This is a genomic window from Cupriavidus sp. GW823-FHT07B10, assembly GCF_058794355.1.
Map to the genome: position 1 here is coordinate 112,728 of NZ_JBXAGS010000010.1, position 56,155 is coordinate 168,882.

Sequence of the window (56,155 nt, forward strand, 5' to 3'; positions counted from 1 at the left end):
GGAGTCGAATCCATTTGGTTCGACAACGGATGATTTGCTTCCCAGACCTTGCCGGCGGGTGATGGTAAACTCGCCTCGCCTGACAAAGCGGAGAATGTAAGCGTGGCCACCAGCCAAACCAAGCCCACCACGAAAGCCGGCAAGCCGGAGCCTGCCGGAACCCACCCTCCGGTATTCGATCTCGGCGGCCGCAGCATCGCCTGGCATGTGCGCGACCTGCACCGGCTGTTCACCAGCCACCTGCAAGCCCTGATGACTGACGAAGGCGCTTCGGTGGGGCATTGGTACTACCTGCGCGTGCTGACGGAGCAGAACGGGCTGACGCAACTGGAACTCAGCCGGCGCGTCGGGCTGGCCGCGACCACCTCCGTGCCCGCGCTCGACAGCATGGAAAAGCAGGGCCTGGTCAAGCGCGTGCGCGACACCGAGGACCGGCGGCGCAGCTTTGTGTTCATCACCGACCAGGGCCGCGCCCTGGTCGAGCGGCTGATGCCCGCGATCACGGCGCTGCTTGAGCACGCCGTCGACGGTGTCTCCGAGCGCGAGCTCAAGAGCTTCCTGAAGGTCATGGTGCGCATCGAGGAAAACCTGCACACGGCAGCGCCAAGCCTCAGCGAAGTGAACGACTGAAATTCCTGGTGCGCCGGTCATACCCGATGCACCTCCAGGGTCGAAGGGTGCAGCAGTTCCTCGACCCGCACCCGGCGCGGCGACAGCCCCTGCGCATGGTGGTACTGCAGGAATGCGTCGAGCGTATGCAGGTTCTGCGCCGCGCCATAGCTCCAGTAGTCCTGCCCCATCAGACCCTGCATGAACTGCATGGTCTCCTGCGCGAGCGGCAGGGTGATGGCGGATGCGGCGATCTCGGACAGCGATGACATCGCCACCGCCTTGGCGCGCTCGAAGGCCTTGAGCAGCGTGCCCGGCAGCCACGGATGCGCGTGCACCAGTTCGCGCCGCACGCCCAGCAAGTGCATGATGGGAAAGATGCCGGTGCGCCGATAGTAGTCGCTGGCGGCCTGCACCGGGTCCGGGAACAGTCTGCCTACGCCGAGATGGCCCTGCACCCAGCATGAGGGCGGACGCGGCGCGATCAGGGCATCGATCTCGCCCGCCGCCAGCATCGCGTTGAGCGTCGCGCCGTCGGGCGCGCTCTCCAGCCGCACATCGGCAGGCAGCGCAAGCTCGATCTTCTCGACCCGGCCCGGCTGCTCCTGCCCGCCGCGTATCCACTGCAGTTCGGCCGGCCGCACGCCATAGTCCTCTTCGAGCATCGCGCGCACCCAGACGCAGGCGGTCAGCTGGTACTCCGGCACGCCCACGCGCTTGCCACGCAGGTCGGCCGGCTCGCGGATGCCGCGGTCGGAACGGATGTAGATGGCGGTGTGCCGGAAGGCGCGCGACAGAAACACGGGCACGCCGACATAAGGACAGGATTCGCGCGCCGTCTTGACGGTGAAGCTGCTCAATGACAGCTCGCAGATATCGAACTCGGCATGCCGGAACGCACGAAAGAAGATCTCTTCCGGATCGAGCGCAAGGAAGACCGGGTCGACACCATCGATCGGTACCCGCCCGTCCAGCAGTGCGCGCGTGCGGTCGTAGTCGCCCATTGCCAGCGACAGGTTCAGCTTGCTCATATCAGATCTCGCCTTTGCGTAAGTCCGTTCCGCCCGCTGCTCATGCAGAGCGGACCCAGAGGTTGCGCCAGCGCCCGCTGGCGCCTTGCCCGTGGTTCGACACGCTGCCGACGCCCGCCACGGCCGGCTTCAGCGTGAACAGGCCAAGCCCCACCACCACGCTGCCGATATCCACCACGATATTGCGCACGGCATACATGCGCCTGCCATCCACATGCCACGTGCAGGTGCGTGCCGGGCGGTCGAGGGTGATCTCGTAGCGATGGAACTCGCCCGGGTGGTTCTGTGCCAGCAGGGGCGACTGCACCACGTGCAGCCAGTCGCCGCCGGCAGGCGTCACACCCGGGATTGGCAGCCGCTCATGCACCACGCCGATCTGCGTGCCGGAGATGATGAAGTCGAACACCATGCCGTTGGCCAGGTCGCACACATTGAAGCCCGCAAAGCCATCGAACAGGTCATCCGGGTTGCCGTTGTGGTTCTCGCACGCCATCTCGCAGCCGACGGTGAGCACGCCGCCTTCGGCGATCGTCAGCGCCTCGCGCTTGACCAGGAAATGCTTGGGGTTGTCGAACATCGGTATGAGCGCGTGCTGCCGCGTGAACCTGTCCACCTGTATTTCCAGAACGCCGCCTTCGGCCTGCACGCGCGCGCCGGGCTCCTCGTAGCGCCACATGCCGCCGTCCGGCATGGGCATCTCCAGCACCTGCCACACTGCCGGATCGGGCGCGCCGGTCCGCAAGCCGTCCAGCGGGCGGGACGTCATGCCGGCACCTGCGCGGCGGTTGCCACGCCTGCACGGGCGGGCTTGCCGATCATGCGGCGATAGGCGTCCGCGCTGGCCGGGCGGCGGCCATGCAGCTCGGCAATGTCGCGGGCCATGCGGAACATCTCCAGGTTGTCGCGCAGACGCACATCGCTGTTGGGGTATTTCCACGGCGTGTCCTCGGTGCCGACGCGGATGTTCAGGCCCATCATGGTGGCCAGCGTGGTCATGTAAAGCGTGGAGCGTCCCGCGGCGCAGACGGTGATGACCGAGGCAGGATCGATCTGGCGGATCTGGTCGACCATCATGAACATGTGGCGAGCCATGTCCTGCGCGTTGCTGGCCCAGGTGCCCGAGATCAGCGTACGGCCGACGTTGAACGGCAGCCCGTACAGGATGATCCAGTTGTAAGGGCCCTTCAGGATGCCGGTATCGATCAGCTTGCGCTTGGCCAGTTCGATCTCGCCGGAACTGTGGATCACGATCTCCGGCTTGACACCGTGCTGTTCCAGCGTGCGCACCGCCGGCACCATAAAGGCATCCGGGTGTCCCGCGGCGCACGGCGCGACTTCCGCCAGCCCGGCCCGGGCGGGGCTCATGCAGATATCGAACGTGCTGCCGTTGAGCACGTTCAGGTTGGCGACGAACTCATGGCCAAAACGGTCGCGCAGCGGGCGCAGCACGGCGCCGTACGCATCCACCGGCGGAACGTCGCGGTCCAGGCGCCGTCCCTGGCGATCGGTGACCATCGAGAAATCGATATGCACGCCGCAAGCGCCGGCCTCGATGACTTCGGAGGCCGCATCGACATAGGCTTCGATGGAAGTCGGATGGCCCTCTTCCTGGCTATCGCTGAAGCGGCCTGACACGGCGACGTTGATGGCGATCTCAGACGGCACCTCCCACTTCGGCTGGAGCTCCGCCCCGGCAACGAACTGGTAGTCGTCCATTTCGCGCTTCGCGGCTTCCCACAACGAAATTCCTTCCTGCATAGCTCACCTCGTTTTGTTGGCTGATGGGTGGTTCTCCGGCCCGTTCGTTCCGGAGAACCAAAAACTTCCACTTCCGATAATTGGATTTCGGCTCCTTTGGATACAGCGGTTGCCGGAGTCGGTCGGCTCAGACCCTCCCCATCGTGGCCGCGTCGGCGGCAACCGCGCGGGGCGCATACAGCCAGTCCACCGGGGCGAAGCTGTTGTCTTCCCGCGCCGACAGCAGCGCATTGCGCACCTCGGCGCCGATATGGCCGAGGTGGATGAAATCGCCGAACCAGCGCGCCGTGAGTTGCACGCGCGCGGTGCGCAGCCGCCTGGCCTGCTGGTAGGCCAGCAGGCCGCCCGGCACGTCGCTGGCGTGACGGTTCAGCGCATCGGCCAGCGTGCCCGCATCCTCGATGGCCTGGGCCGCACCCTGTGCGAGGTATTGCAGCATCGGGTGAGCGGCATCGCCCAGCAGGGCAATGTGGTTGCGCGTCCAGTCGGCGATGGGATCGCGGTCGTACATGGGCCAGCGCCGGTTGGTGTGGATCAGGCTGATCGCGTCACGCACGGGTGCGCAGGCATTGGCGAAGCGCGCCTCCAGTTCGTCCACCGTGCCCCAGTCGTCCGTGGACGGATCGAAGCGGTAGCTGCGGAACACTGCCACCTGGTTATAGAGCTCGCCGCGGCGCACCGGATACTGGACCAGGTGCATGTCATGGCCGGTCCACATCACCACGTTGTCCAGCCCGGCATGCTGGGGCATCTTCTCGATCGGCAGGGTGCCACGGTAGGCCACGTATTCCGAGCACACCGGTGCGCCGTCGTCCGCAATCATGCGGCGCACGGTGGAGTGCAGCCCGTCCGCACCGATCAGCGCCTTGCAGCGATAGACCGAGCCGTCGGCGCAGCGGACCTCGGCGCCGTCGCCCAGATCCTGCACCGCCACCACGTCGCGGCTGGTTTCCAGCGTGATGCGGGCGTCGCGCTGGCACGCGTCCAGCAGCGCGGCGAGCAGGTCGCTGCGGTGCATCACCAGGTAGGGATAGCCATAGGCCTGCCGGAAGCTGGCACCCAGGTCCAGCGCGGTCAGCCGGCGGCCGCTCATCGCATCCATCCACACCAGCTGGCGCGGGAACACCGCGCTTTGCCAGACGGCATCGAGCACACCCAGGCGGTCGAGCATGCGCGACGCGTTGGGCGCCAGCTGCAGGCCGGCGCCAACCTCACTGAACTGCGCAGCGCGCTCGAGCACGTGCACCGTGCGGCCGGACTGGGCCAGGGCGAGCGCCGTGGCAAGGCCACCGATGCCGCCCCCCACGATCAAGGTCTGGATCTTGTTGCTGTCGTTCATGAAAGATATCCGTGTGCGGTGAACTCAGGCGGCGCGTACCGGGACACGCATGGCGCCGATGCCTTCGATGCTGGCCTCGATCAGGTCCCCAGGCACCACCGGCCCCACGCCGTCCGGGGTGCCGGTGTAGATGACGTCGCCGGGATGCAGGGTGTAGTAGGACGATGCCCAGGCAATCAGCTGCGGAATGCCGACCACCAGATCACGTGTGTTGGCCCGCTGGCGCAACTCGCCGTTGACGCGCAACTCCAGCTCCAGGTTCGCCGGGTCTGCGATCTCGTCGGCGGTGACCAGCCACGGGCCAAGCACCGAATAGCTGTCGATCGATTTACGCAACGAGCGCTCCTGCGGGCCGCGCACTGTCATGTCCAGCCCGATGGCATAGCCGGCTACGTGGTCCATTGCACGGTCCACCGAAACACGGTCCGCGGTGCGGCCGATGACCACCGCCAGCTCCAGTTCGTGGTCGTTGCGGCGGTCGGTGTGGCGCAGCGTCACGCCCTCGCCTGGACCGGCGAGTGAACTCGATGCCTTGAGGAACAGCCCCACCTCCTGGATGCGCTGCAACTGGTGCGCGTGGAAGGTTGCGGGATCGGCCTGCGCCTCGGCCAGGTGGCTGAGATAGTTGACCGGCGCCGCGGCCAGCTTTGACGGATTGGCCACCGGGCTGAGCAGGCACAGGCCGGACAAGGCGCGGCGCGGTGCCGCATCCAGCAGGCGCGGCGCGTGCTCGCGAATGAGCGGCAGGTGCGCAACGAGCGAATCGCCCATGGGGAATGGCCAGCGGTGTGAGGGCAGCATCTCCAGGACGGGCGAGATATCCGCCACGAAGTGGTCCTCGACGATGCCGAGGCGCTCGCCCCGGTCATCCTGGAATCGGCAAAATCGCATGGTGCAGGCAGGTTGAAGGATTGATCGGTGCTGTTCAGGCCAGCTGGCGTTCCTGGAAGAAGCCCAGCTTCTTCTGCAGGGGCGCGTCGTCAACGCGAATCAGGAAGGCAGGCTGCCCGTGCGTGGCGCGGTGCGAGACACAGGCAAACGTAGTGCTGCTGAAGGTGTCGCCCGCGCTCCAGTCGAAAACGTGATCGTCGACTCGGCTCTCGCCGCTTCCCTCGACAACGTGAAACACAGTGCTGGCCGACGTGGGCACCGCCTGCCAGTGCTGGCCCGCGCCGATCATCATCGCCGTGAAGCCGAGAATGGGCAGACAGTCCTGCCCGGTCTCGGGGTTAACGTAGGCCAGCTCCGCGCAGGCCTGACCTGTCGCAGCGGCCAGCCGCTCCAGCGCAGCCCTGGCGGTCTGCCACGGATAGCGCAGCATCGGATAGGCATTCTCGCGACGCCAGGCCTGCGGCGGCCGCAAGCCCTGGCGCAGCAGTTCGGACGTCAGCGTCATCAGGGGCTCTTCGGCATTGCAGCCGGCATGACCGCCCTCGGCATAGGCTGATTCCGCGGCGGTGAACACCGGCAGATCCAGCACATCGAGCCAGGTCACCGGACCCTCGCCGTCGTGGCCGTGGTCGTGCCACTGGCCGCCTGGCGTGAGGATGATGTCGCCGCGCTCCATTTCGCAGCGCTGCCCGTTGACGATGGTGAAGCCGCCACGGCCTTCGATGACGATGCGCGCCGCGCTCGGCGAATGGCGGTGCGTGGGGGCGGTCTCGCCGGGCAGCAACAACTGGATGCCCGCGTAGAGCGTGCCCGTCGCCGACATCGCATGCGGGCCACGGCCAGGATCGCTGAGCACGATCACGCGGCGCTCGGCCTGCGCAACCGGCACCAGGCGCCCGGCTTCCAGCAGCAGCGGACGCACATCGGCATAGCGCCAGCGGTGCGGACGCGTAACACCCGCGGGGCGGCCGTGCGGCAGCGCCCCCTTGAGGAAGTCCCACAACGGAGCCAGTGCGTGATCGAGCAGCGCTGCGCGGAATTCTTCGGGCAACGAGGCAGCCTCGCCGGCATTCCGGCCCTGTGTGTTCGAGGGGATGGCCTGATTTATCATTTGCATCGAATCGTTCTATATCGAATCAATGCATGTATGATAATCAGCGTGCCTCACATATCCACTGGGGTAAACGTCAGGGTAGGGTCGATCCCACCTGCCGGACCAATCCGCAAAGAGGGCAAGATGGACCAATCCAATCTCGACGAACTGATCTACAACAAGCCGGGCCATCTCATCCGCCGGCTGCACCAGATTGCCACCTCTTTTTTCCACGAAGAGACCGATGGCTTCGATACCACGCCCGTGCAATATGCTGCGCTGGCGGCGGTGCGCGCCTATCCGGGCATCGACCAGCTCAGGCTGGCCAACGCCATCGGCTTTGACCGCACCACAATTGCCGGTGTGGTGGAAAGACTGGAGGGAAAGAGACTGATCTCGCGCTCACCGGGCATCGCCGATCGGCGTACCAAGCTGCTCTCGCTGACGGCAACTGGTGCGGCGCTGCTGCAGGACATCTACCCGGGCACGGAGCGCGCCCAGGCCCGCACGCTGGCAGGTTTGGATCAGGCGGAGCGTGCACTGTTCGTCGCCTTGCTGCAACGCGTGGTGGCGGCCAATAGCGAGAACAGCCGGGTGCCGGTGTCACCGCCGCCCGCGCGCCGTCCCGAACTTTGATCACGCCGCGACAGAAGACCATACTTCCGCCATCCTGTCCCCATGCGGCGCCCTCCTCCCGCCCCCCCCGAGCACGGCCCACCAGCGCGCGTGTTGCGCTTGCTGGCGCCGCTATGCGCGTTGCCACCGATGCTCGCCGCTTCTACTCCTGTTGAATATTGGCAGCGAGATAATCGATCAGCAGGCGGACGTTCGGCAACAGACCTCTGCGGGAAGGGAAGACAGCATGAACGATGCCCCCTTTCGGGGCCCAGCCGGGCAAGACGTCGACAAGCGCTCCATTACGCAAATCCTCTTCGACAACCATGCTCGGTAACTGAACGATACCTACGCCATGCCTTGCCGCCCGACACAACGCCGTCATATCGTCGGTGATGTATCGGGGGTGATGCCGCACCTGTGCTTCCCTTCCCTCAGGGCCAGCCAGCTGCCAGACGTGATTGCGAGGGGGGCCCCAATCCATGCTGGGCATGGCGGCAACATCATCCGGATCTTGTATTGCCAACGCGTGGTGCTCGAGGAGGGCTGGGCTGGCAACCAACCGTTGAGGGCTTCCAGACAGCACCCGCATCACCAGACCGCTGTCTTCCAGCGGCGGGAAGCGCACACGAAGCGCTACGTCAAAATTTTCTCCCAGCACGTCGACACGCCGGTTTGTCGCTTCGAGATGGACGCGGACCTTTGGGTACTTGATCATGAACTGCGCCACCAGGTCGGCAACGCGATACGCAAGCAGCGTCGTTGGACAGCTCATGCGCAAGATGCCTTGCGGCTCGGATCGCTTGCGCTCCATCACTTCGCGCGCCGCTTCCACCTCCACTAGCACGCCAACACAGCGATCATAGAACTCACGACCGGTTTCCGTAACTGAAAAGCGCCTGGTCGAGCGCTGGAGTAAACGAACTCCATATCGCTCTTCCAGTGCCGCGATGCGCCGGCTCAGCTTTGACTTGGCAATGCCGAGCGCGACCCCCGCTTGCGTAAAGCCGCCGTATTCGACCACCTTGACGAAATAAAAAAGATCATTCAGGTCGTCCACCATTGTTCCTTCTGTAGAACACAGTCGGCATGATACGGGACTTCCCCGGTCTTTCATGCCTGCCTATGATGCTTGCAATCTTCGGAGGCAGCCATGATGTTCCACCCCGCAAGACGCGGTCTTAAGCAGACATCCTGGCGAGCCGCGCACCGCACTCCACCGGCAAAGCCACTGCCCCGAACTCCCAACCGCTTGGCGAAACGAAGAACGTTTGTCCAGGCCGCCCGCTGCCAGGGTTACCGACGATAAAGCCCTTCAAGCATTCAGCAAATTCGCCATTGGATGGATCGGGACAATCTTGCCCGCGTCTTAACGCTTGTACCGACCTGTCGACTTTTCCAAACGCGCCCCCATTCGGAAGCGCATTCAACTCTGCAAGGAGATCGCCGTGACAACGCCCTATACGCGTCTGGACAAAAATGACGCAGCTGTTCTGCTGGTAGACCATCAAGCCGGATTGCTGTCGCTTGTACGCGATATCGATCCTGACAAGTTCAAGAACAACGTCCTCGCCTTGAGCGATCTCGCCAAATACTTCAATTTGCCGACCATCCTCACGACGAGCTTCGAGACTGGCCCCAATGGCCCGATGGTGCCTGAGCTCAAAGCGCAGTTTCCTGACGCGCCATACATTCCTCGTCCTGGCCAAATCAACGCCTGGGACAATGAAGAGTTCGTCGCAGCGGTCAAGGCAACGGGAAAGAAGCAACTCATCATCGCGGGCGTAGTCACCGAGGTGTGTGTCGCGTTTCCCGCGCTGTCGGCAATTGCCGCAGGTTACGACGTGTTCGTTGTCACCGACGCTTCCGGCACGTTTGACGAGTTCACACGCAATGCCGCCTGGCAGCGCATGGCCGATGCTGGCGCCCAACTGATGACGTGGTTCGGTGTCGCATGTGAGTTGCATCGCGACTGGCGCAATGACATCGATGGCCTCGCCGAATTGTTCTCGAACCACATCCCTGACTATCGCAATCTCATCACAAGCTACAAGGCAATGACCCAGAAATAATGCCTCGCGGGGGGCTGGATAGCATCGCCGGTCTCAACGCCGGCCCTTCCCCCCCCCTGGTGCCCCGGTTTCCGGTGCACCATCTCATCAAGACACCGCCCTGCCATTACGTCATTACTTGTATGTCGCAACTGGAGCCGCGTCCCAGCGTCCGTTCTATGATCGCATCGGCCGCAACCATCCATCGCATAACCTCTGAAGTTGCGCTTCCGCCGTGCTCTGACCAGCGAATGCGGCTCAGAGACGGGGCTTGTATCATCATCCAGCTTCGCCATACCGAGGCTATCTCGGTTTGGCGGGATGGCAGAATTTTCTTCACCGGCAGTTGCGACCAAGGGTGGGTAGCTATCATCGATCTCCGCGACACCTGGCGCTGCCATCACAAGTCCGCCTTTGACGAACTGCGCTTGCGGATTGACACCCTCTTGCTGCAGGAAATGGGAAGAGAACTGGGCATTCGCGAATGCCCGGGCCTGTCCAATCGTATTGGTGTCGTGGATCCACTCCTGCTTAACCTCGCGTGGACATTGCTGCCGAGTCTTGATCGCCCCGAGCAGAGCGATTTGCTCTTCGTCGACCATGTTGTCAGTGCATGCCTGATTCATACCCTCCAGACGTACGGGGGTGGCAACGGCAACCCAACGCAGCGCCGGCGGGCGCGGCTAACGCCAACACAGGAGGCGCTCGCCAAGGACATGCTTGCCGCTCACCTGAGAGGCAATATTTCTATCGACGCGGTGGCGTCGGAATGCAAGCTCTCTCGCAGCCATTTCATCCGTGCCTTCTGCGAGAGCACCGGCAAGACGCCGCATCAATGGCTCATCGAGCGTAGGATCGACGTCGCAAAGACGCATCTCCTGGGACGCGCGCCGATATCGGAAATCGCGACAGTATGTGGATTCGTGGATCAAAGCCACCTGACACGCGCATTCAAGCAGGCAACCGGCGTTACCCCGGCGGACTGGCGTCGCACTAACGTGAGGAAGCTGGAGCCGATCATGCCAACAGTGCGTCCATCATCGCAGGCCATTCCGTCGCGCATGGCAGAAGGTGCGGATCACCTTCCACCGCAGGCAGCCCGCATGCCGGCAGCCGAGAAAGAAGGCTAGTCCATCCAGCTTCCCTAGAACGTAACACCGGATTTCAAGCCGATCACAAACGCGTTACTGTTACGGGATGTGCCGCCGGGGTGAAGAATGTATTGCAAGTTGGGACGCAGGAATACCGAGGGCACCGGAGACCACGAGTAATACAGTTCGCTAACATACTCGTATCCGCTGCCTGCAACCACATTCTGACCGGTACGTGCGTTGTTCTGTTGCACGAAATCGGCAAAACGCTCATTGTTGTGGGTGGCACCTACTGCAAAGCCGATCGAGTCTTGCGCACGGCTCTCAAACGGCCCCTTGTACTGAACTCCCATCGTGATCTGGTGATCCAGTTGCGCGGTATTGCGGTCAGCATGGGAGAAGTTCAGAAAAACCGTAGCGCCGCGGCCACCGGCCGTTCCGGTGACTTGCTGCTGCAGGCTCAGATAGACGCCGAACCGGCCGGAGCGCTTGAGCGGATCCAATCCGGTAGCGCCGCGGGGGTTATGGTTTATATCAAAATACAGGTCGTCAGCGTCCGACGTGTTGTACCAGCCGCCGACCTTGTAGGAGCCAGGAAGACCCTGCCAGGTCGGTTGCCACCCCGCTTCCAGCGGGATCAGCGCGCCTGTGGTTCCGCTTGGGTTGTTCGGCTTCCAGCCGTTGTGGCGTGCGTAACTGTCGTCAACGTAATTTGGATTGACCTGATACACGCCCGTCTGCACATAGGTTTCCCGGGAAGCGTGAAATTTAATGCGTGTGGCCCACTGGCTGGTTGGCCAGTTGACCCAGTAGTCGCCCACCAGGTTACCCGGTTGTGATCCGCAAAACGTAAGGTTCTGGAAGTCGCAGGAGAAACTGAAAAAGTCCTCGCCGACTGTCAACCGTCCGAGCTTGATCTCCAGGCGTTCGTCAAGGAGTTTCTGGTTCAGCCACAACTGCGTGAGGTGCCAGGTCTGGCCACGGCCGAAGACTTCCTGGATCAGCATGTTGTTGCCGATATTCGCGTCAGCCCCGAGATTCCGTCCGTTACGGTCGGTCATGGTGAACTGGAACGTGCCGCCCGCCCAGCCCCAGAGCTTGTTCAGGTCCAGCGTGGCCCCAAACGCCCACTGATCGGTATAGCGCGTCAGGTGATCGGTGCCGCCGCTAAAGTTGTGCGCCACTTCACTAAGGTAGCCAATACTGAACATCACCCCCTGCTCTTCCAGGCGCGTACGCATCCCTCCCCAGTCCCCCAGCAGATAGGGACTGGTTGCGATGTCGTAGGCCCCAGCAGGGGTGGGGCACAGGGTGAATGCCGCAGCCGCGACGGCGATGGCAGCGGCGCGTTGGCATAGTACAGGGAAGCGCTTGTTACGCATTGATATGTTAACTCCCGCTCTTAGAAAAGCCGCGCAACTGCAGCGGCGCATCGCCGGCTTGGGAATCGCGATGCGCCAACATGACGACATGCTGATGTTCGGAGGAAAATTCACAGACCGGGTCGGCTGCGCCTGCGTCGCCTGCCAACGCCAGGGCCTGGCAACGGCATCCGCCCCAGTCGCGCTCTCTTGCATGACAACTGCGGCATGGCTCAGACATCCAGGCCGTGCCGCGATAGGCAGCAAACGCCGCCGACTCGAACCACGCGGACGCCAGCGTGCTTGCGGGAAAACGCGGAAATACAAGATGCGCAATCGTCTGCGCCGCGTGGCACGGAACCAAAGTCCCTTCCGGCATGACATTGAGAAAGCGCTGCGCCCAACCACCCATGCAGGCTTTCGGACGACGCCCATAGTAGTCGGGCATGACATAGTCAATGACCATGCGCTCTTTCACCCGCTCACGCCATGCCTGGACCAGCCGGTCCATCTGCTCGAGCTGGGACTCGGTAGGCATCAGGGCGGCGCGATTATGCAGAGCCCAGCCGTAGTATTGAGCGTTAGCCACTTCCACGCGCGCGATCCGGTGCGCATCGGCATAGTGCAGCATGGCATCCAGTTGATCAGCATTCTGGCGGGTGACGACGAAATTCAGCGTCAGCGCCAAGCCTGCGTCCTGGACACGCGCCATTGCCTCGCGCTTCCTCGCCACGCCGCCTCTGAAACCCGAGATCGCCTCAGCCTGCCGTTCATCCAATCCCTGGAAACTCAGCTGTACGTGGCATAGGCCGGCATCAACCAAAGCGCCCAGCCTGGCATCATCCAGCAGCACGCCGGATGTGATGAGGTTGCTGTACAGTCCCGCCCTGCTTGCATGCGAGACCAGTTGCGGCAGGTCTTCGCGGGCCATGGGCTCGCCGCCCGAGAAATGGACCTGCAGCACACCCAGTGCCGCGGCCTGGTCTAATACTGCACACCAGTCGGCAGTCGAAAGCTCTTGCGATCCCGGCGTCAAGCCAAGCGGGTTGGAGCAATAGGCGCAGCGCAGCGGGCACCGATGGGTCAGTTCCAGCAGAACGGCGAGCGGGGGCCCAACGGCAGCATCATCATGCATGATGTAGGAACCCCCGCTGCGTCATGCAGGTGAACAACGCCAGCACGTCGGCCTGGATCGTCGCCAGCGGCGCGTCAAACTCAGCAGCCAGCGCGTCGCAAAGTGTGCCGATGGTCGGGTGCTCACTACTGCGCTCCACAATCAGTCGCGCCATATCGTCAAGCACAAGCATCCTTTCCGGGCCGAGCAGTACCCAACGCTGTCGAACCGCGTCGTACTGCAGCCGGGTGCCGCGTGCAAGCCGCACGCTAGCCTCGAGCGTCAGCATCGCGGCACGCCAGGATCGAATGCGCCTGGCGGAATCAAGCCTGGCGACACGTACGCCGCGTAGAGCGCATCGAGTTGAGCCCACAGTACGTTGCACTTGAACACTAGCGCATCGAGCACGCCCTGTTGCTCATCAAGCGTGCGTGCGTGACGCTTGACATAGTCCAGCGCAAACTCCGCATCCAGCGGCGCCTGCTCAAGCCGGCATTGGAAATAGCTGAGAACCGATTCATTAATGAACGAGTAATTCTTCAGCATGCCGGCAATGCGCTCCCGATGGATGTCCGGCGCAAAAAGCTCGGTCAGGCACGAGGCCACCGCAATGACAGGGGGGTGTCTCGCAACGAAATCAACGTAAGCCTCAACGGCAAATACCGTTGCCGGGAGTGCACCCCGCTGCGAAACAACATAGTCATAGTCCAGGCCCAGGCTCTCTGTCAGGAATAGCCACCGGTCTATACCGCCCTCCTCCTCGCCCCAGCCATCGTGGTCCAGGATCCGGTGCACCCATTCACGTCGCAAGCCACGGTCCTTCACACGGCTGATAAGCGCCGCATCCTTGCGCGGGATTGCTGCCTGATAGCAATAGCGGTTCAGCGCCCAAGCCTGAACTTGGCCCAGCGTCAGCGCCCCGGCATGCAGCAGGCGATGGAAGGGGTGCCGGTTGTGATAGCGTTCCCGACCGATTTCCCGCAACGCTTCTTCAAGCGCCACCGGGGAGAGCACGTCCGTTAGAGATTTACTCAACGCAGAACTCCATGCCATCGTATGTAGTATCCCAGCCCGCCGCACGGATGAAGGCCCGCTCCTTGCTGTCCGGAAGCAAGACCGGATTCGTGTTGTTCATGTGAATGAACAGCTTGCGCTGGAGCGAAACGCCCTCCCACTGTGCAACGGCTCCCCTTGCCCCGCTGATCGGCAGATGACCCATGCGTGAGGCGGTCTTGCTGCCCGCGCCGCTGGAAATCATCTCGTCTTCCGTGAAGGTGGTGCCGTCAAACAGAAGGCTGTCACCACGCGCCAGGCGGGACTTGATGGCATCCGGCAACGCGGAGCAGCCAGGCATGTAGAACAAGCGGCACCGAGATCCGGTCGTGCCAAGTGCGAGCCCAATCGTGTCTTCAGGTCCGCCCCCAAAACCGGCTGCCTCCGGATCCTCGAGCCACAGCGCAACCTTTCCCGGAATGGCGAACGGCTCGATTCGTACACCAGTGTCGCAGCCCTGCGCATCGAAAACAGGCTGGACTTGATCCAACCGGAGGGCAAGGCGCTCAACGCTGCCCCGGTCAAGCACATTGAATATCGCGTTGCCTTGCAGCACCCGCAACACCCGGTCAGTCGCATACAAGGTGAAGGGGTGCCCCTCGCGCAGCGACAGCAGACCGGCTACATGGTCGACGTCGGCATTGGTCAGCAACACTGAACTCAATGGACTGGATCGTGGTCCTTTGATCGGGTGCAACACATGCGTTGCGGAAAACTGTTGGCGGATGTCGGGCGAGGCATTAACTACCACCCAACGCACACCGTCAGCGGATACTGCAATAGACGATTGCGTCTGCGGCGTGATCTGCGCCCCTTCACGGGCAGCCCGGCATGCCGTGCAGGCACAGTTCCATTGCGGTAGACCGCCACCAGCCGCGGCGCCAAGCACAATGACACGCAGCATGTGAAAACGGCTCAGCGTTCAGCACTCATGTAACAGTTGATTTCGCAGCCGAGGCAGACTTCGACAACTTCAGGCTTGGTCCAGGTACGCATGGTCTTTTCTCCAGGTTACGGCGATGCCGAATAGCATCGCCAGATTCAAACCGAACGAAGGTCCAGCGTCGCTTACTTCGCCGGAGAGTATTTGAAAGCAATGATCGAACCGGGGTTCTCGAGCTTGAACGCTGCGTTTCCTGCCTCCGTCGTCCCGAGGTGGCTTACATCCGTTGCCACATAGAGTGTGCTGCCATCCGGGCTTACAACCAGGTCACGATAGCGATTGACCGACCGGAACACCGGTTGCGCATCACCAAGCGGCAAGGTGCCAGTCGGATCCAATTGGACGCGATAGATGATCCCGCGCTTGAGGCTCGTGATAAGCAGAGAATTGTCCCACCCTGGAATACTCTGCTTTCCGCCACGGTAGTAGGAGACCGCGGACGGTGCTATGGTTGGCCAGCAGATATAGTAGAGATCCTTTTCCGAGCAGACCTTGTTATTGAAGTTGAAATTATTGTCAACACTGAAGAAAGTTTTTAGCGGTTCCACAAAATCAGGATCCGACCACTGAGATTCCCGTGTCACAGGAACCCCATCCGGTGCTTTCAAGCCGTTCTGGAAAGTATCCTTGGCGTTCTCGCAACCGCCTTTTGCTGCCGAGTAGTTCGCATAGGCGTATCCCGCATCATCCTTGCGGCCCGCAACATTCGGCCAGCCGTAGTTCCGGCCAGGAAGGATCAGGTTCAACTCGTCATCGGTGTTCGGTCCCTGGTCCACCGCGAACAGTCTACCCGTGGGGCTGAAGACCATGCCCTGCGTATTGCGAATTCCCCAGGCATAGACGTGACTTTTCACGCCATGAATCGTAGGGTTATCCTGTGGAATTGAGCCATCTAAGTTCAATCGCAGGATCTTCCCCATGTAATGCTCCCAGTTTCCGGCCTTGACTTCGGCTTCGGTGGGCAGCACTTGTGCCTGGTTCAGCTTGCAAAGGTATTTAAGCTGATTTCTTCCCTGATCGCCGATTGAATAGTAGAGCTTCTGATCCGGACCGAAGATTAACCTTGCCGACTGGTGATCATGCGCAGACGGCAAGCCTTTGATGATGTCTACCGGCGATACCAGTTTCTGCGCCTTGGCGTCATAGGTATAGCGACGGATGGCAGTACGATTTGGAAATTCACCACCTTGCCCGGTCGAATATGAAAGTGAAACATACACATAATCTCGACCTTTCCCCTTGAGCAAATCAGGATGAAGCGCGAGTCCTAATACGCCATCCTGCTGATCATCCGAGTACACCGCGTCATTGATCTCAACCGCTACCGTTGTCTTTCCGTTCTTTGGATCGACCCGAGTAATTCGCTTGGCGATCTGTTCAGTTAACCAGAGATTGCCATCTGGGCCGAACACCATATTGTGAGGATTCGCCAAACCGGTAGCTATAACCGATTTCTGGAAATTCTTTGGCAGCGCGGGGACCGATTCGCCCGTCGCCGGAGGCAGATCCGCCCTGACCGAAGCCGCAGCCAGTAAAAGTGGCGCTGCTAAAGCGAAAGCAACCCTGGATTTCATACTCAACCTCCCTTTTGAAATACATCAAAATTGCCAGAGAAATTTTTATTAGAACCTGGAATTGCTCGCGAGGAATTTATAGCCCACAGAGATTGGCAAGTCAAGGCAACGGAGCACGCACATTAATGGCGCTTCCCATGATGCGCATTTTTATGCAAAACCGCAGCACTTAAATACAAAATCCCCAAACCAGAACCGCACCGAGAACCAGTTTAGCTACGCATGCCATTTCCGCCAAGGTTCGCCCTCCAGTTGCTGGCAACAGTCGCCCCTCGCTGATTATCCTCACTTACTACACTTCGCGGCTGCGCGCCGTGGATCGCCGGCCTGGCGTTTGGCGCCACGTTCTGCCGTGCTCGATCTGGTCGACCGAGAGCGCGTTGCGCACGCTCATCAACGTGGCAATGGTGCGGTCGAAAACCTTGCCGGCGATATCGGCGGGGCGGTCATGGGCCTCGACGTCCTGGTGCACGAAGGGCGTGCCACCCCCGACGTTCTGTGCGAACTGCAGCTTGAATTCGCGGAAGCCGTCGTAGCCCAGCGCCGCGCAGAAGCGCGCGATAGTGGGCTGCGAGACGCCGGCGCGTTCGGCCAGCTCGGGCATCGACAGCCGGATCACGGCGGCGCCATGCCGGGCGATGTAGTCCGCCAGGCGGCGTTCTGAGGGGCGGAGCGTGTCGTAGACGGCGAGGATTCGTTCGCGCATGGCGACATGGCAGTGAATTCAAACTCTTAGAAATGTAGAGATTCTACAAATATTGGCGAGACATCGTGCCGAGTCGTGCACGGCTGGCTTTCAGGGTTTTCCAGTATTCCGCGTATTTTCGAGCAATTTTGACGCCTGACCCCTATCGACGGAATGCTCACTGTCGATATAATGTAGAAACTCTACATGCCATTGCGCACCCGTGCTGCGCCGTCGCCGAGTCCACGAGGAACGTCTTCGCCATGCCCATCGCCGTCCATGCCGAGCTGTTGGCCGTCACCGAACGCCTCGTTGCGCGCAGCCGCGCCAGCCGCGCGCATGTCCGGCGCGTCGGGCAAGGTGCCGGCGGTGATCCACGTCGGCCCCGAGGCGCTGGCCGGCGGCGCGCTGGCGCGCGTGCGCGATGGCGACCGCATCCGTGTCGACGCCGTTGCCGGCACGGCGACGAAGGCGAATTCGCTGCGCGCGAGCTGGCCGCGGCGCCGGACGATGATTTCGCGCAATTCAGCCTGGGGCGCGGCTTGTTCGGCCTGTTCCGGCGCCATGCGCGCATCGCCGAAGAGGGTGGCAGCGCACTCGACTTGTCCGAGGCCGAGGCAGCCACCGGCCAGGGCGCATCCACTCCTGCCTCCGCGGCGCAAACCGTCGCGCAATAGCCGGCGCGAAGTTACCGCGGGGCGGCAACACCCCCGGACGCCCTTGTGCCTGCGCCGGGGCGTCGCCCCGGTATGACAAGAACTGAACAAGGGTGGGTGACACCATCCGATACCAAGACCGACGGAGCAGACGTGATCTACATCCTGATGGGCGTTTCCGGCAGCGGCAAGACCACGGTCGGCCAGTTGCTGGCGCAGCGCCTGGGCTGCGGCTTCCATGACGCCGATGCATTCCACAGCGAGGCCAACAAGGCCAAGATGAACACGGGTATCCCGCTCACCGACGAAGACCGCTCGCCCTGGCTGGCTGGCATGCGCGCCGCCATCGATGCCGCCCGGACCGAAGGGCGCGCGCACGTGTTCACCTGCTCGGCGCTGCGCCAGGGCTACCGCGACCGGCTGACCCCGCCCGATGGCGGCGTGACCTTCGTCTACATGAAGGGCGACGCCGCGCTGATCGGCGCGCGCCTGTCCGCTCGCACCGACCACTTCTTCAACCCCGCGCTGCTGGAGAGCCAGTTCGATACCCTGGAAGAGCCGAGTGGCGCGCTGGTGCTGGATATCCGGCAGTCGCCCGAAGCGCTGGTCGACACGATCCTGCAAGCCGCCGCACCCCAGGGCGGCAGCTTCGCTCGCTAAGTCGCAACGCTTTCTCCGCTCGCATCTCAATTACGGCAGGGGCCGAGCCGATTGCAGGGGAAGCGCGGGCGGTCCGCATCGATCCCAGCCTGGATCGCCGTTCCTCAACAGACTCGCCCCAAGGAAGCCCCACCCATGAAGATGTCGTTCCGCTGGTTTGGCACGTCCGACCCGATCCCTCTCGAATACATCCGGCAGATCCCGGGCATGACACATATCGTCTCGGCCATCTACGACGAACCCGTTGGCGAGGTATGGCCGCTGGACAAGATCCTGGCGCTCAAGTCCACCATCGAGGCGGCGGGCTTGCAGTTCAAGGTGGTCGAGTCGGTCCCGGTCCACGAGAACATCAAGCTCGGAAAGCCGACGCGCGAACTGCTGATCGCCAATTACCAGCAGAACATCAGGAACCTGGCCGCCGCTGGCATCGAAGTCATCTGCTACAACTTCATGCCGGTGTTCGACTGGACCCGTACAGAACTGGCGAAAAAGCTCGATGACGGCTCGACCTGCCTTGCCTTCAGCACCCGGGAGGTCGAACAGATCGACGTCAGCCAGGGCATCGCCCTGCCCGGCTGGGATTCCAGCTACCGGCCAGGGGAACTGCAGGCGCTGCTGGCCGAATACCACGGCATCGACGAAGCCAGGCTCTGGCAGCATCTGGAGCATTTCCTGCGCGCGATCATTCCCGTGGCCCAGGAGTGCGGCATCAAGATGGCCATCCATCCGGACGATCCGCCGCGCCCCATCTTCGGACTGCCGCGCATCGTCAAGAACCGCGACGACCTGGCACGCATCCTCAGCATCGTCGACACGCAGGCAAACGGCCTGACGCTGTGCTCGGGCTCGCTTGGCGCCGGCCCGCAGAACAACGTCGAGGCGCTGGTGCGCGAGTTTGGCGGCATGGGACGCATCCATTTCGCCCATATCCGCAACGTCAAGATCACCCCGGAAGGCGACTTCGAGGAAACCGCCCACCTGTCGAGCTGCGGATCGCTGGATATCGCCGCGATCGTCAAGGCATACCACGACGTCAGCTTCCAGGGCTACTTCCGCCCCGACCACGGCCGCATGATCTGGGGCGAGACGGGCAAGCCGGGATACGGCCTCTATGACCGGGCACTCGGCGCGGTCTATATCAACGGGATGTGGGAAGCGATGGAGAAAGCGGGCTGAAGCGCCGTGCCACTGCAACCCTGTAAAAGACTTAACTGGAGACATGTCATGACAATTACCAAGCACTCTTTCGCGGCGTCGCGCCGTTCAGCGTTGATCCTGGGCATCGCGGCGCTCGGCCTCGGCACGTTGACCGCGACGGCAGCCTGGGCTCAGACCACCTGGCCGACCAAGCCGGTTACCCTGCTGGTCGGCTTCCCGCCCGGGGGGCAAACCGACTTCGCGGGACGTGCGCTGCTCAACGGCCTGCAGAGTTCGCTCGGCCAGTCGTTCGTCATCGACAACAAGGCCGGCGTGAACGGCAATATCGCCTCCGTGGAGGTAATGCGCGCGGCGCCGGACGGGAACAAGCTGCTGGTAGGCAACGGCTCGATGACGATCATGCCGCACGTCTACACCAAGCTCGGCATCGTCGACCCGCAGAAGCTCACGCCGATCGGCGTGATGCTGCAATCTCCGCTGGTCCTCGTCGTGCCCGCCAGCTCGCCCATCAAGACCTACGCGCAGTTCGTCGAGGAGGTGAAGGCGCGGGACAAGTCGGGCAAGACCATCGACTATGGCTCGGGTGGCACCGGCGCACTGCCGCATGTCACGATGGAACTGCTGCGCGAGCGCATGGGCGGCCCGAAGATGAACCATGTGCCTTACAAGGGCAGCAGCCCGGCGATGGTCGACCTGATGGCCGGACGCCTGGATGCGATGTTCGACGCGACCTCGGTCGTCGCGCCCTTCATCAAGTCGGGCCAGCTGCGGCCGCTGATGGTAACCGGACCCAAGCGCGTGGCAATGATCCCGGATGTGCCGACGGCCACCGAGAGCGGCATCAAGGACTTCACCATCATCTCGTTCATCGGACTGTACGGGCCACCGGGCCTGAGCCCTGACATCGTCAAGAAGGCCAACGGCGCCCTGAATACGGCGCTGAAGGACCCGGCAGTCGTCAAGAGCATCGTCGACCGCGGCGACGAGCCCGGCGGCGGCACGCCCGAGCAGCTCGCAACCCTGACCCGCACCCACTACAAGATGTGGGGTGATGTGGTAAGGACAAACAACATCTCGGCCGATTAAGACAGCACAGGCGTAGACGAGAGCGTGCAAAGGATTGAATGAACGCGCCCCCGCCCCCACGAAGCGGGCGGCAGTTCCATTCAGATCTGGGAAGCGAGGCATGTCGAGGTTAATCCGGTGACACAATCGCTTCGCTCTCGTGGAACAAAGGAAAGGTGTCATTATCGATACTGCTCGATTCTTGTACTTTCGGGCTAAGCCTCACAAGGATGTCCCACCCCGAATTCCGCGACGGATTCCGTCGCCCGCCCGACCGTAAGCTCGCCCGCCTCCTCGTGGTACGCCCCTCCGCTGCCACGGGGATCTCCTCACAGCGCCGCACTCAGCACCGGCACCGACACGTTTTCGGGCAGCAACGTCGGCACATGCGTCCGGCCATCGATCCAGGCGTCGACCATGTCGGCCCACTCCTGCAGCATGTGGCGCCGCTGATCTGCGTACTCGGCCTTGTTGTAGACCGAGCGCGAGGAACGTCCCTCCTCGTGCGCCAGACACTTCTCTATCCAGTCGCGCTTGAAGCCCACCTCGTTGAGCAGCGTCGAGCCGGTGCGGCGCAGGTCGTGGACGGTGAACGGCTCCAGCGGCAATCCCGCGGCCTTGGCCCGCTCGGCCACGATCTGTGTCACCCGGTTCAAGGTTGCCTTCGACATGCAGCGGTCGGCGTCATAGCGTGACGGCAGTACAAATTTGGAGCCTGCCGCGCAGGTGTGCAACGCCACGAAGATGTCGAGCGCTTGGCGCGATAGAAAGACGACATGCGGATTGCGCCCCTTCATCCGTTGCTTCGGGATCGTCCAGGTCGCGTTCTCGAAATCGACCTCGCTCCAGGTCGCCTCGATCAGCTCACTCTTGCGCACCAGCGTCAAGAGGATCAGGCGCAGTGCCAGCCGGATGGTCGGATAGGTCGCCACGGACTCCACCTGCCGCGTCATTAGCCGGATCTCTAACGGCGACAAGGCGCGATCCTTCGGCACGAAAGTCGCAATCGACGCCGCACCCACGTCGTCAGCCGGGTTGTTCACCTTCCCTCCAGGCAAAATGGCGAAGGCATAGACCTGCTTCACGATGTCGCGGATGTGGACCGCTGTGGCGGGCGCACCGCGTGCCTTCACCTTGTTACACAAGGCACGCAGGTCATCAGCGGTGATTTCATTGAGCAGCCTGTTCTGAAAGGCCGCGAAGATGTCCCGATCGACGATGCTCTTGCGCATCGCCCGTGTGCTGTCGGCCATCCGCGCATCGGCGAGCCACCGGGCAGTCATGTCGCCGAAGCTCTTGGCGGCGGTCAGCCGGCGTTTCTCGCGCTGCTTCTCCTGCGCCGGGGATTTGCCCTGGGTGACGGCCTTCTTGGCGTCAAGCAGCTTTTCGCGGGCAAGGGCCAGCGAGATACCGGCCGGCCCATAGCGGCCGATGGTCAGCGTTTCCCGCCGCCCGTTGAGACGGTAATCGTAGCGGAAGGTGACGGTACCGGTGGGTGATACCGTCACGTACATGCCGTCGCGGTCAAAAGCCTTATAAGTCTTGGACTTAGGCTTGAGATTCCGCAGTGCGGTGTCGGTAAGCATCGAGGTTTTTCCTCCTGTTCATGACGGCTTTTACCGTCAGGGGTCAGGAGACCTGCTGATGCCCGGAAAGCCGCATAAAACAAGCTTTCCTCAGGAGACTTTTACCGTCAAAGACCGATTTGGTCCAGATAGTAAACGGGAGGATCTAAATCCGGCCTCCGAGTTCTGCCGCCACTTCTACCGCCAACTTGTTCCGCTGGCCGGCGATAGCCACCGATAGGTACCGCAACGTATTTCTTTTAAAATCAACACGTTACTGCGACTTTTCGATAGTTAGCAATAGTCCCCGAAGAACCCCGTTTCACTCCCACTCAATCGTCGCCGGCGGTTTCCCCGACACGTCATACACAACCCGGTTCAGGCCACGTACTTCGTTAATGATCCGGTTAGAGCAACGGCCCAGCAGCGCATACGGCAGGTGCGCCCAGTGCGCGGTCATGAAATCGGTGGTCTGCACCGCGCGCAGCGCCACGACGTAGTCGTAGGTGCGGCCGTCGCCCATCACGCCCACGGACTTGACCGGCAGGAACACGGCGAAGGCCTGGCTGGTCAGGTCGTACCAGCTCTTGCCGACCAGGTCCGGCTCGCACAGGCCCGCGGCGGCGTCCTGTTCGGTGGCGATGGTCTTGCGCAGTTCTTCGATGAAGATGGCATCGGCGCGGCGCAGCAGGTCGGCGTAGTCGCGCTTGACCTCGCCCAGGATGCGCACGCCCAGGCCCGGGCCCGGGAACGGGTGGCGGTAGACCATTTCCGGCGGCAGGCCCAGGGCCACGCCGAGCTCGCGCACTTCGTCCTTGAACAGGTCGCGCAGCGGCTCGAGCAGCTTCAGGCCCAGCGTTTCCGGCAGGCCGCCGACGTTGTGGTGGCTCTTGATGGTGGTGGCCTTCTTGGTCTTGGTGCCACCCGACTCCACCACGTCCGGATAGATCGTGCCCTGCGCCAGCCACTTTGCATTGGACAGCTTCCTGGCCTCGGCCTGGAACACTTCCACGAACTCGCGGCCGATGATCTTGCGCTTCTGCTCGGGATCGGTCACGCCGGCCAGGTGGCCGAGGAACTGTTCGGAGGCGTCGATATGCACGACCTTGGCGTGCAGGCGGCCGACAAACATTTCCATCACCAGCTTGCCTTCGTCCTGGCGCAGCAGGCCGTGGTCGACGAACACGCAGGTGAGCTGATCGCCAATGGCGCGGTGGATCAGCGCCGCGGCCACCGACGAGTCGACGCCGCCGGACAGGCCCAGGATGACCTCTTCATCGCCGACCTGCTCGCGAATCTTGGCGACGGCTTCCTCGATATGGTCGCGCATGACCCAGTCAGGCTTGCAGCCGGCGATGCCGAGCACGAAGCGCTCCAGCATCTGGCGGCCCTTGGCGGTATGCGTGACCTCGGGGTGGAACTGCACCGCGTAGTAGCCGCGCGCCTCGTCGGCCATGCCGGCGATCGGGCAGCTGGGGGTGGAGGCCATCAGCTTGAAGCCCGGCGGCAGCCCGGCAACCTTGTCGCCGTGGCTCATCCAGACCTTGAGCATGCCATGGCCTTCCGGCGTGCGGAAATCCTCGATGTCCTTGAGCAGGTTGGTGTGGCCATGGGCGCGCACCTCGGCGTAGCCGAATTCGCGGTGGTCGCTCCACTCGACCTTGCCGCCCAGCTGCACGGCCATGGTCTGCATGCCGTAGCAGATGCCCAGCACCGGCACGCCCAGGTCCCACACGGCCTGCGGCGCGCGCAGCTGGTGGTCTTCATAGGTGCTGGCGTGGCTGCCGGACAGGATGATGGCCTTGGGGGCGAACTCGCGGACGAAGTCGTCGGAGACGTCGTTCGGGTGGATCTCGCAATAGACGTGCGCCTCGCGGACGCGGCGGGCGATCAGCTGCGTGACCTGCGAGCCGAAATCAAGAATGAGGATTTTGTCGTGCATGATGGGCCGATGGCGTGTCTTCCGGGATGGGCTCGGTCACGACTTCCGTGCCGGGGCCATAGCCCGGCGGCGGCGTGATGACCGGCTCGCGCCGGTATTCTGGGGTATTCGTTGGGCGCGCCGCGGGGGCGACGCCGGGTTCCTTGCGGACTTCCTTCTTGTGTTCCTGTTCCTGCAGCGCACGCTCGGCCTTCAGCTGCCTTTCGCGGTTGCGCACGCGCCTGGAAGCGGGAATCTGCACCAGCGCAAAAAACGCCAGCACCACTGCCATCACCGGCAGCCAGATCTTGCCCGCGCCGACCAGCGGCAGTTCCATGAACACCATCCAGGCAATGATCAGCACTGCGCTGGCCAGGTTCACATAGCCGGCCGTGCGCGCCACTGGCACCGTCAGCTGGCCGTTGAACGTTGCCTGCCACAACAGCGCGGCCAGGCCGACCAGTGCCACGCCCAGCAGCTGCCCGAACAGGGCCGGTTGCGGCTGCGGCAACTGCAGCGCCGCATACAGCGTGGTGAACGGGGACATCAACAGCAGGATGCCCAGCATCAAATCCACCAGGGCATCAAAAAACAGCACGGCTCGCAGCAATACCTTCATTGGCGCTCCTCGTCATGGGCCCGGCCGATGGTGCGGCCGGCGGGTGCGGCCCACGTTCAGGCAACACCGGCTTGGCGAGCGGCCGGCCGGATGGCATTCCGGTCAGGCGAAGGCGCCGCCCGCGGCAATGCGCCCTCGCCCCGACGATCTTGCGGCCGCGCACCGCCGCGAGGCGGCGGGCGCAGCCGCTGCGCGTCAGTCGATATGGTAGTTCGGCGCTTCCTTGGTGATCTGCACGTCGTGCACGTGCGATTCACGCATGCCGGCTGCCGTGATCTGGACGAACTGGGCGCTCTCGTGCCAGTCGGCAATCGACTTGCTGCCGCAATAGCCCATCGAGGCACGCACGCCGCCGGTCAGCTGGTGGATGATCGCCATCACCGAGCCCTTGTACGGCACGCGGCCTTCGATGCCTTCCGGCACCAGCTTGTCGACGTTGGCGGTGTTGTCTTCCTGAAAGTAGCGGTCTGCCGCGCCATCCTTCATCGCACCCACCGAACCCATACCGCGGTAGCTCTTGAACGAACGGCCCTGGAACAGGAAGGTTTCGCCCGGCGCTTCCTCGGTACCCGAGAACATGCCGCCCATCATCACGGTGTGGGCGCCGGCCGCCAGGGCCTTGGCCACATCGCCGGAATAGCGCACGCCGCCGTCAGCGATCAGCGGCACGCCGGTGCCCTTGAGGGCCTCGGCCACGTTGGAAACCGCCGTGATCTGGGGCACGCCCACGCCGGCAACAATACGCGTGGTGCAGATCGAGCCCGGGCCGATGCCGACCTTGACGCCGTCGGCGCCATGCTCGACCAGCGCACGCGCGGCATCGCCGGTGGCGATATTGCCGCCAACCACCTGCACCTGCGGGAAGTTCTGCTTGACCCAGCGCACGCGGTCCAGCACGCCCTGGCTATGGCCGTGCGCCGTATCCACCACAATCACATCGACGCCGGCCTTGACCAGCAGTTCGACGCGCTCGTCGTTGTCCGGACCCACGCCGACCGCGGCGCCTACGCGCAGCTGGCCGCGCTCGTCCTTGCTGGCGAGCGGATTGTCCACTGCCTTCTGGATATCCTTCACCGTGATCAGGCCGCGCAGCTCGAAAGCCTGGTTGACCACCAGCACGCGCTCAAGGCGGTGGCGGTTCATCAGGCGCTTGGCTTCTTCCAGTGTCGCGCCTTCGGCCACGGTCACCAGCTTTTCGCGGGGCGTCATCTTGGCGCGCACCGGGGCGTCGAGCTCTTCCTCGAAGCGCAGGTCGCGGTTGGTGATGATGCCGACCACGGCCTTGCCTTCCAGCACCGGGAAGCCGGAAATGCCATGTTGCTGCGACAGCGCGATCACATCGCGGACCTTCATGTCCGGCGAAATGGTGATCGGATCACGCAGCACGCCCGACTCATAGCGCTTCACGCGCGCGACTTCGCGGGCCTGGTCGGCGGGCTTCAGGTTCTTGTGGACGATGCCGATACCGCCGGCCTGCGCCATGGAAATCGCCAGGCGGGCTTCCGTCACTGTGTCCATCGCCGCGGATACCAGCGGGATGTTCAGTTCAATGGAGCGGGTCAGGCTGGTGCGGAGGGAGACATCCCGGGGAAGAACGGCCGAATAGGCCGGGACGAGCAGCACGTCATCGAATGTGAGTGCTTTCTGGACAAGACGCATAGCAAATCCTCTAGGCGCAAAACCGAATTATACAGGAATGCGCGCTTTGCTGATGCACTGCAATGGGCTTTCCTGGAAGCGGTCTGCTATGCTCGTCGTCCTTTTATTCGGGCGAACGCGAAGCATGGGAATCGGCGTATTGTGCGGGCTGCTGGCAGGCGCCTTCTGGGGCATGGTCTTTATCGCCCCCAAGCTGCTGCCCGTGTTCTCGCCGTGGGAGCTGGCCATCGGCCGCTACCTGGCCTACGGCCTGGTCGCCTTCGTGGCCGCGCTGCCGCTGATGAAGCGCATCGCGCGCAAGCTGACCCGGGCGGACTGCGTGGCGCTGCTGCGCCAGGCCTTCACCGGCAACCTGCTCTACTACGTGCTGCTGGCCTTCGGCGTGCAGCTCGCCGGGGTGGGCCCCACCTCCCTGATCATCGGCATCCTGCCGATCTCGGTCACCATCATGGGCCGGCGCGACCACGGCGCCGTGCCGCTGTCGCGGCTGATGTGGCCGCTGCTGGTGGTGGCCGCCGGCATCGCCTGCATCAATATCGACCTGTTCGGCGGCGGCCAGAGCGCCCACGCGGCGGCAGCCGGTGCGGCAATCCGGCCGGTCTGGCAGAAACTGGCCGGGGTCTGCTGCGCGGCCGGCGCGCTGGTCTGCTGGACGCTCTACGCGGTCGATAACGCACGCTACCTGCAGCGCAACCCGCACTACAGCGGCAATGAATGGTCGGCGCTGTACGGGTTGTCGACCGGCGCGGTGTCGGCGGTGCTGGCCGTGATCGGCTGGGTGCTGGCGGGCGACACGCTGACCGCGGGCGACAGCGGCCGTGACTGGCAGTGGTTCTGGATGGTCAATGCCGCAGTGGCGCTGGGTGCGTCGCTGATTGGCAACAACCTGTGGAACATCGCCAGCCGGCGCCTGCCGCTGACGCTGTCGGGCCAGATGATCGTGTTCGAGACGCTGTTCGCGCTGGCCTACGGCTTTGTCTTCGACCACCGCTGGCCGCGGCCGCTGGAAATCGCCGCCATTGTGTTGCTGATGGTCGGCGTGGCCTGGTCGGTGCGCTTGCACGCCACCGACAAGTCTGCGTAGACTAGCGAACGATGGCGCGGGGGTCACACGCGCCACGAACAACAGCTTTACCAGGGTCAAACCGGCGCTACGCACCTGATACCGGGCGGGCGCCAAGCCATCGCCGCGGCTGTCCTGCCGCGGCATCGCCATGCGCGCAGCCGGCGGCCCAGCACGATTCCAGCCGCACCAGTTACTTCCGAGTCACTTTAAGACGCCTCGCCATGAAACGATCGTCCGCGCTGTGCCTGCTTGCCGCCGCCACTCTCGCCGTTCCCGTCCAGGCCCTTGCCTACTGGCAATGGCGCGACGCCAACGGCCGCATGGTCTACAGCGACGTGCCGCCGTCAGCGGCGGCAGCCAGGGTGCTGCGTGCCCCGGGCCGCTTTGCCGGCGAGCTCCAGCCGGTGGAGGCCGCCAATGCCGGGGCGCCCGCCCCTGCCCCTGCCCCGGCTCCGGCCAAGGCCTCGGCCAAGCCCGCCGCGGCCCCGGCGCCGACCCCCGAAGAAGCCTTCCAGAAGCGCCGCGAGGCCAGCCTGAAAGCCGCTACCGAAGAGGCCCGCAAGGAAAGCGAGGCGGCCGAGCGCGAGGCCCGCTGCGCGCAGCTGCGCAACTACGCCAACGGCCTGCAGCAAGGCATGCGCGCCGCGGTGGCGGGTCCGGACGGTTCGCTGCAACACCTGAACAGCGACCAACGCCAGGCCGAGGTGCTCAAGACCAACGCCAGCCTCGAGAAGAACTGCAGCTGAAACCAAAGAAAAACGGGGCGCATCGGCCCCGTTTGCATGCCTGGCAGGCTCGGCTCAGCCGCTGCCGCGCAACCACTTCTGGCCTTCGCGCGTGCCGCCCGCGCGCTGCTTCTGCACCCGCTTGCGGCGCGCCTGCTTGGGATCGGCGGTCAAGGGCCGGTAAACCTCCACGCGGTCGCCTTCGCGCACCACCGTCTCCGGCGTCTTGAGCTTGCCGAAGATGCCCACCCGCATGGTCGACGGGTCCACCTCCGGACAGGCCTGCTGCAGCCCGGAGCCGACTATGGCCGCGGCAATCGTGGTGCCGGCTGGCACGTCGATCTCCTTCAGGAAGACGCTATCGGGCCGCGCATAGCAGACCGCGATATGCACCGTCCCCGCGCCGGCGTCAGTTGGCGACATAGACCACCTCGGCCCGCTTGACGAAGGCGTCGACAAAGGTATTGGCAATCATGCTGAAGACCGGGCCGATGATTTTTTCCAGCAGCAGGCTGGAAAACTCATAGTGCAGGTGGAATTCGATCTTGCAGGCGTCTTCGCGCAGGGGCGTAAAGCGCCATGCGCCGTTGAAGGTCTTGAACGGCCCGTCGGCAAAGGTCATGTCGATACGGGTGGGGCGCTCCTGCGTATTGCGGGTGTGGAAGAACTGCTGGATCCCCTTGAAGTGGATATGGATCTTGGCGTCGAGCATGGTATCGGTCTGCTCGAACACCTCCACGCCACCGCACCATGGAAGGAACTTGGGATAGTCCTCCACGCGCGTGACCAGGTCGTACATCTGCGCGGCCGAGTAGCCGAGCAGTACGGATTTATGGACGTCTGCCATGTATGGGAAAATCTGGCTTGCGGCCATGCCGCACGCTGTGCGCGGCAGGCATGCGCCTGTGCCGGGGCTGGTTTGCTAGAATTCGGATTTTAGCCGACACGCGCGCCCCGCGGCATCCTGCCATGTGGCGCCGCAGCGAAACGGCTGAATTCCACCCTACCGCACCCCACCCGCACGCATGACCATTGCAGATAACAAAAAGGCCTTCTTCGATTACTTCATCGAGGAGCGCTATGAGGCCGGGATCGTGCTGGAAGGCTGGGAGGTCAAGGCAATCCGCGCCGGGCGGGTGCAGATCAAGGAGGGCTACGTGGTGGTGCGCGACGCCGAGATGTTCCTGATCGGCGCCCATATCAGTCCGCTGCAAAGCGCCTCCACCCACGTCAATCCCGACCCGGTGCGCACCCGCAAGCTGCTGCTCAAGGCCGACGAGATCAAGAAGCTGATCGGCAAGGTCGAGCAGCGCGGCTACACGCTGGTCCCGCTGAACCTGCACTACACGCGCGGCCGCGTCAAATGCGAGATCGGCCTGGCCAAGGGCAAGAAGCAGTTCGACAAGCGCGAGACCGAGAAACAGCGCGACTGGCAGCGCGAGAAGGCCCGCATCATGAAGGGCGACGCCAAGGACTGAGCCCCGGCGCCGCGCTGCCGCGGCGTGTCCGTCAGCCCCTTCAGGCAGCCTTCTGCTGCCCCTTCACGATCTGCAGGGCGGCCGCGATCATGCTGCTCATGTCGCCCATATTGCCCGGCACGATCAGCGTATTGCCCTGCTTGGCCAGGTTGCCGAACGCGGCCACGTATTCCTCGGCCACCTTCAGGTTGACCGCATCCATGCCACCTTCGGTGCGGATCGCATTGCCGATCTTCTGGATCGCCTGCGCGTTGGCCTCGGCCACCGCCAGGATCGCGCTCGCCTCGCCCTGGGCCGTGTTGATGGCGGCCTGCCGCTCGCCCTCTGACTTCTGGATCGCCGCCTCGCGCGCGCCCGTGGCCAGGTTGATCTGCTCCTGGCGCTTGCCCTCCGACGCCGCGATCAGCGCGCGCTTTTCACGTTCGGCGGTAATCTGCGCCTGCATCGCGTGCAGGATCTCCTTGGGCGGGGTCAGGTCCTTGATCTCGTAGCGCAGCACCTTGACGCCCCAGTTGGATGCGGCCTCGTCCAGCGCGTTGACCACGCTGTGGTTGATGAACTCGCGCTCCTCGAAGGTCTTGTCGAGCTCCAGCTTGCCGATCACCGAGCGCAGCGTGGTCTGCGACAGCTGCGTGATCGCCACCACGAAGTTGCTCGATCCATACGATGCCTTCATCGGGTCCGTGACCTGGAAGTACAGCACGCCATCGACCTGCAGCTGGGTGTTGTCCTTGGTGATGCAGACCTGGCTGGGCACGTCCAGCGGGATTTCCTTGAGCACGTGCTTGTAGGCGACGCGGTCGACGAACGGCACCACGATCGACAGCCCCGGCGTCAGCGTCGCGTGATAGCGGCCCAGGCGCTCGAGCACCCAGGCATGCTGCTGCGGCACGATCTTGATGCCCTTGGCAATCAGCACGATAACGGCAATGAGGATGATCAGCGGCAACAAACCAAGCTGAAATGCGAGCATGTAACGACCCTCCAGACAGAAGACAGCAGTACGGAGCCGCCAGGCGGCGGCAGACGGATCGCAGCGCGACAATTGCCGCGCTGCGCAATAAGACAGGGTTTCAGCGGGGAGACACGACCAGGGTGCTGCCGCGCACCGCGACGATGCGGTGGCGTCCTGGTGCGGCGGCACAGTTGGGCGCCAGCTCCACGGTCCAGTCGGCGCCGCGGTACGGCACGCGGGCGCGCCCGTTGGCGTCCCAGCCGGGCACGTCCAGCTCCTGGCCGATATCGATATTGACGTTGGGATCGGCGGCGGCGTTGCCGCGCCGCAGCTTGCCAAAGCGGGTGCGGCGCAGGCCGGCGATCAGCACCGCAGCGACCAGCGCCGCCACCAGCGTCTGCGCGGCCGGCGACAATCCCAGCAAGGCCCCCACGCCGCCGGCGGCCAGCCCCACCGCCACCATCAGCAGGTAGAAGGTGCCGGTGTTCATCTCGATGATCACCAGCGCGACCGCTGCCACGAACCAGATGTAGTACGCCATCCAAGCTCCCGTTCGTCCAGATACATCCCGAAAAGTAAAAACCCCGCAGCGCCTTTCAGCGTCTGCGGGGCAGTAGCAACACCTGACGCAGGGCCGGTGCCTGCCGGCTGCCAGAAGGCGCCGGCAATGTCGTTATTGTGACGTCAAATGCTTCAGGAAGCCAGCTTTTGCCAGGTCTCGACCACCGAGTCCGGGTTCAGCGAGATCGACTTGATGCCTTCCTTGGCCAGCCATTCGGCAAAGTCCGGATGGTCCGAAGGGCCCTGGCCGCAGATGCCGACGTACTTGTCCAGGCGGAGGCAGGCCTCGATGGCGCGCGACAGCATGAACCGCACTGCCGGATCGCGTTCGTCGAAGTCCTTGGCCAGCAGCTCCATGCCGGAGTCGCGGTCCAGGCCCAGCGTGAGCTGGGTCAGGTCGTTCGAGCCGATCGAGAAGCCGTCGAAGTACTGCAGGAACTCTTCGGCCAGGATCGCATTCGACGGCACTTCGCACATCATGATGACGCGCAGGCCGTTCTCACCCCGCTTCAGGCCGTGCTTGGCCAGCAGCTCGATGACCTTCTCGGCCTGGCCCAGCGTACGCACGAACGGCACCATGATCTCGACGTTGGTCAGGCCCATTTCGTCACGCACGCGCTTCATGGCCTTGCATTCCATCTCGAACGCTTCGGCAAAGTCGTCGGCGATGTAGCGCGAGGCGCCGCGGAAGCCCAGCATCGGGTTTTCCTCGTCCGGCTCGTAGCGCGAACCGCCGATCAGCTTCTTGTACTCGTTGGACTTGAAGTCCGACAGGCGCACGATCACGGGCTTCGGGTAGAAGGCCGCGCCGATGGTGGCGATGCCCTCGGCCAGCTTGTCGACGTAGAACGCGCGCGGGCTGGCATGGCCGCGGGCCACGCTTTCCACGGCCTTCTTCAGGTCGGCATCGACTTGCGGGTAGTCGAGGATGGCCTTCGGGTGGACGCCGATGTTGTTGTTGATGATGAATTCCAGGCGGGCCAGGCCGACGCCGCAGTTCGGGATCTGCGCGAAGTCGAACGCCAGCTGCGGGTTGCCCACGTTCATCATCAGCTTGACATCGATTTCCGGCATGTCGCCACGCTGGACTTCGGTCACTTCGGTTTCCAGCAGGCCGTCGTAGATGCGGCCTTCGTCGCCTTCGGCGCACGATACCGTCACCAGCGTGCCGTCCTTGAGGATGTCGGTGGCATCGCCGCAGCCGACCACGGCCGGCACGCCCAGTTCACGCGCGATGATGGCCGCGTGGCAGGTACGGCCGCCACGGTTGGTGACGATGGCCGAGGCGCGCTTCATCACCGGCTCCCAGTTCGGGTCGGTCATGTCAGCCACCAGCACGTCGCCGGGCTGCACGCGTTCCATCTCGGACGGGTCGTTGATCACGCGCACCGGGCCGGTGCCGATCTTCTGGCCGATGGCGCGGCCGCTGGTCAGCACGGGAGCGGTGCCCTTGAGCTTGAAGCGCAGCTCAGCCTTGCCGGCGGACTGGCTCTTCACCGTTTCCGGGCGGGCCTGCAGGATGTAGATCTTGCCATCCTTGCCGTCCTTGCCCCACTCGATGTCCATCGGGCGGCCATAGTGCTTCTCGATGATCATCGCGTAGCGGGACAGCTCGGTCACGTCCTCGTCGCTGATCGAGTAGCGGTTGCGCAGTTCGCCCGGCACGTCGACGGTCTTCACGCGGCCGGCTTCGCCCGGCTTGGTGAATTCCATCTTGATCAGCTTGGAGCCGATCGAGCGGCGGATGATCGGGTACTTGCCGGCCTGCAGCGTCGGCTTGAAGACGTAGAACTCGTCCGGGTTGACCGCGCCCTGCACCACCGTTTCGCCCAGGCCGTAGCTGGAGGTGATGAAGACCACGTCGGGGAAGCCGGATTCGGTGTCGATGGTGAACATCACGCCCGAAGCGGCCAGGTCCGAACGGACCATGCGCTGGATACCGGCGGACAGTGCCACCACGTCATGGGCAAAGCCCTTGTGCACGCGGTAGGAAATGGCGCGGTCGTTGTACAGCGACGCAAACACGTGCTTGATCTTGTCGAGCACGTCGTCGATGCCGCTGACGTTCAGGTAGGACTCCTGCTGGCCGGCGAACGAGGCGTCGGGCAGGTCTTCGGCGGTGGCCGACGAACGCACGGCGAACGAGGCCTCGGCGCCTTCGCGCTCGGCCACGCGGGCGTAGGATTCACGGATTTCCTGTTCCAGGCGCGGCTGGAACGGCGCGGAGGCGACCCACTCGCGGATCTCGGCACCGGCCTCGGCCAGCGCCTTGACGTCGTCGACGTTCAGGGTCTTCAGGCGCTGGGAAATGCGCTCGGTCAGGTTGTTGTGGGCAAGGAAGTCGCGGAAGGCGAGCGCGGTGGTGGCAAAGCCGCCGGGAACCCGGACGCCGGCCTCCGCCAGCTGGGAGATCATCTCGCCCAGCGACGAATTCTTACCGCCGACGATTTCCACGTCAGCCATGCGCAACTGCTCGAACGGCAACACGTAGGCGCCGTTATCTGCCTGGTTAGTCATGAGAGCCTCAAAACAAAGTAGAAAACTTGTCGCGCATGTCCGGTATGTTCTTGGAGTTCTGTTCCCGGACTGATCGCTTGGCTAAGCAACCCCGAACTGGCGCTGCGGACCTGGCGCTACGGCTCTCATCGCGTAGCGCAGATTGTCGACAATTCCGGGCCCGGATTGTTCCATGGACAGGCACCCTGCGGAATTGCTTAGCGAAAAGATCGCCGCTATTCTACCGTGCTGCGCCGCACTTTTCTGCGGAAGATTGAATCTATTTATTTATTGCGCCATCCCCATGTCCCTGCCAGAAGCGCCCGGAACGGCGACGCCCGGGTCCCAGCCTGGAACGCAGCCTGAATCCCCCTCCGCTCCCGCGCCCCAGGCCAGCGAGCGCCCTGCGGTCCGCACCGTGTTCATCGTCTCGGATGGCACCGGCATCACGGCGGAGACGTTCAGCCACTCCATCCTGGCCCAGTTCGAGATGCGCTTCCGCAAGGTGCGCATGCCCTTCGTCGATACCCCGGAAAAGGCACATATCGCCGTCGGCAAGATCAATGAGGCATTCCACAACGAAGGCGTGCCGCCCATCGTCTTCACCACCCTGGTCAACCAGGAAGCGAACAAGGCACTGCGCCGCGCCAAGGCGATGATCCTGGACATGTTCCAGACCTTCATCGAGCCGCTTGAGAAAGAACTGGGGCTGAAGTCGACTCACGCCATCGGCCGCTTCCACCAGAACGCTGACACAGAGGCTTACAAAAACCGGATCGAGGCGATCAACTTCTCGCTGGCGCATGATGACGGCCAGTCACACAAGAACCTGGAAGAAGCCGATGTGATCCTGGTGGGCGTATCGCGCAGCGGCAAGACCCCGACCAGCCTCTACCTGGCCATGCAATACGGGCTGAAGGCGGCCAATTACCCGCTGATCCCCGACGATTTCGAGCGCGGCCGGCTGCCGTCGGCGTTGTATGCGTTCAAGCCGAAGATCTTCGGCCTGTCGATCGATCCGCAGCGCCTGACCGAGATCCGCAACGAGCGCCGCCCCGGCAGCAAGTATGCGGCGCTGGAAAACTGCCGCTACGAGGTCAACGAGGCCGAGGCGATGATGCGGCGCGAAGGGATCAAATGGCTCTCTTCCACGCACAAATCGATTGAAGAGATCGCGACCACGATCCTGCAGGAGATCAAGGTCGATCGCGACAACTACTAAGAAAAAAGCGGCCATTCAGGCCGCTTTTTTTCTTGCGCTGCCGGCGCAGCCTCAGGCGGCGCGCCGCTGGCGCACTGCCTCGAACAGGCAGATGGCGGTCGCCGCCGCGACATTCAGTGATTCCAGCCCGCCCGGTTGCGGGATGCCCACCTTGCGCGTGACATGCGCCATCCAGCCGTCGCTGACCCCTGCCCCCTCGTTGCCAACCACCCAGGCCACCGGCCCGCGCAGATCGGTATCGAATACCGCGGCATCGGCGTGCGACGAAGTCGCCAGCAGCGGTACCGCGAGGCGCGGCGCCAGCGACTCAAGCGTGCAGTGCTCGACGATATTCAGGTGAAAGTTGGCACCCATGCCGGCACGCAGCGTCTTGACCGACCAGGCAAAGGCACAGCCGGTGGCAAGGAAGGCATGCTGGATGCCGGCGGCGGCGGCGCTGCGCAGGATTGAGCCGACATTGCCGGCATCCTGCACCCCGTCCAGGATGATGCAGTCTTGTTCGATTCGCGCCGGCAGGTGGCCGACCGGCGTCTCGATCACCAGCATCAGGTCGATGCCATTGACCACGCCACTGATCTGCGTGAACAGTGCATCGGCCAGCACCACCACGCGCTCGGCCTCGATCAGCGCCAGCACCGGCGCCACCTCGGCATGGTCGTAGTGCCGTTCCGACACCACGCAGGTGACGGGCTGGCCGCGCGCGGCCACATAGGCCTGCGCCAGGTGGACGCCGTCGAGCAGCGACTGCCCTGCCTTGCGGCGCTGGTGCGTGGAAGTGGCCAGGGCCTTCAGATGCTTGAACAGCGCGTTGTCGCGCGAGGTGACGTGCTTCACGATGCGGAGATGGTCTGGGTGCCCTTCACTGCGCGGCCGTGACGGATACCGTCGCGACAGGCTCGATGACTTCCGCGGTGGCGGGCATGGCGGTGAACATGGGCAGCCGGGCCAGCGCCTCGCGCACCGGCGCAAACGAACGGCGGTGGTGCGGCGTGGCGCCGAACTCAGCCAGCGCAGCCAGATGCTGCGGCGTGCCATAGCCGACGTGCGAATCGAAGCCGTACTGCGGATAGCGCTCGTGCAGCACTCTCAGCTCGCGGTCGCGCGCCACCTTGGCCAGGATCGACGCGGCCGAGATCGCCTTGACCAGCGCATCGCCCTGGACAATGGCTTCCACCGGGAACGGCACCTGCGGGCAACGATTGCCATCGACCTGCACCAGATCCGGCACGATGCCGCTGGCGGCCAGCCCCTGCACGGCACGCTGCATTGCCAGCATGCTCGCGTGCAGGATGTTGAGCGTATCGATCTCCTCGACCGTGGCAAAGGCGATATGCCAGCCCAGCGCGCGTTCGCAGATCTTTTCGTAGAGCTGCTCGCGCTTGGCGGCAGTCAGGATCTTGGAGTCGGCCAACCCGCGAATCGGACGCTTCGGGTCCAGTATCACCGCGGCGGCATAGACCGGCCCGGCCAGCGGGCCGCGGCCCGCTTCGTCAACGCCGCACAGGCGCTGCACGGCGGCAGCGGCCGGGGCGAGATCGAGGCCCATCTGGGGAGAAGCGGCATTGCGGCGCGCCATCAGACGGTCCCCCGGCTGTGCATCAGATCCACCACTACATCGGCGGCCAGTTGCGCGGTATTGCACTTCAGCGTCTCGTGCATGCGGGTGAAATGCTCGTAGAGGAAGGCGGTGTTGCCCTCGTCGTTGAGCTGCAGCAGCGTTTCGCGGGCCAGCGCCTCGGGCGTGGCATCGTCCTGCAGCAGTTCCGGCACGACGAAGCGCCCTGAAAGGATATTAGGCAATCCCACGTACGGGAGGTAACCCTGCCGCTTCATGATCTGCGCGGTCAGCCAGGGCACCTTGTACGAGATCACCATGGGCTTCTTGTACAGCGCCGCTTCCAGCGTGGCGGTGCCGCTGGCCAGCAGCACCACGTCGGCCGCCTCCATCGCCTGGTGCGACTTGCCGTCGACGATGGTCAGGCGCAGTTCTGGATACTGCGCGTGCAGTTCCTCGACGATGCCGCGCAGCTGCGCGCTCGCCACCGGCAGCACGAACGCCAGGTTCGGGTCCATGCGCTGCATGCGAGCCATGGCGGCAAAGAAGGTGGCGCCGAGGTTGCGCACTTCGGACTGGCGGCTGCCCGGCAGCACGGCGACGATGCGGTGCCCGGCCGGCAGGCCGAGTTCGGCGCGCGCGCCGGCGACGTCGGGCACCATCGGGATCACGTCAGCCAGCGGATGGCCCACGTAGGTGGCCGGGATTCCGGCCTTGGCGTAGATCTCCGGCTCGAACGGGAACAGGCACAGGATGTGGTCCACCGCGCGCGCGATGGTGCGGATGCGCCCGCCGCGCCAGGCCCAGATCGACGGGCTGACAAAATGCACCACCGGGATGCCGGCACGGCGCAGCGGCACTTCCAGGCCGAAATTGAAGTCCGGGGCGTCAACCCCGATAAAGCATTGCGGCGGATTGGCCAGCAGCCAGTCGCGCACCGCGCGCCGCGTGGCCAGGATCTCGCGCAGCGAGCCCAAGACCTCGACATAGCCGTTGACCGACAGTGTTTCCATCGGCCAGCGCGAGGTGAAGCCCTGCGCCATCATGCGCTTGCCGCCGATGCCGGCGTACTCGACCGTATCGCCCAGGCGGGACTGCAGCCCGCCCATCATCAACGATGCCAGCAGGTCGCCCGAGGCCTCGCCGGCCACCATGGCGATGGTGCCGCGCTTGCCCGCGGCGCTACCGTTGCCTGTGGACAAGCCACCCCGAATTGCGGCGTCGACCATTGCGGTCCGGTCTCAGCGTACGATGCCGCGCTGGGTGGCGGCAAGGAAGTCGACGAACGCGCGCAGCGGCGCCGCAGTGCCGGCATCGGATTGGCCCAGCAAGGCGGTGATCTCATTGCGCGCCTCATCGAAGCTGAGGTCGGACTTGTAAAGCAGCTTGTAGGCCTGGCGCAGCGCGGCGATCTGGCCCGCGTCGAAGCCGCGGCGGCGCAGCCCCTCGACGTTGACGCCGTGCGGCGTAGCCTTGTTGCCGCTCTTGTCGCTCGCGGCGATCACGAACGGCGGCACGTCCTGCACCAGCGCCGAGGCGCCGCCCAGCATCGCATGGGCGCCGATGCGCACGAACTGGTGCACGCCGCTCATGCCGCCCAGGATCGCCCAGTCGCCCACTTCAACGTGGCCGGCGATCTGCGCGTTGCTGGAAAACACGGTGTGGTTGCCGACCGTGCAGTCATGCGCGATATGCACGTAGGCCATGATCCAGTTGTCGTTGCCGAGGCTGGTCAGGCCGCGGTCCTGCACCGTGCCGGTGTGGATCGTGGTGAATTCGCGGATGGTGTTGCGGTCGCCGATCTCGAGCCGGGTCGGCTCGTTGCGGTACTTCATGTCCTGCGGCACGCCGCCGACCGATGCATAAGGACCGATCGTGTTGCCCTCGCCGATCGTGGTGTAACCCTCGACCGTCGTATGCGAGCCGACCCGGGTGCCGCTACCGATCCGCACGTTGGGGCCGACGATGGAGAACGGGCCGACGGTCACGTCGGATGCCAGCTCTGCTTTCGGGTCGACCAGCGCGGTGGGGTGGATTTGCGTCATACGTCCTGTCCTGTGGTGTGTCTGGTGAAGGATGGGCCAATGCGCGCGGCAAAGGTTCCCGTCCGGGCCGCTTGCCCCCGCTGCACGGGGGCACGGCAGTCAGCCGGCGGCGCTGCCGCCGGCCGCGCGCGGCCTCACTCGGCCTGCTTCACGGTGCACATCAGCTCCGCCTCGCAGGCCACCTTGTCGTCCACCGTGGCGAACGCCTTGAACTTCCAGATGCCGCGGATATAGCGTTCGACTGTCACGTTCATGTGCAGCTGGTCGCCCGGGTACACCACCTGCTTGAAGCGGGCCCCGTCGATGCCGACAAAGTAGTACAGCGCGCCTTCCTTGCGCTCCATGTCGGCGCCGAAGGTCAGCAGGCCGGCCGACTGCGCCAGCGCTTCCAGGATCATCACGCCCGGCATCACCGGCTGTTCCGGGAAATGGCCCTGGAAGTACGGTTCGTTGATGGTGACATTCTTCAGCGTCTTGATCCGCTTCTGCGCCTCGAACTCCAGCACACGGTCCACCAGCAGGAACGGGTACCGGTGCGGCAGCAGTTTGAGGATCTTGCGGATATCGATTTCGGCCGCGCTCATGATGATTTCTCTTTAGTCTTGTGAGGGTTGGGACCCGGCGGCCTGGCCGCGCAGGCGGCGTTCCAGCGCCACCACCCGTTCGCGCAGCCTGGTCAGGCCGCGCACGATGGCTGCATTGCGCTCCCACTCGCCGTGCGGCAGGAACGGGAAGACGCTGGTGAAATGCCCCCCGGGCTTGGTAATGGATTTGGTGATCGAGGTGCCGCCCGACACCGTGGTGCGGTCGGCAATATTCAGGTGGCCGGAAAAATTGGCCGCTCCGCCGATCACGCAGAAGCGCCCGATGCGCGTGCTGCCTGATACCGCGGCGCAGCCGGCGATGACCGTATGGGCGCCGACACGCACGTTATGCGCGATCTGGACCTGGTTGTCGATCTTGCAGCCGTCCTCGATCACGGTGTCGGCCATGGCGCCGCGGTCGATTGCCGTATTGGCGCCGACCTCCACGTCATTGCCCAGCACCGCGCGTCCCGTTTGCGGGATCTTTACGTATTCCACGCCGGTTGCGCCGATGTCCGGCGCAAAGCCAAAGCCGTCCGCGCCGATCACCACGCCGCTGTGCAGGATGGCGCGGGCGCCGACCACGCAATCGTGGTAGACCGAAACGTTGGCATAGAGCAGCGAATCGTCGCCGATCTCTGCCTGCGCGCCGACATAGCCGTTGGCCAGGATGCGCACCCGCTCGCCCAGGCGCGCACCGCGCTCGATGACCACGTTGGGGCCGATGTAGCACGAAGCCGGCACCACCGCGTCAGGCGCCACGGTCGCGCGCGGATCGATGCCGGTGCGGGTATCGGTGTTGGCCGCGCGGTCAAAACGCTGCGCCACGCGGGCAAAGCATACGTAGGGATTGCGCGCCACCAGCCAGTTGCGGCCGTCGGCCCTGCCCTCGGCGCGAACGCGCTCGAGGTCGGCTGCCGAGACAATCACGGCGCCGGCCTGCGAATCCAGCGCCTGCTGCAGGTAGAGCGGATTGGACAGGAACGAGAGCTCGCCCGGTCCGGCCTGGTCCAGGGGAGCCAGGCCGACGATCGCCAGGTCGGGGTCACCCACAACCTGCGCGCCGTTCTCGGTGGCGAGCTGACCCAGTGTGGGTGTCTGCATGGCGGTACTTCCTAAAAAAACGAAAGACGAAGGAACGTGAGGACCGGTGCGGCTTAGCGGGCGCCGGCGTTCAGCGCCTTCATCACGTCGTCGGTGATGTCGATGCGCGGGTTCACGTATACCGCTTCCTGCACGATCAGGTCGTACTTGCGCTGCTCGGCCAGCTGGCGGATCACGCGGTTGGCGCGCTCCAGCACCTGTGCCAGTTCTTCATTGCGGCGCTGGTTCAGGTCCTCGCGGAACTCGCGCTGCTTGCGCTGGAACTCGCGGTCAAGGTCGGCCACTTCGCGCTGGCGGCGCTGGCGGTCGGAGTCGGCCAGCACGGCCGTGTCCTTGTCGAGCTTGTCGGCCATGCCCTTGATCTTCTGGGCCATGTCCTGCAGCTCGCGGTCGCGCTTGGAGAATTCCTGCTCCAGCTTGACCTGGGCAGCCTTGGCCGGCTGCGAGTCGCGCAGGATGCGTTCGGAGTTCACGGCGGCAATGCGCGCCTCCTGGGCCGAGGCCGGCACCGCGGCGCAGATGGCAGCGGTGGCGAGCGCGGCGGCGCCCAGGGATTTGACCAGTTTGGATGTTGTAATCATTTGAAACAGATCCTTTATCAGAATCAGAATGCCGTGCCGATCTGGAACTGGAAGCGCTGGACCTTGTCATTGGTGTCGCGATTGAGCGGGAAGCCCATGCTGATCTTCAGCGGGCCAATCGGCGACAACCACGACATGCCAAAGCCAGTCGAGTACTTCAGCTCGCTGAAGCTCAGCGGCTGACCTTCCTGGTAGACATTACCGAAGTCAAAGAACGTGAACAGGCGCAGCGTGCGGTCCACGCCCGAGCCCGGCAGCGGGAAGATGAACTCGACGTTGCCGATCATCTTCGAGGCACCGCCCACCGGGTTGCCATTCTGGTCCTTCGGGCCCAGCGTGCTGGTCTGGTAGCCACGCACCGAGCCGATACCACCGGCGTAGAAGTACTTGAACACCGGGAACGGCGTGTTGCCATAGCCGTGGCCGTACGCGACTTCGCCGTTCAGTGCCAGCGTGAAGGACTTCGAGATCGGATAGAAGTACTGCTGCTGCACGCTGGCGCGGTAGTACTGCGTATCGCCGCCCGGCAGCCCGACTTCCAGGTTGGCCTGGGTGTACGGGCCCTTGGTCGGCACCAGCGCGCTGTCGCGGCGGTCACGTGCCCAGCCGATGGTGAACGGGAAGTTGTTGATGCCGTCGCCGGAACTCTTGCCGATCTTGTTCAGCCAGTCGGTGTACTGGCTCGGCGTGTTGACCGAGGTATACACCTGGGTCCGTTCATAGCCGATGCCGAAGAACACCGTATCGACTTCCGAGAACGGCACGCCGAACTTGAAGCCACCACCGGCGGACACGATCTTGTAGTCCTGGTCGCCGGTGTAGTACAGCGGGCGCGAAGTACGGTAGTAAATGTCGGTCGAGCGGCTGATGCCGTCCACCGTGAAATACGGGTCGTACTGCGTCAGCGCGATGGTACGGAACGACTTGGCCGTGTTCACGTCCAGGCCCAGGCTGGTGCCGGAGCCAAACACGTTGTCCTGGCGCAGGCCGGCCTGCAGCACCAGCTTGTCGGTGGACGAGAAGCCCACGCCCAGGCTGATCTGGCCGGTCGGCTTTTCAGTCACGTTGACGTTCACATCGACCTGGTCGGGCGCGCCCGGCACGTCCTCGGTGGTGATGTTGGTGTCGGTGAAGTAGCCGGTACGGTTGATACGGGCTTGCGACTGCGTGAGCTTCTCGCTGTCGAACCACGAGCTTTCCATCTGGCGCATCTCGCGGCGCACCACTTCGTCGCGGGTCTTGCTGTTGCCCACCACGTTGACGCGGCGCACGTAGACGCGGCGGCCCGGGTCGACCATCAGGGTCAGCGCGACTTCACGCTTTTCCTTGTCGATCTGCGGCTGCGGGTTGATGGTGGTGAACGCGTAGCCGTAGGTGCCCAGCAGGTCGGTGATGGCCTTGGTGCTCTGCGTCAGCTTCTCGGACGAGAAAATATCGCCCTTCTTCAGCTGCAGCAGTTTTTCCATTTCCTCCTGCTTGCCGAGCAGCTCGCCCGCCAGGCGCACGTCGGACACCTTGTACTGGTCGCCTTCCTTGATGTTCAGCGTCAGGAAGATGTCCTTCTTGTCCGGCGTGATCGACACCTGGGTCGACTCGATCGCGAACTCCAGGTAGCCGCGGTTCAGGTAGAACGAGCGCAGCGCTTCCAGGTCGGCGGTCAGCTTCTGCTTGGAATACAGGTCGTTCTTGGTGTACCAGGACAGCCAGTTCGGCGTGGACAGCTGCATCTCGTCGCGCAGCGTGCCTTCCTTGAAAGCCTTGTTGCCGACGATATTGATCTGGCGGATCTTGGCGACCGGGCCTTCATCCACGTTGAACACGACCGAGACACGGTTGCGGTCCACCGGCGTGATCGTGGTCTGCACGTCGGCGGCATAGTAGCCGCGCGCGACGTACTGGCGCTTGAGCTCCTGCTCGGCCTTGTCGATCAGTGCCTTGTCGTAGTAACGGGCTTCGGCCACGCCAACGGCACGCAGCGAACGGCGCAGCGTGTCCTTGTCGAATTCCTTGATGCCGACGAATTCGAGCTGCGAGATCGCCGGCCGCTCTTCGACCTGGACCACCAGCACGCCTTCCTCGGCGCGGATCTGCACGTCCTTGAAGAAGCCGGTATTGTAGAGGGCACGGATGGCGTCGGCGCCCTTGTCATCGGTGAAGGTCTCACCGACGCGCACTGGCAGGTAGCCAAACACGGTACCCGGCTCGACGCGTTGCAGGCCCTCAACGCGGATGTCCCTGACGACGAACGGATCGGCAGCCCAGCCCGCCGGGCTCCAGGCTGCAATAACGGCACTCGCCAGCAAGCCCAGCGAAATGCGCTTATGTCTGATCAATGTTGATCCCCTCTTTGATTCCATCCAGGATTGCGCTCCGATGCCTTCGGACTGCGCCTGGCAAATGCCGTCCCTGGCGACGGTGCCCGACGACACCACCGCCCCCTTGCCGACACACGTTTCTAGCCGTTCGCCAGAAACATTCGGCTGACGTCATTGAACAAAGCGAGCGAAGTCAGGAGCAAGATGCAGGCGATGCCAACCTTCTGCAGCATTGCCTGCCAGTGGTCTGGGACGGGCCGGCCAGTCAAAAATTCCACGCAATAATACAGCAAATGCCCCCCATCCAGAACCGGAATGGGTAACAAATTGAGTACGCCAAGGCTTACGCTGACCAGTGCCAGGAAGCTGACAAAGGCCTGCAGGCCAAGGTTCGCGGCACGCCCCGCGTAGTCCGCCACGGTCAGCGGACCGCTCAGGTTCTGCAGCGAAGCCTGCCCCACCAGCATCTTGCCCAGCAGCTTGAGCGAGAGCGCGCTGGTGTCCCAGACCTGGCCGGCCGCGCGCGCCAGCGCCTGGTCCGGCCGGTAGCGCACGGTTTCCATCTGCACCGCCTGGCTGAGCGCCGCGCCGAGCTTGCCCGCCGGCGCCGCGGTGGCGCCACTCGCGTCCTTGGCGCCATCGCGCGCCACGGCGGTGTCTAGCGTCACCGGCACGTCCAGGCGCTTGCCGTCGCGCTCGATGCCCAGTGTCACGGTCTGGCCGGGCTGGCTGCGCACCGCCTTGATCAGCGCGCTGGCCTGCGTGAGCGGGCTGCCCTGCCAGGCAACGATGCGGTCGTCCTTTTTCAGTCCGGCGCGCTCGGCGGCCGAGTCCGGCAGCACCTCGGTAATCGTCACCGGCCCGCCCTTCAGGTTCAGGCCCAGCGTGGCCAGCGGATCCTGCTCGGGATTGCCGCCGGTATTGGGCAGGCGCGGCAGCGTTACGTCGCGCTCGGCCCCGTCGGCGCCGCGCACGCGCAGCACGGCGCGCGCATCGCCAAAGCCCTCGGCGAATACGGCCATGCGCAGGTCATTCCAGGATCGCACTGCTTCGGTATGGTCATTGGCGGTCAGCGACAGCACCCGGTCGCCTTCGCGCACGCCGGCCTGCGCCGCCATGGTGCCGGCCGCGGGCGCCGCCACCACCGGCACGGGCTCGCGCATGCCGCCGGCAAAGAGCGCGAAATACAGCACGATTGCCAGTGCAAAATTGGCCAGCGGGCCGGCCGCCACGATCACGAAGCGCTTGCCGACCGGCTGGCGGTTGAAAGCCCGCGGCAGGTCGGCCGGGTCGATCGGCGTGTCGCGCTCGGGGTCGACCTCGCGCTCGTCCAGCATCTTGACATAACCGCCCAGCGGGATCGCCGCCACCGTCCATTCGGTCCGGTCGCGGCTTTTCGAGATCCAGCGCAGCAAGGGCCGCCCGAAGCCGATCGAGAAACGCAGCACCTTCACGCCGCAGGCGCGCGCGGCGAGGTAGTGCCCCATTTCGTGCACATAGATCAGCACGCACAGGGCAACGATGAAAGCGAGTACGGTTTGCATGGAGTCGGGACGTCGGTAACGATGGCAGGACTGGCGCGCCGGGCCCCGGGGGATCCGGGGCCGCCGCAGCCGCTATTGTCGCAGATGCGGCAAGCCGCCCCGCCGGATCAGCGCTTTGCAGCCAGGGCGGCCACGCCCTCGCGTGCCGCCTCGCGCGCCAGCGCGTCGGCTGACAGCACCGCTTCGAGCGTATCGGCAGACCCCTGGGGTGTCGCCTCAAGCACCTGCCGGACGATACCGGCAATGTCCGTGAAGCGCACTGTACCGCCCAGGAATGCCTCGACCGCCACCTCGTTGGCTGCATTGAGGGCCGCCGGCGCCACACCGCCGGCGCGCAGTGCATCGAAGGCCAGGCCCAGGCACGGGAAGCGCACCAGGTCCGGCTTCTCGAAATGCAAGCCCCCAGCCACGGTCAGGTCCAGCGGCGTGACCCCCGCATCGATCCGCTCCGGATACGCCAGGCCATAGGCGATCGGCGTGCGCATGTCCGGGTTGCCCAGTTGCGCCAGCACCGAGCCGTCGGTGTAGGCCACCATCGAATGCACGATGCTCTGCGGATGGATCAGTACCTCGATGCGCTCGGCGGGGGCACCGAACAGCCAGTGCGCCTCGATGACTTCGAGGCCCTTGTTCATCATGGTGGCGGAATCGACCGAGATCTTGCGGCCCATGACCCAGTTGGGATGGGCGCAGGCCTGGTCGGGGGAGATATCGTGCAGCGTGGCCGGGTCGCGCGTGCGGAACGGCCCGCCCGACGCGGTCAGCAGCACCCTGGCAACGCCCCGGCCGTAGCGCGGATCGTCGGCCGGCAGGCACTGGAAGATGGCGTTGTGCTCGCTGTCGATCGGCAGCAAGGTGGCGCCGTGCTCGCGCACCGCATCCATGAAGATGCGCCCGGACATCACCAGCGCTTCCTTGTTGGCCAGCAGCACGCGCTTGCCGGCACGTGCTGCCGCCAGCGTCGGGCGCAGGCCGGCGGCGCCGACGATGGCGGCCATCACCGAATCGGTCTGCGCATCGGCGGCCACGGATTCCAGCGCGGCTTCGCCGTGGCTGACCTCGGTCTTCACGCCGGCATCGCGCAGCAGGGTTTCCAGTTCGAGCGCTGCCTCGGCGGTCCCCACCACGGCGCGGGCCGGGCGGAATTCAACGCACTGGTCAGCCAGCTTGCGCACCTGCCGGTGGGCGGTCAGTGCATGCACCACATAGCGGTCGGCATGGCGCCTGACGACGTCGAGCGTGCTTTCGCCAATGGAGCCGGTGGCGCCCAGGATGGTAATGCGATGCATAGCAGACGGCTTCAGAGAAAAATCAGCATCAGGGCCGCCAGCGGGAACACTGGCAGCAAGGCGTCGATGCGGTCCAGCACGCCGCCATGGCCGGGCAGCAGCCGGCTGCTGTCCTTCTTGCCGACCTGGCGCTTGAGCAGCGATTCGAACAGGTCGCCGACCACGCTCGCGGCGACCAGCAGCGTGGTCAGCACCGCCACGTAGGCCAGCCCGCCGCGGTCGCCCATCGCGGAGAACCAGGTCGGTGCAAAGGCATGGCTGGCGGCGAGCGCCAGGCCGATCACCAGCGCCAGCAGCCAGCCGCCGATGGCGCCTTCCCAGGACTTGCCCGGGCTGATGCCAGGCGCAAGCTTGCGCCGGCCGATGGCCTTGCCGGTGAAATACGCGCCGATATCGGCCGCCCACACCAGCACGGCCGCGGTCAGCAGCACGCCGATGCCGGCGCCGCGCAGGATCATGGTGGCATGGGCGAAGGCGGGCAGCATCACCAGCCCCAGCACCGCGCCCAGGGCGGTGAACGACGGCGTCGCGGACCGCACGCCGCGCGCCAGCAGCACCACTGCGATGCCCCAGCACACTACCGCGGCTTCGAGCAGCCAGGTGGTGGCGTGGCGCAGCGGCAGGTCATGCCAGGCAATGGCCGCGATCAGGCATGCCAGCGCATAGACATAGGGCCACGGCCCGCGCAGCCCGATCAGGCGGCCGAATTCCCAGCCGGCCAGCAGCACGATCACGGCCACCAGCCCGGCCAGTGCCGCGGGCGGCGCCAGGAACAGGATTGGCAGGATCAGCAGCAACAGGCACAGGGCGGTGATGACGCGGGTGAGGAGCATGCGCTGCAGTCCCGTGAGTGGTTGGAGTAGCCAGGCTCAGGCCGTACCCGATAGTCCCGGGGCGACCAGCTGTGCGCTGGTGCGGCCGAAACGGCGTTCGCGCTGGCGGTACGAGGCGAAGGCCTTGTCCAGTTCCGCGGCGTCGAAATCGGGCCAGAAAACGTCGGTGAAATACAGCTCGGAATACGCCAGCTGCCACAGCAGGAAGTTGCTGATGCGCTGTTCGCCGCCGGTGCGGATGAACAGATCCGGCTCCGGCGCATAGGCCATCGCCAGGTGCGGCGCCAGCACCGATTCGTCGATCGAGGCCGGGTCGAGCATGGGCGAGCGCGCCAGCATCTTGCGCATGGCCTGCAGCAGGTCCCAGCGGCCGCCGTAGTTGGCGGCGATGGTCACGGTCAGGCCGGTGTTGCCGGCCGTGCGCGCCTCGGCATCGCGGATCAGCTGCTGGATGCGGGGGCTGAAGCGGGCCAGGTCGCCCACCACCCGCAGCCGGATGTTGTTGGCGTGCATCTTCACCACTTCGCGCCGCAGGGCCATCATGAACAGCCGCATCAGGAACGAGACCTCGTCCGCCGGGCGCCGCCAGTTCTCGGAACTGAAGGCGAACAGCGTCAGGAACTGCACGCCGCGGGCGGCGCTGGCTTCCACCACCGCGCGCACCGCGTCCAGCCCCCGGGTGTGCCCGGCAACGCGCGGCAGGTGCCGCTGGGTCGCCCAGCGGCCGTTGCCGTCCATGATGATGGCAACGTGACGGGGGACGTAGGAGGTATCGGGTACGTCGAGCGTTGAACTGATGTGCTGCATGATGGCAGACGGTCGTTGACTGCCCCGGCCATGCCGGGACGGGGTCAGACCGTCATGATCTCCTTCTCTTTCTCGGCGACCATCTTGTCGATCTCGGCCACGTACTTGTCGGTCAGCTTCTGCACTTCGTCCTGGCCGCGGCGCTCGTCGTCCTCGGAGATGGTCTTGTCCTTGACCAGCTTCTTGAACTGCTCGTTGGCATCGCGGCGCAGGTTGCGCACGGCAACCTTGGCGCCCTCGGCCTCGCCCTTGACGACCTTGGTCAGCTCCTTGCGGCGCTCTTCGGTCAGTGCGGGCATCGGCACGCGGATCACTTCACCCATGGTGGCCGGGTTCAGGCCCAGGTCGCAGTCGCGGATGGCCTTCTCGACCGCGCCCACCATCTTCTTTTCCCAAGGCTGCACCGTGATGGTACGCGCATCGGCCAGGCCGACTGCCGCGACCTGGCTGATGGGAACCATCGAGCCGTAGTAGTCCACCTGAACGTGGTCAAGCAGGCCGGTATGGGCACGGCCAGTGCGGATCTTCGCCAAATCGGCCTTGAAGGCTTCGATCGACTTCTGCATTTTCTGCTCGACGCTCTTCTTTGTGTCGGCGACGCTCATTTTTACCTCCGGAAATCAGCCAACCATGATCCCCCTGGCGGGGATCGAAAATGAATCATTCTACCCTTTGCCCGGCCGGATGCCAGCAGCCCGGCGTCTGGCGCCCTGCCTCAGACGTGCACCAGCGTACCTTCGTCCTCGCCCAGGATGATGCGCTTGAGCGCGCCCGGCTTGACGATCGAGAACACCCTGATCGGCAGCTTCTGGTCGCGGCACAGGGCGAAGGCGGTGGCGTCCATCACTTGCAGATTGCGCGAGATGGCCTCGTCGAAGCTGATGGTGGTGTAGCGCGTCGCGCTCGGGTCCTTCTTGGGGTCGGCGGTGTACACGCCGTCCACCTTGGTCGCCTTGAGCACGACCTCGGCACCGATTTCCGAGCCACGCAGCGCGGCGGCGGTGTCGGTGGTGAAGAACGGGTTGCCGGTGCCGGCGGCGAAGATCACCACCTTGCCCTCTTCCAGCTGGCGGATCGCGCGCGGGCGGATATAGGGCTCGACCACCTGGTCCATGCGCAGCGCGGACTGCACGCGGCCCTCGATATTGGCGTGGCGCATCGCGTCCTGCAGCGCCAGTGCGTTCATCATGGTGGCCAGCATGCCCATGTAGTCCGCGGTGGCGCGGTCCATGCCGGCGGCGCCGCCGGCGACGCCGCGGAAGATGTTGCCGCCGCCGATGACCACCGCGACCTGCACGCCGAGCTTCACGATCTCGGCAATGTCGTTCACCATCGCCTCGATGGTGGAGCGGTTGATGCCGAAGGCATCGTCGCCCATCAGGGCTTCACCGGACAGTTTCAGAAGGACGCGCTTGTAGGCTGGCATGTTCACCCTCGGACAGGAGCAAATCGCTCGGTTGAGACGATCTTGAGACGTATGTTTTGGCACCGGCGGCACGGATCCTCGTGCCGCCGGCGGAAGAAAGCCGGTTTTCGGGGTGCCCCGGACTGCCGGACCACCACGGAAACTGGCTGCTGCGGTGCAACGCGGCCTGCGCAGCGTCGCACTACTTATGCAGAGGGGCACCTTACGGCGCCCCTGCGGCATTATAGGCGCCCGGACCAGCCCGAACGGGCAGTCCGCGGCGCCCCGGACATCAGCCCTTCTGGGCAGCGGCCACCTGGGCGGCCACTTCAGCGGCGAAGTCGTCCTGCTTCTTCTCGATGCCTTCGCCCACCACGAACAGGGTGAAGCCCTTCACGGTCGTGTTGGCGGCCTTCAGCATCTGCTCAACCGTCTGCTTGTCGTTCTTCACGAACGGCTGGTTGAACAGCGAGACTTCCTTCAGGTACTTCTGCACCGAACCCTCGACCATCTTGGCGACGATCTCGGCGGGCTTGCCCGACTCGGCAGCCTTCTGCTCGGCAATGCTGCGCTCCTTGGCGATCAGGTCGGCGGGGACCTGCTCGGCCGACAGCGACACCGGCTTCATGGCGGCCACGTGCATGGCCACGTCCTTGGCGGCGGCTTCGTCGCCATCGAACTCGACCATCACGCCGATGCGGGTGCCGTGCAGGTACGAAACCAGCTTGCCGCCGTTGGCGTAGCGGGCAAAGCGGCGGATCGTCAGGTTCTCGCCGATCTTGCCGATCAGGGCCGTGCGGGTGGCTTCAACGCTCACGCCGTCGATTTCCAGCGCCGACAGGGCGGCCACGTCGGCCGGGTTCTGCTTGGCGATCAGTTCGGCGACCTTGGCCGAGAACGCCAGGAAGTCGTCATTCTTGGAGACGAAATCGGTCTCGCAGTTCAGTTCGACCAGCACGCCGGTGGTGCCGTCGATGAACGATGCGACCACGCCTTCGGCAGTCACGCGCGAGGCGGCCTTGCTGGCCTTGTTGCCCAGCTTGACGCGCAGCAGCTCTTCGGCCTTGTCCAGGTCGCCGTCGGCCTCGGTCAGGGCCTTCTTGCATTCCATCATCGGCGCGTCGGTCTTCGCGCGCAGTTCTGCAACCATGCTTGCGGTAATTGCCGCCATTTGTCACTCCTTGAATGGTTCACGCCGGCTGCCGGCAGTCGCCTGCGGCACCCGGTCGGTGGGTCTACAGCACACCCGCGGCAGATACTGCCTGCGGCGGATGACAACAATTCAAATTCAAAAAAAGGGGGCGCCAGATGTGCCCCCTTTTAATTGCCCTTCTTGCCCGGCTGCCGGCGTACCCCGGCTTTCGCCTTGCGCGCAGCCCGTGATGACGGGCGGCAAGCGTTGCTTGTCTGTCGTGCGGTGACGATGCGCGCTAGCGGGTTCCTTTCCGGCAATCAGGCGGCGGGCAATCAGCCTTCCTGCACTTCGACGAATTCGTCGTCGCCGCCGCGAGCGGCTTCAACCACTTCCTGCACCGCGTTGGCACGGCCTTCCAGGATCGCGTCGGCCACGCCGCGCACGTACAGGGCCACGGCCTTGCTCGAGTCGTCGTTGCCCGGGATCACGTAGTCGATGCCTTCCGGCGAGTGGTTGGTATCAACCACGCCGATCACCGGCACGCCCAGCTTGTTGGCTTCGGTCACGGCAATCTTGTGGTAGCCGACGTCGACCACGAAGATCGCGTCCGGAACGCCGCCCATGTCCTTGATGCCGCCGATCGACTTTTCCAGCTTGAGCATCTCGCGCTCGAACATCAGCGCTTCCTTCTTGCTCATGGTTTCCAGCGCGCCGGCTTCCTTGGCGGCTTCCATATCCTTCAGGCGCTTGATCGAGGTCTTGACCGTCTTGAAGTTGGTCAGCATGCCGCCGAGCCAGCGGGCGTCGACGTAGGGCATGCCGGCACGGCCAGCTTCTTCAGCCAGGATTTCGCGCGACTGGCGCTTGGTGCCCACGAAAAGGATGGTGCCGCGATTGGCTGCCAGCTGACGCACGTACTTCATTGCGTCCTGGAACATCGGCAACGTCTTTTCGAGGTTGATGATGTGGATCTTGTTGCGATGACCGAAGATGAAGGGGGCCATCTTCGGGTTCCAGAAGCGGGTCTGGTGGCCGAAGTGGCAACCGGCTTCCAGCATTTCGCGCATGGTAACGGACATGTAAAACTCCAGAGGGTTAGGTCTGAAGCCCGCCCCGACATTCCTGAAAAGGAACACCCCGGATAGGCGGGCCAGCGATTTCTTCAAACGACAGCAGGAATAATCCTGCAAAATACCGGCCTGGCGCACGCAATGCTGCGCCGCAACCAAGTCAGCCCGCTATTGTAGCAACAAAAGTGCGGCCCACTCAAGCCGCCCGGCTTCCTGGCGCCCTGCGGACTCCGCCCAGCACCGGCGCGCACAGGCTGCGATCTGGCCCCGATGGTGCGATAATCCTACATTGACCTTTCGATTTCGGCGCGGCCAGTGGCCTCGCCATCACTTTTTTGGCGACGCAGCATGAGCATTCACCTGAACACCGCCGAAGACATCGCCCAGATGCGCGTGGCTTGCCGCCTTGGGTCCGAGGTCCTCGACTACATCACGCCCTTCGTTCAGCCAGGTATCACCACCGGCGAGATCGACCGCCTGTGCCACGCCTACATGCGTGAAGTGCAAGGCACTGTGTCGGCGTGCCTGAACTATGCCCCCCCCGGCTATCCGCCCTTCCCCGGCGCGATCTGCACCTCGGTCAACGACGTGATCTGCCATGGCATTCCGGGCGACCGCGTGCTGAAGAACGGTGACGCGATCAACCTGGACATCACGGTCATCACCAAGGAAGGCTACTACGGCGACAACAGCCGCATGTTCATCGTCGGCGAGGGCTCGATCCTGGCCAAGCGCCTGTCGCAGGTGACCTATGAATGCATGTGGAAGGGTATCGCGCAGGTTCGCCACGGCGCCCGTCTGGGCGACATCGGCCACGCCATCCAGATACACGCCGAAGCCGCCGGCTACAGCGTGGTGCGCGAGTACTGCGGCCACGGCATCGGCAAGAACTTCCACGAAGACCCGCAGATCCTGCACTACGGCCGCCCGGGCACCGGCGCCGAGATCAAGGCCGGCATGATCTTCACCATTGAGCCGATGATCAACGCCGGCAAGCGCGATATCCGCACCATGCCCGACCAGTGGACGGTCAAGACCCGCGACCGCAGCCTGTCGGCGCAGTGGGAGCACACCGTGCTGGTCACGGAGACCGGCTACGAGGTCCTCACGGTATCGGCCGGGAGCCCGGCGCCGCCGGCCTTTATCACCGATTCCGTCGCGGCCTGAGGTCGCACTGAAGCCAGGGGCGCCTGACCGGGCGCCTTTCTTTTTCCAGCCGTGCCCACCCATCCGCTCGCCGAGCCCGCCACCAACATGGACACCACGCCGGAACTGCTGCTCGCCGCGCGCGTGCGCGACCAGCTCAAAGCCGACAAGCAGGCACTGTTTGCCGACTTCAACATCAGCGCCAATGTCGGCACGCTGATCACGCGGCTGCGCCGCGCCGTCGACGCCGGGCTGGTGGAAGCCTGGCGCGGCCTGGGGATGCCCGCGGGCGCGGCGCTGGTGGCGGTGGGCGGCTATGGCCGCGGCGAGCTGCTGCCTTACTCCGACGTCGACGTGCTGCTGTTGCTGCCCGCCGAGCCAGACCAGGACACCACCGGGCGCCTGGAGCGCTTTATCGGCCTGTGCTGGGACCTCGGGCTGGAGATCGGCTCTTCGGTGCGCACCGTGGACGATTGCATCCGCGAGTCGCGCCAGGACGTCACCATCCAGACCTCGCTGCTGGAAGCGCGGCTGCTGACCGGCAGCCGCAAGCTGTTCGAGTCGATGCGTACGCGCTACCTCGCCGACCTGGACCCGGCCGCGTTCTTCCAGGCCAAGCTGCTGGAAATGCGCCAGCGCCACGCCAAGTACCAGGACACGCCCTACTCGCTCGAGCCCAACTGCAAGGAAAGCCCCGGCGGCCTGCGCGATCTGCAGGTGATCCTGTGGATGACCAAGGCGGCGGGCCTGGGCGACAGCTGGAAAGAACTTTTCGAGCGCGGCCTGCTGACGCAGCGCGAAGCGCAGGAGCTCGCGCGCAACGAGCGCCTGCTCAAGACCATCCGCGCGCGCCTGCACCTGGTGGCCGGCCGGCGCCAGGACGTGCTGGTATTCGACCTGCAGACCGCGCTGGCGGAGTCCTTCGGCTATCGCCAGACCACCAGCAAGCGCGCCAGCGAACAACTGATGCGCCGCTACTACTGGGCGGCCAAGGCGGTCACGCAGCTCAACAGCGTGCTGCTGCTGAACATCGAGGCGATGCTGTTCCCGAGCGAGTCTCAGGTGACGCGCGTGCTCAACGAGCGCTTTGTCGAGCGCCAGGGCATGCTGGAAATCACCAGCGACGACATCTATGAACGCGACCCGCACGCGATCCTGGAAACCTTCCTGCTGTACCAGCGCACGCCCGGCGTGAAAGGCCTGTCGCCGCGCACGCTGCGCGGGCTGTACAACGCGCGCACCGTGATGAATGCGGGCTGGCGCAACGATCCGGAAAACCGCCGCCTGTTCCTGGCCATCATGCAGGAGCCGCAGGGCATCACCCACGCGCTGCGCCTGATGAACCAGACCAGCGTGCTGGGCCGCTACCTGATCAACTTCCGGCGCATCGTCGGCCAGATGCAGCACGACCTGTTCCACGTCTACACCGTGGACCAGCACATCCTGATGGTGGTGCGCAACATGCGCCGCTTCGCCATCGTCGAGCACACCCACGAGTTCCCGTTCTGCAGCCAGCTGATGGCCAGCTTCGACAAGCCGTGGGTGCTGTGGGTGGCAGCGCTGTTCCACGACATCGCCAAGGGCCGCGGCGGCGACCACTCGAAGCTTGGCACCGTGGATGCGCGCCGCTTCTGCAAGCAGCACGGCATTGCGCGCGAAGACGCCGACCTGGTCTGCTGGCTGGTCGAGCACCACCTGACCATGAGCCACGTGGCGCAGAAGCAGGACCTGACCGATCCCGATGTGATCCACGCCTTTGCCCGCGTGGTCGGCAGCGAACGCTACCTGACCGCGCTCTACCTGCTGACCGTGGCCGACATCCGCGGCACCAGCCCCAAGGTATGGAACGCGTGGAAGGGCAAGCTGCTGGAAGACCTGTACCACATCACGCTGCGCGTGCTCGGCGGCGCGCGCGTGGATTCGCATTCGCTGTGGTCCCAGCGCAAGGAAGACACCATCTCCGAGCTGCGCCTGAAGGCCTTCGACCCGGCGCTGGGCAAGTCCCTGTGGGCGCAGCTCGACGTGGCTTTCTTCCTGCGCCACGATTCGCACGATATCGCCTGGCTCACGCGCCACCTGTACAACAAGGTGGACAGCCCCACGCCGGTGGTCAAGGCACGCGTCTCCCCCGCCGGCGAAGGCCTGCAGGTGGCGGTCTACGTCAAGGACCAGCCCGACCTGTTCGCGCGCATCTGCGGCTACTTCGAGCGCAAGGCATTCTCGATCCAGGACGCCAAGATCCACACCACGCGCCACGGCTACGCGCTGGACACGTTCCAGGTCACCGACCCCGGCATGGCCGGCGACGGCGGCAGCTACCGCGACATCATCGCGCTGGTCGAGCACGAACTGTGCGAGCGGCTGCGCCTGCAGGGCGCACTGCCCGAACCCACGCAGGGGCGGCTGTCGCGCCAGTCGCGCAGCTTCCCGATCAAGCCGCGCGTGGACCTGCGCCCCGACGAGCGCGGCCAGTATTACCTGCTGTCGCTGTCCGCCAACGACCGCACCGGCCTGCTGTACGCCATCGCCCGCGTACTGGCACGGCATCGCGTATCCGTCCACACGGCACGCATCAACACCCTGGGCGAACGCGTCGAAGACGTGTTCCTGGTCGACGGCAGCCGCCTGGCTGCCGACAACCGATTGCAGATTCAGCTTGAACAGGACTTGCTCGCCGCCCTCGCCATCTGAGGCGGGCGGGCAGCATCAACATATGACCGACAGCAATTCGCCGAAGCGCAAGACGCTAGGTATCAAGGCCGCCAGCGACACCGGCACGGCCGCGCGCAAGACCGGTACCCGCCCCGTGCGCGTGTCCGACCTGAACCGCAAGCGCGTGCAAGCCGTCTCCGAAGGCATCAAGCGCGCCCAGGAGCGCGCCGGCGGCAAGACCGGCGGCCGTCCGGCCCAGGGCGAAGCGCAGGCCCGCGCGCCGCGTCCCGCTGACGGCGAACGCCAGGCACGCCCGCGCCGCCCGGAAGGCGGCGAGGCGCGTCCGCGCCGCTTCGGCGATGACGAAAGCCGTCCCCGCCGTTATGGCGATGACCGGGGCGAGGCACGTCCGCGCCGCTTCGAAGGCGGCGAGGCGCGTCCGCCGCGCCGCTTTGGCGACGACGACAACCGCCCGCGCCGCACGGGCGACGATCGCGGCGAGGCACGTCCGCGCCGTTTCGAGGGCGGCGATTCGCGTCCGCCGCGCCGCTTTGGCGACGACGACAACCGCCCGCGCCGCACGGGCGACGATCGCGGCGAGGCACGTCCGCGCCGTTTCGAGGGCGGCGATTCGCGTCCGCCGCGCCGTTTTGGCGACGACGACAACCGCCCGCGCCGCACGGGCGACGATCGCGGCGAGGCACGTCCGCGCCGTTTCGAAGGCGGCGAAGCGCGCCCGCCGCGCCGCTTCGAGGGCGGTGATTCGCGTCCGCCGCGCCGTGCTGGCGAGGACAACAACCGCCCCCGCCGTTTCGAAGGCGCCGAATCGCGTCCGCGCCGCGTTGGCGATGACGAGAACCGCCCTCGCCGCTTCGAAGGCGCCGACTCGCGCCCGCGCCGCTATGGCGACGACGAGAACCGTCCCCGCCGCTTCGAAGGCGCCGACTCGCGTCCGCGCCGTTATGGCGATGACGACCAGCGCCCGCGCCCCGCGCCGTCGGGCGAGCGCCGCCGTGAAGGCACCGCGCCGGCACGCCGCTTCAGCGACACCGCCGACCGCATCCGCACCGCAGGCC

The 56,155-nt window shown here is 64.6% G+C and carries 53 protein-coding genes and 2 pseudogenes (1 of these 55 running past the window's edge); 15 read left to right on the top strand and 40 right to left on the bottom strand.

All coding sequences use genetic code 11. From position 1 onward, the window contains the following. The first annotated feature begins 102 nt into the window (after positions 1-102). Positions 103-630, top strand: coding sequence for a MarR family winged helix-turn-helix transcriptional regulator (locus tag AC1Q6V_RS21045; RefSeq protein ID WP_010809923.1), 528 nt, complete (start codon positions 103-105; stop codon positions 628-630). Positions 631-647: 17 nt separating this feature from the next. On the opposite strand, the gene AC1Q6V_RS21050 is transcribed toward AC1Q6V_RS21045, so the two are convergent. The 6 genes from AC1Q6V_RS21050 to AC1Q6V_RS21075 all read right to left on the bottom strand — a co-directional run bounded on the left by AC1Q6V_RS21050 (position 648) and on the right by AC1Q6V_RS21075 (position 6,745). Then, a complete protein-coding gene (locus AC1Q6V_RS21050; protein WP_010809922.1) occupies positions 648-1,640 on the bottom strand; it encodes a 4,5-dihydroxyphthalate decarboxylase PhtD in 993 nt (330 codons plus the stop codon). A gap of 40 nt (positions 1,641-1,680) precedes the next feature. Further along, complete coding sequence (locus AC1Q6V_RS21055; protein WP_454750405.1) at positions 1,681-2,406, bottom strand: DUF6081 family protein; 726 nt, start codon at positions 2,404-2,406, stop codon at positions 1,681-1,683. Continuing rightward, positions 2,403-3,398 carry a 3-keto-5-aminohexanoate cleavage protein gene (locus AC1Q6V_RS21060; RefSeq protein ID WP_010809920.1) on the bottom strand — a complete coding sequence of 332 codons (996 nt, stop codon included), beginning with the start codon at positions 3,396-3,398 and terminating at the stop codon, positions 2,403-2,405. The genes AC1Q6V_RS21055 and AC1Q6V_RS21060 overlap by 4 nt, the downstream gene beginning before the upstream one ends. Before the next feature lie 127 nt (positions 3,399-3,525). After that, entirely contained in the window at positions 3,526-4,737 is a 1,212-nt protein-coding gene (locus AC1Q6V_RS21065) for an FAD-dependent monooxygenase (RefSeq protein ID WP_010809919.1), read from the bottom strand. A 24-nt stretch (positions 4,738-4,761) separates the two neighbouring features. Further along, positions 4,762-5,628 carry a fumarylacetoacetate hydrolase family protein gene (locus AC1Q6V_RS21070; protein WP_010809918.1) on the bottom strand — a complete coding sequence of 289 codons (867 nt, stop codon included), beginning with the start codon at positions 5,626-5,628 and terminating at the stop codon, positions 4,762-4,764. Between the two features lie 34 nt (positions 5,629-5,662). Further along, positions 5,663-6,745 (bottom strand): cupin domain-containing protein, encoded by a 1,083-nt coding sequence (locus tag AC1Q6V_RS21075; protein ID WP_081050282.1) that lies wholly within the window; start codon positions 6,743-6,745, stop codon positions 5,663-5,665. 120 nt (positions 6,746-6,865) lie between these two features. On the opposite strand from AC1Q6V_RS21075, the gene AC1Q6V_RS21080 reads away from it, so the two are divergent. After that, positions 6,866-7,357: a MarR family winged helix-turn-helix transcriptional regulator gene (locus AC1Q6V_RS21080; RefSeq protein WP_058698005.1), complete on the top strand. Its 492-nt coding sequence runs from the start codon at positions 6,866-6,868 to the stop codon at positions 7,355-7,357. A gap of 142 nt (positions 7,358-7,499) precedes the next feature. Here the strand turns inward: AC1Q6V_RS21080 and AC1Q6V_RS21085 are convergent, their stop codons facing one another. After that, positions 7,500-8,396 (bottom strand): LysR substrate-binding domain-containing protein, encoded by an 897-nt coding sequence (locus tag AC1Q6V_RS21085; protein WP_037023741.1) that lies wholly within the window; start codon positions 8,394-8,396, stop codon positions 7,500-7,502. Positions 8,397-8,784: 388 nt separating this feature from the next. On the opposite strand from AC1Q6V_RS21085, the gene ycaC reads away from it, so the two are divergent. Both ycaC and AC1Q6V_RS21095 read left to right on the top strand, forming a co-directional pair. Next, a complete protein-coding gene (gene ycaC / locus AC1Q6V_RS21090) occupies positions 8,785-9,408 on the top strand; it encodes an isochorismate family cysteine hydrolase YcaC (RefSeq protein ID WP_010809560.1) in 624 nt (207 codons plus the stop codon). A 230-nt stretch (positions 9,409-9,638) separates the two neighbouring features. Continuing rightward, positions 9,639-10,517, top strand: coding sequence for a helix-turn-helix domain-containing protein (locus AC1Q6V_RS21095; protein ID WP_439670613.1), 879 nt, complete (start codon positions 9,639-9,641; stop codon positions 10,515-10,517). Positions 10,518-10,531: 14 nt separating this feature from the next. On the opposite strand, the gene AC1Q6V_RS21100 is transcribed toward AC1Q6V_RS21095, so the two are convergent. The 8 genes and pseudogenes from AC1Q6V_RS21100 to AC1Q6V_RS21135 form a co-directional block, all read right to left on the bottom strand. Further along, positions 10,532-11,860: a carbohydrate porin gene (locus AC1Q6V_RS21100; RefSeq protein WP_454750404.1), complete on the bottom strand. Its 1,329-nt coding sequence runs from the start codon at positions 11,858-11,860 to the stop codon at positions 10,532-10,534. Between the two features lie 7 nt (positions 11,861-11,867). Then, complete coding sequence (pqqE, locus tag AC1Q6V_RS21105) at positions 11,868-12,974, bottom strand: pyrroloquinoline quinone biosynthesis protein PqqE (RefSeq protein ID WP_037023732.1); 1,107 nt, start codon at positions 12,972-12,974, stop codon at positions 11,868-11,870. Continuing rightward, on the bottom strand, positions 12,967-13,242 hold the full coding sequence (gene pqqD / locus AC1Q6V_RS21110) for a pyrroloquinoline quinone biosynthesis peptide chaperone PqqD (protein WP_454750403.1): 276 nt from the start codon (positions 13,240-13,242) through the stop codon (positions 12,967-12,969). Before pqqD ends, pqqE begins: the two co-directional genes overlap by 8 nt. Then, the gene (pqqC, locus tag AC1Q6V_RS21115) at positions 13,236-13,988 is read right to left on the bottom strand and encodes a pyrroloquinoline-quinone synthase PqqC (RefSeq protein ID WP_010809565.1); all 753 of its coding nucleotides are present in this window, start codon (positions 13,986-13,988) and stop codon (positions 13,236-13,238) included. Before pqqC ends, pqqD begins: the two co-directional genes overlap by 7 nt. Beyond that, positions 13,981-14,910 (bottom strand): pyrroloquinoline quinone biosynthesis protein PqqB, encoded by a 930-nt coding sequence (gene pqqB / locus AC1Q6V_RS21120; protein WP_058698003.1) that lies wholly within the window; start codon positions 14,908-14,910, stop codon positions 13,981-13,983. The genes pqqC and pqqB overlap by 8 nt, the downstream gene beginning before the upstream one ends. 11 nt (positions 14,911-14,921) lie before the next feature. Continuing rightward, positions 14,922-15,002, bottom strand: a complete 81-nt coding sequence (gene pqqA / locus AC1Q6V_RS21125) for a pyrroloquinoline quinone precursor peptide PqqA (RefSeq protein ID WP_081050279.1) — start codon at positions 15,000-15,002, stop codon at positions 14,922-14,924. A gap of 72 nt (positions 15,003-15,074) precedes the next feature. Continuing rightward, on the bottom strand, positions 15,075-16,523 hold the full coding sequence (locus AC1Q6V_RS21130) for a glucose/sorbosone family PQQ-dependent dehydrogenase (RefSeq protein ID WP_037023734.1): 1,449 nt from the start codon (positions 16,521-16,523) through the stop codon (positions 15,075-15,077). A 349-nt stretch (positions 16,524-16,872) separates the two neighbouring features. Continuing rightward, positions 16,873-17,229 (bottom strand): annotated as a pseudogene (locus tag AC1Q6V_RS21135) (MurR/RpiR family transcriptional regulator); the annotation flags it as partial. A 315-nt stretch (positions 17,230-17,544) separates the two neighbouring features. Here AC1Q6V_RS21135 and AC1Q6V_RS21140 point away from each other — a divergent pair. The 4 genes and pseudogenes from AC1Q6V_RS21140 to AC1Q6V_RS21155 form a co-directional block, all read left to right on the top strand. Beyond that, a pseudogene (locus tag AC1Q6V_RS21140) lies at positions 17,545-17,885 on the top strand (phosphogluconate dehydratase); the annotation flags it as partial. Between the two features lie 132 nt (positions 17,886-18,017). After that, positions 18,018-18,524 carry a gluconokinase gene (locus tag AC1Q6V_RS21145; RefSeq protein ID WP_010809570.1) on the top strand — a complete coding sequence of 169 codons (507 nt, stop codon included), beginning with the start codon at positions 18,018-18,020 and terminating at the stop codon, positions 18,522-18,524. A gap of 135 nt (positions 18,525-18,659) precedes the next feature. Beyond that, positions 18,660-19,700 (top strand): mannonate dehydratase, encoded by a 1,041-nt coding sequence (gene uxuA / locus AC1Q6V_RS21150; RefSeq protein WP_010809571.1) that lies wholly within the window; start codon positions 18,660-18,662, stop codon positions 19,698-19,700. 48 nt (positions 19,701-19,748) lie between these two features. Further along, a complete protein-coding gene (locus AC1Q6V_RS21155; RefSeq protein ID WP_010809572.1) occupies positions 19,749-20,768 on the top strand; it encodes a Bug family tripartite tricarboxylate transporter substrate binding protein in 1,020 nt (339 codons plus the stop codon). A 308-nt stretch (positions 20,769-21,076) separates the two neighbouring features. Here the strand turns inward: AC1Q6V_RS21155 and AC1Q6V_RS21160 are convergent, their stop codons facing one another. The 4 genes from AC1Q6V_RS21160 to guaB form a co-directional block, all read right to left on the bottom strand. Next, positions 21,077-22,333 carry a tyrosine-type recombinase/integrase gene (locus tag AC1Q6V_RS21160; RefSeq protein WP_439670616.1) on the bottom strand — a complete coding sequence of 419 codons (1,257 nt, stop codon included), beginning with the start codon at positions 22,331-22,333 and terminating at the stop codon, positions 21,077-21,079. Positions 22,334-22,634: 301 nt separating this feature from the next. Next, positions 22,635-24,254 (bottom strand): glutamine-hydrolyzing GMP synthase, encoded by a 1,620-nt coding sequence (gene guaA, locus AC1Q6V_RS21165; protein ID WP_439667963.1) that lies wholly within the window; start codon positions 24,252-24,254, stop codon positions 22,635-22,637. Beyond that, entirely contained in the window at positions 24,229-24,852 is a 624-nt protein-coding gene (locus AC1Q6V_RS21170) for a membrane protein (protein WP_010809575.1), read from the bottom strand. The genes guaA and AC1Q6V_RS21170 overlap by 26 nt, the downstream gene beginning before the upstream one ends. Before the next feature lie 195 nt (positions 24,853-25,047). Then, positions 25,048-26,511, bottom strand: a complete 1,464-nt coding sequence (gene guaB, locus AC1Q6V_RS21175) for an IMP dehydrogenase (protein ID WP_010809576.1) — start codon at positions 26,509-26,511, stop codon at positions 25,048-25,050. A 124-nt stretch (positions 26,512-26,635) separates the two neighbouring features. On the opposite strand from guaB, the gene AC1Q6V_RS21180 reads away from it, so the two are divergent. Beyond that, positions 26,636-27,595: a DMT family transporter gene (locus tag AC1Q6V_RS21180; protein ID WP_041687398.1), complete on the top strand. Its 960-nt coding sequence runs from the start codon at positions 26,636-26,638 to the stop codon at positions 27,593-27,595. Between the two features lie 203 nt (positions 27,596-27,798). Then, positions 27,799-28,323, top strand: a complete 525-nt coding sequence (locus tag AC1Q6V_RS21185; protein WP_011615466.1) for a DUF4124 domain-containing protein — start codon at positions 27,799-27,801, stop codon at positions 28,321-28,323. A gap of 54 nt (positions 28,324-28,377) precedes the next feature. Here the strand turns inward: AC1Q6V_RS21185 and AC1Q6V_RS21190 are convergent, their stop codons facing one another. After that, positions 28,378-28,725: an RnfH family protein gene (locus AC1Q6V_RS21190; RefSeq protein ID WP_010809579.1), complete on the bottom strand. Its 348-nt coding sequence runs from the start codon at positions 28,723-28,725 to the stop codon at positions 28,378-28,380. Further along, complete coding sequence (locus AC1Q6V_RS21195) at positions 28,712-29,149, bottom strand: type II toxin-antitoxin system RatA family toxin (RefSeq protein ID WP_010809580.1); 438 nt, start codon at positions 29,147-29,149, stop codon at positions 28,712-28,714. The genes AC1Q6V_RS21190 and AC1Q6V_RS21195 overlap by 14 nt, the downstream gene beginning before the upstream one ends. A 178-nt stretch (positions 29,150-29,327) precedes the next feature. Between AC1Q6V_RS21195 and smpB the strand changes: the two genes are divergently transcribed. Beyond that, complete coding sequence (gene smpB / locus AC1Q6V_RS21200; protein WP_010809581.1) at positions 29,328-29,780, top strand: SsrA-binding protein SmpB; 453 nt, start codon at positions 29,328-29,330, stop codon at positions 29,778-29,780. A gap of 40 nt (positions 29,781-29,820) precedes the next feature. On the opposite strand, the gene AC1Q6V_RS21205 is transcribed toward smpB, so the two are convergent. The 3 genes from AC1Q6V_RS21205 to ppsA all read right to left on the bottom strand — a co-directional run bounded on the left by AC1Q6V_RS21205 (position 29,821) and on the right by ppsA (position 33,813). Continuing rightward, positions 29,821-30,753, bottom strand: a complete 933-nt coding sequence (locus tag AC1Q6V_RS21205) for an SPFH domain-containing protein (RefSeq protein ID WP_010809582.1) — start codon at positions 30,751-30,753, stop codon at positions 29,821-29,823. Positions 30,754-30,853: 100 nt separating this feature from the next. After that, positions 30,854-31,276, bottom strand: coding sequence for an NfeD family protein (locus tag AC1Q6V_RS21210; RefSeq protein WP_010809583.1), 423 nt, complete (start codon positions 31,274-31,276; stop codon positions 30,854-30,856). A 152-nt stretch (positions 31,277-31,428) separates the two neighbouring features. Continuing rightward, a complete protein-coding gene (gene ppsA / locus AC1Q6V_RS21215; RefSeq protein ID WP_010809584.1) occupies positions 31,429-33,813 on the bottom strand; it encodes a phosphoenolpyruvate synthase in 2,385 nt (794 codons plus the stop codon). Between the two features lie 397 nt (positions 33,814-34,210). Here ppsA and ppsR point away from each other — a divergent pair, with 397 nt between their 5' ends. Continuing rightward, the gene (gene ppsR / locus AC1Q6V_RS21220) at positions 34,211-35,014 is read left to right on the top strand and encodes a posphoenolpyruvate synthetase regulatory kinase/phosphorylase PpsR (RefSeq protein ID WP_010809585.1); all 804 of its coding nucleotides are present in this window, start codon (positions 34,211-34,213) and stop codon (positions 35,012-35,014) included. Positions 35,015-35,065: 51 nt separating this feature from the next. Here ppsR and AC1Q6V_RS21225 read toward each other — a convergent pair whose 3' ends face one another. From AC1Q6V_RS21225 to rpsB, 16 genes are all read right to left on the bottom strand, one after another. Continuing rightward, positions 35,066-35,848, bottom strand: a complete 783-nt coding sequence (locus tag AC1Q6V_RS21225) for a TrmH family RNA methyltransferase (protein WP_010809586.1) — start codon at positions 35,846-35,848, stop codon at positions 35,066-35,068. A gap of 25 nt (positions 35,849-35,873) precedes the next feature. Then, positions 35,874-36,560, bottom strand: a complete 687-nt coding sequence (gene rnhB / locus AC1Q6V_RS21230; protein ID WP_234788224.1) for a ribonuclease HII — start codon at positions 36,558-36,560, stop codon at positions 35,874-35,876. A 29-nt stretch (positions 36,561-36,589) separates the two neighbouring features. Next, the gene (lpxB, locus tag AC1Q6V_RS21235; RefSeq protein ID WP_371258342.1) at positions 36,590-37,723 is read right to left on the bottom strand and encodes a lipid-A-disaccharide synthase; all 1,134 of its coding nucleotides are present in this window, start codon (positions 37,721-37,723) and stop codon (positions 36,590-36,592) included. 87 nt (positions 37,724-37,810) lie between these two features. Beyond that, complete coding sequence (lpxA, locus tag AC1Q6V_RS21240) at positions 37,811-38,614, bottom strand: acyl-ACP--UDP-N-acetylglucosamine O-acyltransferase (protein WP_010809589.1); 804 nt, start codon at positions 38,612-38,614, stop codon at positions 37,811-37,813. 134 nt (positions 38,615-38,748) lie between these two features. After that, positions 38,749-39,198, bottom strand: coding sequence for a 3-hydroxyacyl-ACP dehydratase FabZ (gene fabZ, locus AC1Q6V_RS21245; protein ID WP_010809590.1), 450 nt, complete (start codon positions 39,196-39,198; stop codon positions 38,749-38,751). Between the two features lie 12 nt (positions 39,199-39,210). After that, entirely contained in the window at positions 39,211-40,302 is a 1,092-nt protein-coding gene (gene lpxD, locus AC1Q6V_RS21250; protein WP_010809591.1) for a UDP-3-O-(3-hydroxymyristoyl)glucosamine N-acyltransferase, read from the bottom strand. 53 nt (positions 40,303-40,355) lie between these two features. Then, positions 40,356-40,883 (bottom strand): OmpH/Skp family outer membrane protein, encoded by a 528-nt coding sequence (locus AC1Q6V_RS21255; RefSeq protein ID WP_010809592.1) that lies wholly within the window; start codon positions 40,881-40,883, stop codon positions 40,356-40,358. A 23-nt stretch (positions 40,884-40,906) separates the two neighbouring features. Next, a complete protein-coding gene (gene bamA / locus AC1Q6V_RS21260) occupies positions 40,907-43,240 on the bottom strand; it encodes an outer membrane protein assembly factor BamA (protein ID WP_231881344.1) in 2,334 nt (777 codons plus the stop codon). Positions 43,241-43,338: 98 nt separating this feature from the next. Next, positions 43,339-44,742, bottom strand: coding sequence for an RIP metalloprotease RseP (rseP, locus tag AC1Q6V_RS21265; protein WP_010809594.1), 1,404 nt, complete (start codon positions 44,740-44,742; stop codon positions 43,339-43,341). A gap of 107 nt (positions 44,743-44,849) precedes the next feature. Then, complete coding sequence (gene ispC, locus AC1Q6V_RS21270; protein WP_454751036.1) at positions 44,850-46,031, bottom strand: 1-deoxy-D-xylulose-5-phosphate reductoisomerase; 1,182 nt, start codon at positions 46,029-46,031, stop codon at positions 44,850-44,852. A gap of 11 nt (positions 46,032-46,042) precedes the next feature. After that, complete coding sequence (locus tag AC1Q6V_RS21275; RefSeq protein ID WP_010809596.1) at positions 46,043-46,864, bottom strand: phosphatidate cytidylyltransferase; 822 nt, start codon at positions 46,862-46,864, stop codon at positions 46,043-46,045. A 36-nt stretch (positions 46,865-46,900) separates the two neighbouring features. Continuing rightward, on the bottom strand, positions 46,901-47,671 hold the full coding sequence (gene uppS, locus AC1Q6V_RS21280) for a polyprenyl diphosphate synthase (protein WP_011615471.1): 771 nt from the start codon (positions 47,669-47,671) through the stop codon (positions 46,901-46,903). A gap of 44 nt (positions 47,672-47,715) precedes the next feature. Next, a complete protein-coding gene (frr, locus tag AC1Q6V_RS21285; RefSeq protein WP_010809598.1) occupies positions 47,716-48,276 on the bottom strand; it encodes a ribosome recycling factor in 561 nt (186 codons plus the stop codon). A 110-nt stretch (positions 48,277-48,386) separates the two neighbouring features. Continuing rightward, positions 48,387-49,097, bottom strand: coding sequence for a UMP kinase (gene pyrH, locus AC1Q6V_RS21290; protein WP_010809599.1), 711 nt, complete (start codon positions 49,095-49,097; stop codon positions 48,387-48,389). 271 nt (positions 49,098-49,368) lie between these two features. Continuing rightward, positions 49,369-50,247, bottom strand: coding sequence for a translation elongation factor Ts (gene tsf, locus AC1Q6V_RS21295; protein ID WP_010809600.1), 879 nt, complete (start codon positions 50,245-50,247; stop codon positions 49,369-49,371). 296 nt (positions 50,248-50,543) lie between these two features. Next, complete coding sequence (gene rpsB / locus AC1Q6V_RS21300) at positions 50,544-51,290, bottom strand: 30S ribosomal protein S2 (RefSeq protein WP_010809601.1); 747 nt, start codon at positions 51,288-51,290, stop codon at positions 50,544-50,546. Positions 51,291-51,629: 339 nt separating this feature from the next. Between rpsB and map the strand changes: the two genes are divergently transcribed. The 3 genes from map to AC1Q6V_RS21315 form a co-directional block, all read left to right on the top strand. Next, complete coding sequence (gene map / locus AC1Q6V_RS21305) at positions 51,630-52,448, top strand: type I methionyl aminopeptidase (RefSeq protein WP_010809602.1); 819 nt, start codon at positions 51,630-51,632, stop codon at positions 52,446-52,448. Between the two features lie 87 nt (positions 52,449-52,535). Then, positions 52,536-55,118, top strand: a complete 2,583-nt coding sequence (locus AC1Q6V_RS21310) for a [protein-PII] uridylyltransferase (protein WP_011615472.1) — start codon at positions 52,536-52,538, stop codon at positions 55,116-55,118. Positions 55,119-55,140: 22 nt separating this feature from the next. Continuing rightward, positions 55,141-56,155 carry the 5' portion of a pseudouridine synthase gene (locus AC1Q6V_RS21315; protein WP_492363702.1) on the top strand. 836 nt of this gene lie beyond the right edge of the window, so only the first 1,015 of its 1,851 coding nucleotides appear in the window; it begins with the start codon at positions 55,141-55,143; the stop codon falls past the right edge of the window.

Excerpts from the sequence above, each read along its gene's own strand:
- pyrH (WP_010809599.1), bottom strand. The coding sequence starts at position 49,097 with ATGCCAGCCTACAAGCGCGTCCTTCTGAAACTGTCCGGTGAAGCCCTG.
- AC1Q6V_RS21195 (WP_010809580.1), bottom strand. The coding sequence starts at position 29,149 with ATGGCAGACGTCCATAAATCCGTACTGCTCGGCTACTCGGCCGCGCAG.
- AC1Q6V_RS21190 (WP_010809579.1), bottom strand. The coding sequence starts at position 28,725 with ATGTCGCCAACTGACGCCGGCGCGGGGACGGTGCATATCGCGGTCTGC.
- ppsA (WP_010809584.1), bottom strand. The coding sequence starts at position 33,813 with ATGACTAACCAGGCAGATAACGGCGCCTACGTGTTGCCGTTCGAGCAG.
- lpxB (WP_371258342.1), bottom strand. The coding sequence starts at position 37,723 with ATGGTGGCCGGCGAGGCCTCGGGCGACCTGCTGGCATCGTTGATGATG.
- pqqE (WP_037023732.1), bottom strand. The coding sequence starts at position 12,974 with ATGCATGATGATGCTGCCGTTGGGCCCCCGCTCGCCGTTCTGCTGGAA.
- AC1Q6V_RS21185 (WP_011615466.1), top strand. The coding sequence starts at position 27,799 with ATGAAACGATCGTCCGCGCTGTGCCTGCTTGCCGCCGCCACTCTCGCC.
- rnhB (WP_234788224.1), bottom strand. The coding sequence starts at position 36,560 with ATGGGCCTCGATCTCGCCCCGGCCGCTGCCGCCGTGCAGCGCCTGTGC.
- AC1Q6V_RS21180 (WP_041687398.1), top strand. The coding sequence starts at position 26,636 with ATGGGAATCGGCGTATTGTGCGGGCTGCTGGCAGGCGCCTTCTGGGGC.
- AC1Q6V_RS21060 (WP_010809920.1), bottom strand. The coding sequence starts at position 3,398 with ATGCAGGAAGGAATTTCGTTGTGGGAAGCCGCGAAGCGCGAAATGGAC.
- AC1Q6V_RS21170 (WP_010809575.1), bottom strand. The coding sequence starts at position 24,852 with ATGAAGGTATTGCTGCGAGCCGTGCTGTTTTTTGATGCCCTGGTGGAT.
- tsf (WP_010809600.1), bottom strand. The coding sequence starts at position 50,247 with ATGGCGGCAATTACCGCAAGCATGGTTGCAGAACTGCGCGCGAAGACC.
- bamA (WP_231881344.1), bottom strand. The coding sequence starts at position 43,240 with ATGGAATCAAAGAGGGGATCAACATTGATCAGACATAAGCGCATTTCG.
- AC1Q6V_RS21130 (WP_037023734.1), bottom strand. The coding sequence starts at position 16,523 with ATGAAATCCAGGGTTGCTTTCGCTTTAGCAGCGCCACTTTTACTGGCT.
- lpxA (WP_010809589.1), bottom strand. The coding sequence starts at position 38,614 with ATGACGCAAATCCACCCCACCGCGCTGGTCGACCCGAAAGCAGAGCTG.
- AC1Q6V_RS21155 (WP_010809572.1), top strand. The coding sequence starts at position 19,749 with ATGACAATTACCAAGCACTCTTTCGCGGCGTCGCGCCGTTCAGCGTTG.
- pqqD (WP_454750403.1), bottom strand. The coding sequence starts at position 13,242 with ATGCTGACGCTCGAGGCTAGCGTGCGGCTTGCACGCGGCACCCGGCTG.
- AC1Q6V_RS21080 (WP_058698005.1), top strand. The coding sequence starts at position 6,866 with ATGGACCAATCCAATCTCGACGAACTGATCTACAACAAGCCGGGCCAT.
- fabZ (WP_010809590.1), bottom strand. The coding sequence starts at position 39,198 with ATGAGCGCGGCCGAAATCGATATCCGCAAGATCCTCAAACTGCTGCCG.
- AC1Q6V_RS21275 (WP_010809596.1), bottom strand. The coding sequence starts at position 46,864 with ATGCTCCTCACCCGCGTCATCACCGCCCTGTGCCTGTTGCTGCTGATC.
- uppS (WP_011615471.1), bottom strand. The coding sequence starts at position 47,671 with ATGCAGCACATCAGTTCAACGCTCGACGTACCCGATACCTCCTACGTC.
- AC1Q6V_RS21160 (WP_439670616.1), bottom strand. The coding sequence starts at position 22,333 with ATGCTTACCGACACCGCACTGCGGAATCTCAAGCCTAAGTCCAAGACT.
- AC1Q6V_RS21255 (WP_010809592.1), bottom strand. The coding sequence starts at position 40,883 with ATGATTACAACATCCAAACTGGTCAAATCCCTGGGCGCCGCCGCGCTC.
- AC1Q6V_RS21095 (WP_439670613.1), top strand. The coding sequence starts at position 9,639 with ATGCGGCTCAGAGACGGGGCTTGTATCATCATCCAGCTTCGCCATACC.
- AC1Q6V_RS21070 (WP_010809918.1), bottom strand. The coding sequence starts at position 5,628 with ATGCGATTTTGCCGATTCCAGGATGACCGGGGCGAGCGCCTCGGCATC.
- AC1Q6V_RS21065 (WP_010809919.1), bottom strand. The coding sequence starts at position 4,737 with ATGAACGACAGCAACAAGATCCAGACCTTGATCGTGGGGGGCGGCATC.
- frr (WP_010809598.1), bottom strand. The coding sequence starts at position 48,276 with ATGAGCGTCGCCGACACAAAGAAGAGCGTCGAGCAGAAAATGCAGAAG.
- AC1Q6V_RS21310 (WP_011615472.1), top strand. The coding sequence starts at position 52,536 with ATGGACACCACGCCGGAACTGCTGCTCGCCGCGCGCGTGCGCGACCAG.
- AC1Q6V_RS21075 (WP_081050282.1), bottom strand. The coding sequence starts at position 6,745 with ATGCAAATGATAAATCAGGCCATCCCCTCGAACACACAGGGCCGGAAT.
- AC1Q6V_RS21100 (WP_454750404.1), bottom strand. The coding sequence starts at position 11,860 with ATGCGTAACAAGCGCTTCCCTGTACTATGCCAACGCGCCGCTGCCATC.
- AC1Q6V_RS21205 (WP_010809582.1), bottom strand. The coding sequence starts at position 30,753 with ATGCTCGCATTTCAGCTTGGTTTGTTGCCGCTGATCATCCTCATTGCC.
- lpxD (WP_010809591.1), bottom strand. The coding sequence starts at position 40,302 with ATGCAGACACCCACACTGGGTCAGCTCGCCACCGAGAACGGCGCGCAG.
- guaB (WP_010809576.1), bottom strand. The coding sequence starts at position 26,511 with ATGCGTCTTGTCCAGAAAGCACTCACATTCGATGACGTGCTGCTCGTC.
- guaA (WP_439667963.1), bottom strand. The coding sequence starts at position 24,254 with ATGCACGACAAAATCCTCATTCTTGATTTCGGCTCGCAGGTCACGCAG.
- smpB (WP_010809581.1), top strand. The coding sequence starts at position 29,328 with ATGACCATTGCAGATAACAAAAAGGCCTTCTTCGATTACTTCATCGAG.
- uxuA (WP_010809571.1), top strand. The coding sequence starts at position 18,660 with ATGAAGATGTCGTTCCGCTGGTTTGGCACGTCCGACCCGATCCCTCTC.
- pqqA (WP_081050279.1), bottom strand. The coding sequence starts at position 15,002 with ATGCGTACCTGGACCAAGCCTGAAGTTGTCGAAGTCTGCCTCGGCTGC.
- AC1Q6V_RS21050 (WP_010809922.1), bottom strand. The coding sequence starts at position 1,640 with ATGAGCAAGCTGAACCTGTCGCTGGCAATGGGCGACTACGACCGCACG.
- map (WP_010809602.1), top strand. The coding sequence starts at position 51,630 with ATGAGCATTCACCTGAACACCGCCGAAGACATCGCCCAGATGCGCGTG.
- AC1Q6V_RS21210 (WP_010809583.1), bottom strand. The coding sequence starts at position 31,276 with ATGGCGTACTACATCTGGTTCGTGGCAGCGGTCGCGCTGGTGATCATC.
- rseP (WP_010809594.1), bottom strand. The coding sequence starts at position 44,742 with ATGCAAACCGTACTCGCTTTCATCGTTGCCCTGTGCGTGCTGATCTAT.
- rpsB (WP_010809601.1), bottom strand. The coding sequence starts at position 51,290 with ATGTCCGTTACCATGCGCGAAATGCTGGAAGCCGGTTGCCACTTCGGC.
- AC1Q6V_RS21055 (WP_454750405.1), bottom strand. The coding sequence starts at position 2,406 with ATGACGTCCCGCCCGCTGGACGGCTTGCGGACCGGCGCGCCCGATCCG.
- ispC (WP_454751036.1), bottom strand. The coding sequence starts at position 46,031 with ATGCATCGCATTACCATCCTGGGCGCCACCGGCTCCATTGGCGAAAGC.
- pqqB (WP_058698003.1), bottom strand. The coding sequence starts at position 14,910 with ATGCTGCGTGTCATTGTGCTTGGCGCCGCGGCTGGTGGCGGTCTACCG.